Here is a 57,671-nt window from a genome sequence, read left to right as displayed (position 1 = left end):
TCACCCTCGTACAATGTAATGTGCGAGGGTGTTTTTTTCGTAAAAAATTACAATAGTAGAAAAAGAGAGTTTTCAGAATAATTCACAAGAAAATTGTAACCTTTCAAAAAAAGTTGTGCATATAGAAAAGACACCTGTAATTCACGCAGAGAAATATATAATTAAACGATAATAACCAAGAAAATTTCCGAATTATATTTGTGTAAATATTTTAAAGAAATTGTTTATAATTTGTGAATAATTGTTAACAAAAGTATGAAAAAGCTATAAATTTATGAAAATTAAGCAAAAATATTGACTATTATTTGTGATAGTTATATAATTTTATAGCATTAACAATATAAATAAGTTAATGAATACTATATAAAGGAGACATATACTTGGGTAAAAATAATAAACAAAAACCAGTAAAACAATTTCAACGTTATGGGATTCGTAAATTCACGCAAGGTGTAGCGAGTGTCATGATTGCAAGTGGATTGTTCTTCTTAGCAGGTGGAACAGCATCTGCCAATGAAGTAGCAGTTCAAACAGAACCAACAACTTCAAAAGTAGCAGAAGAAACTGCTCCTAAGAAGTCAGAGGAAAAACAAGAACCAAAACAAGAGGTTAAACAAGAGCCAAAACAAGAGGCTAAACAAGAAGAAAAAGCAGCATCATTAAATAAAGCTCAATTAGAGAATTATGTAAATGAAATTACTGCAAATATCGAAGCAGGAAAATATGCTTCAAAAACTGAAGAAAGTGTAGCTGTATTAAAAGCGGAATTAGATGCAGCAAAAGCTACATTATCAAGTGCAACAACACAAGAAGAGTTAACAAAGGCTTATCAAAAATTAGTAATGACAGTTAACTCAAAATTAAAAAACAAACCAGTAGAAAAGAAAGAAGCAACTAAAGCTGAAGATACAACAAATGGAAAACCAACAGTTGGTAAAGCAGCAGAAAATACAGAACCTGCAGCAGCTTCAAATTCAATTGCCAATACTGGTAAAAATGATGAACGTAATGGAAAAGAAATTACAGAACAAGGTTCACAATTACGTTCAGCTAACGAAGGATACACAGCTGCTTCTACAGAACTAAGAAAAGAAAATGGTGAATTCCTTGGATCTACAGGTAAATCTTACAAAGTACTAGATGGTAACGCTAACTATAAAGTTTATGTTCATGGTTATCAATCTGAGAACACTGATGTGCCTGCGGTTAATAATGGACAAGCTGGGGTTAGTGGACGTACAGATATTCCATTATCTAAAACAGAAGCTCAAAAAGTGGGACGTGAAGCAGAACTATGGAATGGAAAAATCCGTGTTACAGGAAAAGTTAACAGAGCTAATAACACATACGGTGCAGGAGGTGCCTATGAGTATCTAGCTACAGAAATCTATGGTTATACTTATGAACAAGGAAACCACTATGTATATCTTACAGATGTAAAAAAACGTTTTAGTTTATCACCAGAGGCAACTGCTGCAGGATATACAATTTCAAAAGTTGAAGCGAGTAACTTACCGCCAGGATTAGGTTATAATGCTGATAAAGATACTGTAGAAGGATATGTAGCATCTACTCTTCAAAACGGTGTATATGACATGCGTTATGTTCTAACTGTAGAAAAAGGCGGAGCTACTCAGCAAGTTACTTTCAGAGACTTAACAGCTGGATGGATAGGATGGCAAGATTCATCTGCACCAGTTATTCAAGGAAAATCAAAATTAGTAACAATAGGCGACCAAGTCAATCATAATATTAAATATGTTGATAACGATGGAATGACTCGTGATGAAAGAGCTGATTATGTATACAGAAGTAATGGAGCAAAGGTTGTTGCCGGTTCAAAAACTGCTCCTGGAACCACGATTGGAGCAACCTTTACTGCAGTTGATGGATCTAAAGTAAATACCGAGAACGGACCACAAACTGTCACAGCTCATACAGCCCTAAATGGTAATTATACGGGAAGTAAAACTTCGATAAATGATGTTGTACCAGGATTAAATTATGATCCAAAAACTGGAGATATCACTGGAACAGCAACAGAAGCTGGAGTTTTCACAGCAGCTGTTTATGCGAAAGACTATAATAATACAACCAATGCAAGAAATATGGATTGGAACATGTATGGTCAAGAAGCTCATGAAAATATTACAATCGCAGTAGCGCCTAAAATTACTGTTAAGAATGTTGAAGCTTATGCAACAAATGTACCTGTGACAATTTCAAAAGGTGCTAACAAAGCTGAAATTACAATGCCAGATGGAACAGTTACAAAACTTGTAGTTAAAGATGGTAACTGGACAGTTGCAGCAGGTACTACAAATACTGCGTTACAAGAAGGTGCAGTGTTGGGGTCAGCTTCAACAACAGGAGATTCGACTGTTAATTTAGCTGTAACTCCAGAATCTACAAAATACGTTGGTGTTGATAGTATTGCGGCTAAAGCAACAACTGATAAGGTAAAAGCAAACATTCAACGTGAATTTGCTATGGTAACTGACGCAACAGGGAATACGTATAAAGCGAAATTTAACCGTGCAACAGGTAAATATTCATTACCAACAGAAAAAGCATATGAATTAAAAGAAAATAATGATGGCACATCAACTCTTATTGAACGTCGTGTTTATACAGATGCTCAAGCAAATGGTGATGTTAAGTTCGTTGTTTATGAGTTTGAACGTACATGGAATACAACATCTTCAGCGTCAACCTTAGTGGACAAGATTGCTGAAATCCGTAAAAATGGTGAGGTAACTGCAGTAGGTAATGTAACACGTACAGAGACTCTAGTTAAAAAAGATAACACCTCTTCAGAACAAGGGATGGTAGTTACAGTAAGTTACGACTCAGTAACAAACCAATGGACATCTTCTGACGGATCAGCAGTAACAGCTAAAGAATCAAATGCTGGTTGGGAAATCGAAACAGCATCAGGATTTAAAGGGTATGTAGCATACCGTGAAGCAAGCTCAACAGACGTAGCATCAATTCAAAATGCTAAACCAGCTGGAACATCAACAAGTTACTCAGAAGCAAAAGATGCATCAGTAGATTTACTAAAATCAGAAAAAGCTAATGTTGATTTCACAGATACTATCGATGATAAATCAGACGCTGCTCAATCAGAAACAATTAAAACAAAATTAACGGTAACAGCTCCAGATGGAAGCCAAAAAGTATTTGATGCGGCGAAAGCTGAAGAAACAGCTTATATTCAAGCACAACGTACAGCGGCAGCTAAAACTCAAGCGGCAGCAACGGCTGTAAAAGAACAACAAGATACACAAAATGAATTAGCACGTCTTCAAGAACTATTAGATCGTTCAACAAGAACGGTAGAAGATGCTCAATCAGCATTAGACAACTTGAAATTACGTACAATTTCTCCAACAGCTCAAGAATTAGCAGAAAGAAAACTTGCGCATGCCAAAGAGTTTAAAGCATCTATTGAAGCGCAACTAGCAACAGCTCAAGCAAATCTTTCAACAAAAAATACTGAAGTAGAAACGGCGCGTACAGCTGCTTTAGAAGCTGAAAAAGCGGTAGAAACAGCTCGTGAAGCATTGAAAACAGCTGCAGCAGCAAACTTAGCAAATCCAGAAATCGCAGCTTACACATTAGGTCAATATGGTAGTTATAAAGTAACGGTTCATTCTGTTGACTCAAACGGTGTTGTAACAACTCCAAAAGTAGGAGGAACAGATTCAGGTGAAGTAACAGATGATGCAGTAGCAGAAACAACTTACTACATCGTAGTACCTAAACCAGAAATTTCTTCAGGAGCACAAGATACTCCACAAAGTGATACTATGGAAAAAGGATTCAAAACTGGTCTTCCTGAAAATTCTACTGTATCTGACTACAAACTAGTAGACCCAACAACAGGAGAGAAAAAACCTTCTGTAACTACAGATGAAGGAACTTACACGGTAGATCCTACAACAGGAAAAGTAACGTTCACACCAGCTCAAGGATATGTAGGAACTGCTAAATCATTAACAGTAGCAGCTAATGTAACTATCCCAGGAGAAGATGGTAACCCTGTAACAGTAGAAGCATCAACTACATACACACCAACAGTTTATGGTGTTAAAGGTAATGTTGATACAACTAAAGATGTACAAGGAGCAGTCCAAACTTCTAAACCAGGAAGTGAAAGATTCTCTAAATTAAATACTCCAGAAAATACTCCTAATGGTACAAATGTTGATTTAACAACATCTAAGTACTCATTAGAAGGTGCTGATAATGAAGGGAAAGTTGTTGTTCCAAACGAAGGAACTTATACAATTGACCCAACAACAGGTGTTGTAACATTTACTCCACTTCCAACATTCACAGGAACAGCTCAAGGTGTAGATGTAAAAGTAACAGCTAACGCAACTGACAAAGAAGGAGCTACTGTAGAAGTAACAGCAACAGGAAAATACACTCCAGTCGTTGAACCAGTAACTCCAACTGCAGAAGCGGCAACATCAACAGATGTACAAGGTGCAACTCAAGAGCAATCTGTAACATTTAACGATTCGAAAACAACAATCGATGGTGTTGAGAAGAAAGTACCAATCGATCCAACAACATACACATTATTAGATGAAAATGGTAACCCTGCTACAGAAGTACCAGCTAAAGACGCTACAGGAAAAGTAGTAGGTACTTACACTGTTAAAAATGTAGATGGAAAAGCAGTTGCAGTATTTACACCAACTGACAAAGCATATGTAGGTAAAGTAGAACCAGTAACAGTTCAAGCGAAAGATAAAAACGGAACACCTGTAACTACAACTTATACACCGAATATCACACCGGTAACACCAACAGGAACTCCTGCAAGTACAGAAGGAATTCAAGGTTCACCTCAAGAAGGAACTCCAACATTTACGCAAGGTAACCCAGTTGCTCCAATTAAAATTGATGCAACTCAACCTGCTAAATTAGTAGATCCAACAACTGGTAAACCAACAGATGAACCAACAATTCCAGCAAAAGACGCAACAGGAAAACAAGTTGGTACGTATACAATTGACCCAACCTCTGGAAAAGTAACATTCACACCAAATAAAGACTTCGTAGGTACTCCAGTACCAGCAACAGTAGAAGTAAAAGATGCGAATGGTACTCCAGCTACAGCGACTTATACACCAACAGTTAAACCAGTAACTCCAATTGGTAAAGTGGCATTCACAGAAGATATTCAAGGTGCAACTCAAAGCGGAAAACCAGCATTTGAAGGTGGTAAAACAACTATTAATGGTAAAGAAGAATCTGTACCAATGGATGATACAGTACCAGCAACATTTGAAGATGGTTCAACTACAAAAGTAGTACCAAACGAAGGTACTTATACAGTAGCTCCAGATGGAACAGTAACATTCGTTCCAGAAAAATTATTCTCAGGTAAAGGTACGACACTAACAGTTATCCGTAGAGATAAAAACGGAACACCAGCTCGTGGAGAATATACAGCAGTTGTTCACCCAGTAACTCCTACAGGATGGGATGTCATCTCTGCAGATATCCAAGGTCAAGAACAACACGGAAAACCTAAGTTCAAAGGTGGAACAGTAGAAATCGGTGGAGAAGAGAAAACAGTAGAAATCGATGAAAATGTTGCTCCAGTAGTACTTGATCCAGCGACAAAACAACCAGTAGCAGTTGGAACTCCAATTACAGTTAAAGGAGAAGGGGTATATACGCTTCAACCAGACGGAACAGTGAAATTTGATCCTGAGAAAACATTCGTTGGTGAAGCTAAAGGGGTAATCGTTCAACGTGTTGATAAACTTGGACAAGCAGCTATCGGTAAATACCGTCCAATCGTTATCGGAGCTAAACCAAAAGCAGAACCAGCTACTTCACAAGATGTTCAAGGTCAAGTTCAAAAACAACCTGTTACATTTATCGATAGTGTAGTAGATACAACGACTGTACCGGATATTGATAATCCAGATGTAAAAGTAGCAACTACGAAAACTGTCCCAATTGATCCAAAATCGTACACATTATTAGATGAAAATGGACAACCAGCTACGAATGTTCCTGCTAAAGATCCAAAAGGAAATGTTATCGGGGAATTCACGCTTGAAGTAGTAGACGGAAAAGCTATCGGGATCTTAACTCCAAATGCAACTTACTACGGTGAAGTACAACCAGTTAAAGTTCGTGCAGCAGACGAAAATGGTATTACAGTAGAAACTACTTACACACCATACATCACACCGGTAACACCAACAGCGACTCCAGCAACTTCAGAAGGAATCCAAGGTAAATCACAAGAAGGTACACCTACATTTACAGAAGGGGATAAGAAAGTACCAATTAACACTGAAAAAGCACCTAAATTAGTAGATCCAACAACAGGTAAACCAACAGAAGAAAAATCTGTAAAAGTACCGAACGAAGGAACTTATGAAATTGATGAGAATGGTAAAGTAACATTTACACCAGAACCAAACTTCACTGGAGAAGCTAAAGGAATTGAAGTTCAACGTGAAGATAAAAACGGTACACCAGTAAATGGTAAATACACTCCATTGGTTAAACCAGTAACACCAAAAGGTGATGAAAAAGAAACACAAGATGTTCAAGGTGCACCACAAAAATCAACTCCAACATTTACAGGTGGTAAAACTACTGTTAACGGTAAAGAAGAAACAGTCGAAATTGATACTACAAAACCAGCTAAATTGGTAGATCCAACAACAGGTAAACCAACAGATGAAACAACTGTAAAAGTACCAAACGAAGGAACATACACAATTGATCCGAATAGTGGGGAAGTAACATTCACACCAGAACCACAATTCAAAGGTAAAACTTCAGGAATTAAAGTTCAACGTGTTGATAAAAATGGAACACCAGCAACAGCGACTTATACACCAACTGTAGTACCAGTAACACCAACAGGTGAAGAAAAAACTACTGTAGGTATCCAAGGAGCAACGCAAAAAGCAACTCCAAACTTCACACCAGGTAAAACAACTGTTAATGGAGTAGAAAAAACTGTAGAAATCGATGAAACTAAACCAGCGAAATTCGTAGATCCAGAAACTGGTCAACCAACAGATAAAACTACTATTAAAGTACCGAACGAAGGAACATACACAATCGATCCGAACTCTGGAGAAGTAACATTCACACCAGAACCAAAATTCACAGGACGCGGAACAGGTGTAACAGTTCAACGTGTGGATAAAAACGGAACACCAGCTGAATCAACATACACACCAACAGTAGTAGGAGTAACACCAAAAGGTAAAGAAGCTAAATCTAAAGACCTACAAGGTGAAACTCAAACAGGAAAACCAACATTCACAGGTGGAAAAACAACTGTAAATGGTAAAGAAGAAACAGTAGAAATCGATAACGATAAACCAGCAACATTCGAAGATGGCTCAACTACAAAAGTAGTACCAAACGAAGGAACTTACACTGTAGCACCAGATGGAACTGTAACATTCGTACCAGAACCTAAATTCACAGGTGTAGCAACAGGAGTAACTGTAAAACGTGTGGACAAAAATGGAACACCAGTAACAGCGAAATACACACCAACTGTAATTCCAGTATCCCCATCTGGAGAAGATGTGACATCAGTTGGACCTAAGAATACACCTCAAGAAGGAACACCAATCTTTAAAGGTGGTTCAGAAACTGTAAATGGTAAAAACAAAACAGTAGAAATCGATAAAGATGTACCAGCAACATTCGAAGACGGTTCAACTACAAAAGTCGTACCAGGAGAAGGAACTTACACAGTAGCACCAGACGGAAAAGTAACATTTACTCCAGAAAAAGACTTCGTAGGTGTAACAAAAGGTGTAACGGTTAAACGTGTTGACAAAAATGGAACACCAGTAACAGTGAAATATACACCAACAGTTTTAGGAGAAACATCAACGAAAGATGTAGAATCTGAAGGACCAAAAGGTAAACCACAATCAAATACTCCAGTATTCGAAGGGGATATCGATAAAGATGTACCACCAACATTCGAAGACGGTTCAACTACAAAAGTCGTACCAGGAGAAGGAACTTACACTATCGATCCAAACGGAAAAGTAACATTCACTCCAGAACCAGAATTCGTAGGTACAGCAAACAGTGTAACAGTTGTTAGAAAAGATAAAAATGGTAAAACAATTTTTGCATCTTACACACCAACTGTTCGCCCAGAAACTATCTTCAGAGATAAAGAAGGAAAAGAAATCCCAGGATATCCAAGTGAAGATGGAACAACTCCTAAGAAAGATATTCCAGGATATAGATTTGTAGAAACTATTACAGATAATGACGGTAATACTAAACATATCTATGAAAAGGTTAAAACAAGTTATGTGGATAGTGATGGAAAAGAAATTCCAGGAAATCCAACGGAAGATGGAGAAAATCCTAAGAAAGATATTCCAGGATATGAATTTGTAGAAACTAAAAAAGATGAAAATGGTAATACAAAACATATTTATAAGAAAATTCCAGCACCAACACCAACTCCATCACCAAGTCCAACACCAGCTCCAACTCCAGAGCAAGGTAAGAAGAATACAACTTATGTGGATTCAAAAGGTAAAACATTGATTCCGCAAAAAGATGGAGAACAACCAAGTGAAAACATTCCAGGTTATGAATTGGAAAGAACGGAAAAAGACGAAAAAGGAAATACTCGTCATATTTACCGCAAAGTAGAAACACCTACTCCAGAACAAAAACCAACACCTGCTCCAACTCCAGCACCAGCGAAAGTGGAAGAAAAAGAAACTCCAGCATCAAAACAACCAGTCGTTCGTCAAGAGTTACCAAATACAGGTACAGGCAATGAAATGGCAATCTTTGGAGCTGCAGCTAGCGCAATTCTTGCAGGTATCGGAATGGTTGGAACACAGAAAACAAAAAAAGAAGATGAAGAAGCGTAATTCTAAAATAGAATCGTTTTGAAATGATTTTTACATCCTCATGCGTCTAACGTATGAGGATGTTTTTTATGGAACACCAGTTACAGCTAAATACACACCAACAGTAACACCTGCAGCAACAACAGGTCTTCAAGGTGTGAAACAAGAGGGAACACCAGAGTTCTAACCAGGAAACCCTAATGTGCCAATCGATGAAACAGTAGCTCCAACATTCGAAGATGGAACAACTGAGAAGAAAGTACCAGGCGAAGGAACATACACAATCGACAAAGACGGTAAAGTAACGTTCATTCCAGAACCACAATTCGTAGGTACAGCTAAAGGTGTAACAGTGAAACGTGTAGATAAGAACGGAACGTCAGTAACAGCAAATTACACACCAACTGTTAAACCTGTTGAACCAACAGGTGAACCTGCGAAAACAATTAACAAAAAAGGTGAAACTCAAACTGGAACAACGAAATTCACACCAGTAGATCCTAATGTACCAATCGACGAAAAAGTTCCAGCAACATTCGAAGATGGTTCAAAAGAAAAAGTAGTACCAGGAGAAGGTAAATACACGGTAGCACCAGACGGAACAGTAACTTTTGTTCCAGAAAAAGACTTCATTGGAGCTGCTTCAGGAGTACTTGTAGTACGTGTAGATACAGAAGGTAACTTAGCTTATGGAGCATATATCCCAACAGTGCTTCCTACACCTTCAGTACCTGAAACACCATATGCACCAGCACCTACAAAACCAGCTACAGATAAAGTTTTAACGACTTATCTAGATGAAAATGGTGAATTAATCATTCCAGATGAAAATGGACAAGTAGTCAACCCTGAAGAACAAGGATCTAATCCAAGTAAAGATTTATCAGGTTATGAACTTGTAAGAACTGAAAAAGATGCAAATGGAAATGTACGCCACGTATATCGTAAAGTAGCAAAACAAACTCCAGCATCTCCTGAAAAAGTAGCTCGTCAAGAATTACCACAAACAGGAACTGGTTCAGAGTTCGCAATCTTTGGAGCGGCTGCAACAGCAATCCTAGCAGGTTTAGGAATGGTAGCTCCAACTAAAAAAGACGAAGAATAATGATTCATAATTGACTTAAGTCAGTCGTCCAGAAACACTCTCGAGAAATCGAGAGTGTTTTTTTGTGGAGAAATCTTTAGAATAGATGGGGAGTTTTAAAAATGAGAAATAAAATTATAAATATATAATGGAATTTTCGGAAAAAATATAAAAAAATATCGTTAAAGATGAAAGAATCTTAAAGAAAAATATTTAGACTGATAGTATTTCGTAAATATTGGGAAAATATATATCGTTAATATATCGTGGTCGATTATTAACAAAAAATTAATATTTTTGTGAAAAATAATACACTAATGTTAAAAATGCCTTAAAATATAAAATTATTAATATTATATATTGATTTTATTTTGTGAACACTATATAATGATGTAGATTTAATTATGGAAAATAATTAAAGAGATGTATGGTTAAAATTAATAAACAGTTCAAAGGAGATGACTTATGGGTAAGAATAATAAACAACAACCTATGAAACGATTCCAACGTTTTGGAATTCGTAAGTTCAATCAAGGCGTAGCCAGCGTTATGATTGCTAGTGGAATGTTCTTTTTAGCAGGTGGTATGGTATCTGCAGATGAAGTAACTCCATCAAAAGCAACAGAAACAACAGCAGTAGCTGAGAAGAAAGAAGAAGTAGTGAGTGCTGAAAAGCCAGAAGCTACGACTGTAAAAAAAGAGGAAGCAGCAATTGTTGAAAAACAAGCAGCAGCTCCTAAAAAAGAAGAAGCTACAAATCGTCAATCGATTGTAGAAAAATCTAAAAAAGAAATTTTAAAAGCAAGTATTCATACATTAGAAGAAAAGTTAAAATCAGCGCAAGATGCAGATTCAACAGCAGTTCAAACTGCACGTGAAGTTTTAGTTTCAGCAAAAGCAGTTTTAGAAAATGATTCAGCTACATTAGAAGAAGTAAATGCACAAACAGAAGCAGTAGTTGCATTAAGTACAGTCATTACTGAAGCAAAAGCTCAAGCTTTTGATAAAAAGTTAGAAGAGAAAAAAGCTGAAGAAACAAAAGCTAAAGAAGAAACTGTAACAACTGAAGAAAAAGAAGTTGAAGCAGTTAAAACTCAATTAACACAAGTAGCTTCAGAAGCAGAAGTAACAAATACTCTAGCAAAAACTGAAGCAATCAAAAAAGATTTGAATGAAGAAGCAAAAGCTGCCATTGAAAAAGCAGTCGTAGCCAATGCAGAAGCATTAAAATTAGCAAAAGAAATTTTAGCAAATAAAAATGCAACTAAAGCACAAATCGATAATAGCTTAGCTCAATTAGACGCATCTATTAAAGCAGTCTATAGCCAATTAGAAAATGCAGGCGCAAAACGTAACGATAAATTCGAAGTGAATTTAGCAGAAGAACAAGCAACAGCATTAAAAGATGCTTCAACAGAAACTGGTAAAAAATGGTTAGAAGATCATGGTTATTCTTCATTATCAGATATCAAAGTTAAAACAAAAGAAGATAACTTAAAAGAAATTAAAGATTTAAATGACCAAATCCAATGGTTAGACTTTGCGGATACAAATGCATGGACTGGATTAACAGAACATAACCATCTACAAATTGGTTCTACTTATAAGAAAGAATTAATTCCTGGTTATATCGTTACGATGAAGGTTAAAGAATTAAAACCATTTGAATCAACTGAAATATTTAAAAACCGTGTAGCAGGAACTGATTTAGCAAGTAGTTATGAACCGGATAAAGAAAATAAATTTAACCCAGAAAATGGTGCAACAGGATTAGGTGCAAATCCTCAAAATGGTTATACACACGTTAATAATGCTGGTTTATCAACAGGTACATCTAAAACAACTATCGCCGGAACAAACCCTGCAGGACAACCTAAAAATGGTCAAGCAGCTGGGGTTAAATTCGATGTAACAGCAACATATAATGGTAAACCTGTAAAACCTGGTATCGTTATGACTTCCGGGGAAGATATCGGACCTCTTGAGTCTGAAATTTATACAACTAATGGTACACCATGGGACCTTGCAGCGATTGTTGGATATAAAACAAATAAAAATGCATATGTTCCACTTGATAAATTTAAAGATATGAATGGTAGTAAAACTGCTATCCTTAAATGGCAAGATGAAAAATTCTATAATGCCTTAAGTGGTGAAAAATTTGCTACACCTGATGCATCTACTGCAGGTTTAGGTTCTCAAGTATTTGGTGGATACCGTAATAATGGTGGAGCAGGTACTCCAGTCTTATCTACTGCCAATGTAACAGAAGTAGGATTATACATTATGTCTTCTGGACAACAATCTTCTATGATTGGGATTAAATTCTCTGACTTTGGGGATCTACCAGAATCATATGGAACGGCTGAGCATTTCTTAAGAACAGAAACAGTCGACTACTTAACAAAACAAAAGAAACAAATCCAACAACCATTCTTAGGTAAAGTTAAAGCGGATATCGACTCTGCACCAGGTACAAGAGTACGTGGAATAGGTTCTGATGATGCAACAGAAACTGGAGATGAAGGTGTAGACCAATTAATCTCAGAAGAACATGTACACACTAACGTAGATACAGGACAACCAGAGGTTAAATTCATCCAAGGACCAGATAATACTTATAAAGTAAAACTTTACGCTTCAGCAAATGGTAATGATAAATACACAGATACAGTTGCTCCTGCATATGTGCGTGGATTTATCGACTTTAACGGAAATGGTAAATTCGATGAAGGTGAACAATCTAACATCGTACAAGTTAATGGAAACAACCAACTTGTTGAATTAACATTCACTAACACTCAAGTAATTGACACTAGTAAAGATGTAGTAAACTTCCGTGTTCGTATCGCAAAAGACGAAGCTCAAGTAGAAAAATCAAATGGAATTGCGTACTCTGGGGAAGTTGAAGATAACCAAATCCAAGTTGCTCATCCACCACGTGGGGATAAAGAAGAAACTACAGGTAAACAAGGGGAAACTCAATCTGTAGGTATCGAATTCAGAACACGTCCGACAGGTGATGATGCATCTGACTTAGGTTCAAACAATGGTAAAACTACATTTAACTCATACGGTAAAATTCACTATACTGAACAAAGTAATGTAATCAGTGCAGAAACTACTAAAAAAGTTCAATCTGAAGGTGTAATGATCGTTAATCCAGATGGAACATTAACAAAAACATACACTAAAGCAGGTCAAGGTACTTATACAGTTACAGATGACAAGGTTACATTTACTCCAGAAGCTAGCTTTATAGGTAAAGCGGATGGTATTGTATTACGTGCTGTAGACTCAAATGGTCAATCAACAGGATGGACTGCATTAACAAATCAAAACCAATTAGAAAATATTAATGATGGAACACACTCAGCAGGAACAACTAAAACGATGGATGCTGTTTATATTCCAACAGTAACTCCAAAAGAAATTACTGCTGACCCTGAAAAATCAACAGATATTCAAGGGAAAGAACAGAAGAAAACACCAACATTTAAAACCGAAGGTGATGCAGCTACAGCTACACCAGTAACACCAAGTGCTACTTACCCAGCTAAATTAGTAGATCCAAAAACTGGCGCTAAAGTGGATTCTGTAATGGTTGATGGAGAAGGAACTTACACAATTAACCCAACAACAGGTGAAGTAACATTCCAACCACTTCCAACATTTAAAGGAACTGCTTCAGGTGTTGATGTAACATTAACAGCACCAGTAGGTCAAGATAAAGATGGTCAACCAGTAACAGCTACAGCTACTACAAAATACACTCCAACAGTAACTGCTGTAACGCCAACAGCTAAGCCATCAGATTCAGCAGGCGTTCAAGGGGAAACTCAAAAAGGAACTCCTACATTTACAGAAGGAAATGCAGAAGTACCAATTAAAGAAAATTCTGTGAAATTATTAAATGCTGATGGAACAGAAGCAAATGGCCCAGTTGATGCTTTAGATGAAAAAGGAAATAAAGTAGGGGAATACACAGTAAACCCAGCAACAGGTGAAGTAACATTCACGCCAACAGATAAAACTTACACTGGAAAAGTTGCACCAGCTAAAGTACAAGCAGAAGATAAAAACGGAACGAAAGTAAATACTACTTATACTCCACATATCGTAGGTGTAATACCAACAGCAACACCAGCAGAATCTTCAGGTATCCAAGGACAACCACAAGACGGAACTGTATCATTTGCACCTGGTGAAACAACAGTAGAAGGTGTTAAAAAATCAGTACCAATTAAAGCTAACTCAGCGGTTCTACTTGATGCTTCAGGTAACCCAGTAGCACCAGGTACTCCAGTAGACGCTTTAGACTCAGAAGGAAACAAAGTAGGGGAATACACAATTGACCCAGCTACTAACAAAGTAACATTTACACCAACAAATAAAGAATACAAAGGTAAAGTACAACCAGCAAACGTTCAAGCAGAAGATGAAAATGGAAGTAAAGTGAAAACAACTTATACTCCAACAATCGTAGGTGTAACACCAAATGCAGAACCAGCTGAAACAACTGATGTACAAGGTGTTGAACAATCGAAAGAAGTAACGTTCAAATCTGGTAAAGCAACAGTTAACGGTGTTGAAAAAGAAGTACCAATCGACACTACTTCATACAAATTATTAGATGAAAATGGACAACCAGCAGAATCAGTACCAGCTAAAAACCCAGCAGGAGATGTTATCGGTACTTACACACTTAAAGTTGTAGACGGTAAAGCAACTGCCGTATTTACACCAACTGATAAAACATATGCAGGAGAAGTTGCTCCAGTTACTATCCAAGCGAAAGATACAAATGGAACACCAGTAACAACAACTTATACTCCAAATATTACTCCAGTTGAACCAACAGGAACTCCAAAATCTACTGAAGGTGCACAAGGACAACCTCAAGAAGGAACTCCAACATTCACTCCAGGTAATGAAAAAGTTCCTATGAAGATCGATGCAACTCAGCCAGCTAAATTAATTGATCCAGCTACTGGACAACCAACTGATGCAACAACAATCCCAGCAAAAGACGCTAACGGAAAAGAAGTTGGTACGTATACAATCGATCCAACAACAGGTAAAGTGACATTTACACCAAATAAAGACTTCGTAGGTACTCCAGTACCAGCAACAGTTCAAGCAAAAGATGCGAATGGAACTCCAACAACAGCTACTTATACACCAACTGTTAAACCAGTGAGTCCAGTAGGTGTGAATACATTTACAGAAGATATTCAAGGTGCTCCTCAAAGTGGTAAACCAGAATTCAAACCTGGTAAAACTACAATCAATGGTGAAGAAGTAGAAGTACCAATGGACGATAAAGTACCAGCAACATTTGAAGATGGAACAACTACTAAGACAATTCCAGGAGAAGGAACTTACACAGTAGATCCAGATGGAACTGTACACTTCACTCCAGATAAACAATTTAAAGGTAAAGGAACAACAATGACAGTTGTTCGTAAAGACCAAAACGGAACACCAGTAACTGCAGAATACACAGCAGTTGTACACCCAGCATCTCCAGAAGGAACAGAAGTTGAGACTGCAGGTGTTCAAGGTAAAGTACAAAGTGGTAAACCAAACTTCATCGGTGGTAAAGCAACAATCGACGGTGTTGAAAAAACTGTTGATATTGATGAAGCTGTACCAGCGAAACTAATTGACCCAACTACAGGTCAAGAAGTAACAAGTGTAACAATTCCAGGAGAAGGAACTTACACAGTTGCAGAAAATGGAACTGTAACATTCACTCCAGATAAAAACTTCAAAGGTAAAGGTACTGAATTAACAGTTAAACGAGTGGATAAAAACGGTACTCCAGCACTTGGTAAATACTCTGCGGTAGTAATCGGTGTTAAACCAACTGCAGAACCATCAGTAACTTCAGACATTCAAGGTCAAACTCAAAGCCAATCAGTTAAATTCAAAGGTGGAGTAGTTGAAGTTGAAAACCCAATGACAAAAGTTAAAACTGAAGAAGTTGTAACAATCGATCCAACAACTTACACATTATTAGATGAAAATGGACAACCAGCTACAGAAGTACCAGCTAAAGATCCAGATGGTAATGTAATTGGTAAATACACTCTTACAACAGAAGATGGTAAAGATCCAGTGGCAGTATTCACTCCAACAGTTAAAACTTACTCAGGAGAAGTTCAACCAGTAACAGTTCAAGCCAAAGATACAAATGGAACAGCTGTAACAACAACTTACACTCCAAATATCACGCCTGTTACACCAACTGCTAAAGAAGCAAGTTCTCAAGGTGCACAAGGTCAAGAACAAAGTGGAACTCCAACATTTACTGAAGGAAATACTAAGACTCCTATCGATTTAACTGTACCAGCGAAATTAATCAATCCAGAAACAGGAGAACCAACTGATGAAACTTCAGTAGAAGTACCAGGAGAAGGAACTTACACAATCAACCCAGAAACGGGTGAAGTAACATTCAAACCAGAACCAAAATTCACAGGTAAGGCACAAGGAGTTGAAGTTCAACGTAAAGATAAAAACGGAACTCCAGCTACAGCAAAATACACACCAACTGTTAAAGCAGTTACTCCAACATCAGATGACGTAGTTTCTGAAGATGTACAAGGCGCTAAACAAACTGGAACTCCAGTATTTACAGCTGGTAAAACAACAGTTAATGGTCAAGAAGTAACTGTAGAAATCGATGAAACTGTTAAACCAACATTTGATGATGGAACAACAGAAAAGAAAGTGCCGGGAGAAGGGACTTACACTATCGATGAAAATGGTGTAGTAACATTCACTCCAGAACCACAATTCACAGGTAAAGCTAGTGGTGTAACTGTTAAACGTGTGGATAAAAATGGTACAGAAGTAACAGCAAAATACACACCAACTGTTAAGCCAGTAACTCCAACTTCAGATGATGAAGTAACTACTGATGTACAAGGTGCAACTCAAAAAGGTAAACCAGCCTTTGAAGCAGGTAAAACAACAGTGAACGGTGTAGAAAAAACTGTAGAACTTGATGATACTAAACCAGCTACATTTGAAGATGGTTCAACTGAAAAAGTAGTACCAGGAGAAGGAACTTACACAGTAGCCCCAGACGGAACTGTAACATTTACTCCTGAAAAATCCTTCACTGGAAAAGCTAACGGAGTAACCGTGAAACGTGTGGACAAAAACGGAACACCAGTAACAGCTAAATATACTCCAGTAGTATTACCAGTAACTCCAAGTTCTAAAGATGTAACATCAATCGGTGAAAAAGGACAACCTCAATCAGAAACACCAGTATTTACAGCAGGAATTACTAAAGTAAATGGTAAAACTGTAACAGTAGAGATTGATGACAAAGTAGCGCCAACATTTGAAGATGGAACAACTGAGAAGAAAGTACCAGGAGAAGGAACTTACACAATCGATGCAAACGGTAAAGTAACATTCACTCCAGAACCAGACTTCGTAGGAAAAGCTAAAGGTGTAACTGTGAAACGTGTAGATAAAAATGGAACACCAGTAACAGCTACTTACACTCCAACAGTATTAGGTAAAACAACTACTGAAAACGTAGTATCAGAAGGTGCTAAAGGACAACCTCAATCGAATACTCCAGTATTCAAAGGTGATGTGGACACTACAGTAGCGCCAACATTTGAAGATGGAACAACTACTAAGACAATTCCAGGAGAAGGAACTTATACAATCGATGCGAACGGTAAAGTAACGTTCACTCCAGAACCAAACTTCGTAGGAAAAGCTACTCCAGTAAAAGTTGTACGTAAAGATAAAAACGGTAAGACAATCAAAGCTTCTTACACACCAACAGTACGTCCTGACACTAAATTTGTAGTCGTAGGAAAAGATGGTAAAGAAACTGAAATTATCCCATCTAAAGATGGTAAAAAACCATCAGAAAAAATCTCAGGATACAAACTTGTTAAGACTGAAACGGATGAAAAAGGTAACACTAAACACATCTACGAACCAGTAACAACTAAACACGTAGATAGAAATGGAAACCCAATTCCAGGAACAGAAACAGAAGAAGGAACAAAAGATCCTAAGAATATTCCAGGATATAACGTAGTAGAAACTAAGAAACTTCCAAATGGAGATACAGAGTATGTTTACGAAAAAGTAACGACAAGATACGTAGATCAAGCTGGTCACCCAATTCCAGGGACTGAAATTGAAGAAGGAACAAAAGAACCTAAGAACATTCCAGGTTACAAACTAGTAAGTACAACAACTAGTGGAAAAGGAGATACAGTTCACACTTACGCACCAGTTCAAACATTCTTCAAAGATAAAGAAGGAAATGTTATTCCAGGATATCCAGTAGAAGAAGGAACAACAGATAAGAAAGATATTCCAGGATACAGATTCGTAGAAACTAAGACTCTTCGAAATGGGGATATCGAACACGTATACGAAAAAGTAACAACTCCAACACCAACTCCATCAGTTGAAAAACCAAAAGGAATTATCCGAGATACAGAAGGAAACGTAATCCCAGGATTTGAATATGATATGTTATCTCCTGTATTAGATATTCCTGAATATGAATATGTTGAAACTGTAACTGACCCAGATGGAACAGTAAGACATATTTATAGAAAAGTTGGTAAAACAACTTCAACACCAACTACAGAAAAAGTATTAACAACTTATGTAGACGAAAATGGAGAGTTAATCATTCCAAATGAAAATGGATCACATCCAGGTAAAGAATTAAAAGGTTACGAAATCGTTCGTACTGAAAAAGATACGAATGGTAATGTTCGTAATGTTTACCGTAAAGTGACTCCAGAAGCAAAAGTGATGACTACATTTGTGGATGAAAATGGAAACGTGATTATTCCTAACGAAAACGGTGAAGTTCCTGCTAAAGATATCGTAGAATATGAATTAGTAAGAACTGAAAAAGATGCTAACGGAAACGTTCGTCACATCTACCGTAAAGTTGTAGCTCCAGCACCAAAAGCAGTTGAAACAACACCAGCTAAACAAGAAAAAGTAACTCGTCAAGAATTACCAAATACAGGAACTGGTCAAGAATCAGCATTCTTAGGTGCAGCAGCAAGTGCAATCCTTGCAGGATTAGGACTAGTAGCTCCAAAAAGAAACAAAAAAGATGAAAAATAAGATTGAACGTAATCAGGTTACCTCATGATGAATGACAGTTGCCCTAAGAGTAAGGTTCAATAGTATGAGACGTCTAACGACATCCTCGAGAAATCGGGGGTGTTTTTTGTGTTGGTGAATTGTAGGGGAAATTGAACGTTTTGAATTAGAAAGGGATACGAATCATGCGTTGAGACATTGTGTTAGAGATTTTGGGAAATGAGATTATTAAAAATTTTTTCTGTAAAAAATATTCTTCTTGATTTATTTCGTATATATAAGTGAAGAGAAAAATAAAGGAGGAATCAATATGAAAATAAAACCTACAAATGACTTACTCTTCAAAAAAATGATGACAACAGCAGGAAAGGAATATATTCTGGAAGACTTCATTGAAGCAGTTACGGGAATGAAGTTAAAAAATGTTAGACCAGCAAATCCATATCAGATTGAAACTTATCAGAAAACGATAGAAAATCTGAATCCAGTAATGTATAGCACGATTGTTGATGTAGCAGCTACTACAGAAGATGGTATGGAAATTATGATAGAAATGCAACTCTATCAGCACAAAGATTTCTTTGAACGTATCTTTAACTATATGGCAACGGCATATACACAAAACTATAAAGCAGAAACTGCAAAACCGATTATTTCTATTGTTGTTACCAATTTCACAGTGTTCCCAGAATTTCAAGAAGCTAGAATAGAAATTGGATTAACCAATTTTGCTTATTATCAAGAAATAAGAAATCGAAAACAACAACCCTATTGGCGAATTTATTTAGTAAATTTGACAGATAAAGCTATTGTTAATGGAGAAAGTAGAGATTTTTCAGAGTGGCGAGACTTTCTAAAAAATGGTACAATTAAGCCGAAATCAAGCAGAGGATTAAAAGAAGCACAAAAAATCGTAAACTTCTCAAATCTAGCAGGTGAAGAACGGAGGCTTGCAGAATTAATGGAAAAATATGAAGATGTATACTATCAAGTAATGAAACACCAACTTGAAGAAGGGCTTGAACAGGGGATTGAAATCGGACGTCAACAAGGCGTAGCTCTTGGGGAAAAACGAGGAATGGAGAAAGGCGTAGCGCTTGGGGAACGAAAAGGGCAAGTCATGATCTGCTTCAAAATGAACTTACCAATCGAAGAAATCCAAAAACATACAGGATTGTCGATTGAAGAAATCGAAGCATTTAGAAAAGAAATGGAATAGTAGTGAAAAGAAGGACAGCTCGTTATAGGACTGTTCTTTTTTGATGCTATAAATTTTAAGATTCAGATTTTTGAGGTACTAAAAAATGAAAAAATTCTATACTAAAAATCTTTTTTTTCTATTCATTTCGTATATATAGGTGTATAAAAATAAAAGAGGAATCGATATCAAAATCAAATCAACAAATGACTTACTCCTCAAAAAATGATGACAACAACACGAAAGGAATATATTTTAGAAGACTTTATTGAGGCAGTTACGGGAATGAATCTAACGAATGTTAGATCAGCATATCTGTGAAAAAAAGAACTTATAAAAAGGATAGAAAGTCTAAATAAAATTACAGAATAGTTTTTTCATGGAATAAGTAATCCCTATAATCAGATTAATCTTAAAAAATCTGTTCTTTTAAATCTTTGTACAAAAGGTTTTAAGAGAGACTTAGTTGTTTTAAAAATTGTTTAAATAATTACTAAAATCATCTATTCTTTGAAATCGGAATAAAATGAATCATGAAATTGATAATAAAATACGTGTTAAGAAAACGCTAGATTATTACCTTTAATATAAGGAAGAAAAAGGAATCGTTAATGAAGATTATTAAAAAAATAAAAGTACATATATTAAAGAGAGTATTATAATATAAAATAAAAGTAAAATTCACTAGGATAAAAATGAAACAATGTAACAAGTAGTTGTAACAATCGAACAAAGCAATTGTAAAATAACCGTAATATTATAATACTTGCGGAAGTTGTGGATAAGTGGTATTATATCTTTGTTTGAAAGAACAATATTATAAATATTGTGAAAACACAGGTTGACATGACAAGTTATGAACTTATTACCATCATAACCATAACCTAAAAAGTGAAAAACTCAACTTTTTTCGTAAAATAGCTTGACAATGAACAATCAGTGAGGTAGCATTATCTTATAATATAAAAACCAAAAAAATAAAGAGAGGTATAATATTATGAAGAAAAAATTATTATTAACAAGTGTAGCAGCTTTATCATTATTCGCTGCTTACAACACAGCTAATGCTGATACTAACAATGGTGCTTCAGTAACTGGTCGTGTAAACCCAGAAACTGGTAAATTAGAAACAACAACTTATTCAGCAAATAAAGTTGTTTCAGAACATACTGGAGTTGTTCCAGAAGCTGAACAATACAAACCAGCTACTCCAGCTTACAACCCTTATCACGGTAAACCACAAGCATTTGACAAAGATACTTTTGTTCGTTTTGCTGTTAAAGACCGTGTAGGAAACCCAATTCCAGGTGTTGAAGTTGAAGTATTAAAATTCAAAGATTTAGATGCTTTTGGTCTTTATGTACACACAACTGCTGAAGAGTTTGCAGCTAAAAAAAGAGATGATTTAGTAACAAAATATGCTAAAGCTACTTCAAATGAAGGCGGAGACGTTGAAATTGCAGTTAAAAAAGGTGAAGTAGTTGTATATCGTGTTGTAAATGCACCAAAAGGTTACTTTGTACCTGCTGACTTACAAGTTGGAAGTATTGTTTCTTCTCCATCAGTAGTTTCAGATGGTTCATTCTATACAAACGCTGAAGTAGATTTAGTATTAGAAAAAACTGATTCATACAACGTTGTTAAAGACCAATGGGTTCAAGAAGAAGCTGGTTGGAAATACTATGCTAACAACAAAGCTGTAACTGGCTGGAAACAAATCGAAGGAAAATGGTTCTTCTTTAACGCTGAAGGCGTATCACAAAAATGGTGGGTACAAGATAACGGAACTTGGTACTACTTAAACGGTTCAGGCGAAATGCAAACTGGATGGTTACAAGATAACGGAACTTGGTACTACTTAGAAGGATCAGGCGCTATGAAAGCTAGCCAATGGTTCGAAGTTGATGGAAAATGGTACTATGTAGATGCTACAGGTGCTTTAGCTGTTAACACAACTGTTGACGGATACACTGTTAACGCTAACGGTGAATGGGTATAATACCTATTAAATTAGAAAAACATGAGAGAAAACGAAAGTTTTCTCTCTTTTTTTTTAACTTTTTCGAAAATTTCTTACTATTCTAGAAAAAGTTGTAGTATAATATATTTGTAAGATTGTAATCAATCTTATAAATGATACAAAATGGAGAGATGTGTGATGAAAAAGAAAAACGTATTAATCGCTTTATCAAGTTTAACAATGGCAAGTGCTGTAACATTAACAGCGTATACAGTTGCTACTGCACCTGTACATGCTGAAGAAAGCGTTCGTAAAACAGAATGGGTAACTATTTCAAATGATAGAAGTAGAACTCGTACAACTGTTTATTTTGAAGCAGGCGATCAAAAGATTGATAAGCACTCTTCTATTGATAAATTTGAATACCAAAATACTTATGTTGAAGCAGGAGTTAGATACTATGTATTCGTTGAAAAAGGTACAAAATTAGATGAATTAACAAATGATCCTAATGCTTCAAGTGAAGAACTAAATACACAAGGATATAAATCAACTGATAAAGATAACCAATGGCGTGAATCAGGTGGTAACCGTTATTTCTATTCAAAAGGTAATCCAGTTAAAGGATGGACAATGATTGATGGGAAAATGTATTACTTCAATAGTGAAGGAGTAATGGCAAAAGGTTTAATTGCTAACAATTCTGAACGTTATTATCTTGGAGATAATGGAGTAAAACAAACAGGTATAGTTAAAGTTGGAACAACAACTTATTACTTTGATAGTGCTGGTTCTCGTAAAACTGATATCATCCAAATTGATGATAAAAAATATTACGCAAAAGATGGAATCATTCAAGAAGGTGTATTTAAAGTAGGAACAGCTTGGTACTACTTCACATTAGATGGAAAAACAAAATCTGGATTAGTAAAAAATACAGATGGAAAATGGTACTATGTAACAGCTACAGGTGAACGTAAAGTTGGTTTAATTGAAGCCGGTGGTGGAAGATACTACTACGTTACAGAAGAAGGTGAACGTAAACACGGTGAAGTTACTGTAAATGGTAAGAAGTATACATTAACAGAAGATGATCAAGTAGAAAAAGCTGAATGGAAACAGATTGATGGAAAATGGTACTACGTAACTGAAAGCGGTGAAAAACAAAAAGGTTGGGTAAAAGACAGTGGTACTTGGTACTATCTAGGAACTGACGGAGTAATGCAAAAATGGTGGGTTTTTGATGGCGGCAAATGGTACTATCTAAATGGTTCAGGTGAAATGCAAACTGGATGGTTACAAGATGGAACTAACTGGTACTATTTAAATGGTTCAGGTGCTATGGAAACTAACTGGGTTGAAGTAGATGGAGTATGGTACTACATGAATAATTCAGGTTCAATGGTAACTGGATGGCAAAAAATTGGTTCTTCATGGTACTACTTCCAAACTTCAGGAGCATTATTAACAAATGGTACTACACCAGATGGTTATAAAGTAAATGCTAATGGTGAATGGGTATAGTATTAAAGTAATAAATATTGAACAAGGGAGAGACAAAAAATGAATAAAAAGAAAGTTATGGCAACAAGTTTAACTGCACTTACCTTATTAAGTACAGGAGCTATTACAACTTACGTAGCGAATAATGTTATTGTTGAAGCTGAAAGTAATACAAACACAAAAGTTCAAAAAACAATTTGGCTTTTAGATAATGGGTTAGTAAAAGAATTAAGTGGAGATCATAAAGCAGAAGAGATTGACTTAACAGGAAAAAATGCTAAATTAGATAGAACAGAAATTCAAGGTAGTATCAGACTGCATCACTTTGTTACAAAAACAACTACTAATACAACTAATCCAGTGACTCCACCAGTTTCAAATTCTTCAACTGCAACTACAGTGAAGTATACTAGTTGGGTTCTGAAAAATGAGAAAGGAATAACATTGGACAGTTTAGCAGAAACTAAGTCTGGGGATTTAGACTCTAAAAAAGAGTTAGAAGCTAAATATGAATATGTTGGTGTTGAAAAACAAGGAGAGTACAAAGTTCACGTTTATAGAATGAAAACTTCTACAACGTCTTCTGATAGTACAACTACAACATCAACTACAACCTCAGCAACTAAGAAATATGAATGGACTACAAAAGATGGTAGAAAATACTTGAAAGTTGACGGTAAAGCAGCTTCTGGGTGGACAACCGTTGACGGTAAGAAATACTTCTTCTTAGCTGATGGTTCTGCAAAAGTTGGAATATTAGATGAAGGTGGCAAACGTTTCTACTTTGATGCTGAAGGTGTTCAAAAATTAAACTGGCAAAAAGTTGGAGACAAATACTACTATTTCAAAGAAGACGGAACTATTTTAAAAGGCATTTTTACTGTTGGCGATAAGAAATATTACTTAGAAGACGGTGTTCAAGTAGTAGGTTTGAAGAAAGTTGAAAATAAATGGTATTTCTTCACAGAAGATGGCGTTAATAAAACTGGTTTAATCAAAGATGGAGAGAAATACTACTATGTAACTCCTGAAGGTGAACGTAAAACTGGTTTAATTGAAGACGGTAAAAAAGTTTATTACATTAACGAAGACGGTACTCGTAAAACAGGTAGTGTTGTTGTGAATGGTAAAACGTATCAATTATCAGAAGATAATGTTGAAGCAGGTTGGAATAAGATTGACGGTAAATGGTACTATTACAATGCTGCTGGCGTAATGCAAAAAGGCTGGGTATTAGACGGTTCTTGGTATTATTTTGACAATGACGGTGTAATGCAAACTTTCTGGCAATTCGTTGGAGGTAAATGGTATTACCTAAACGGATCAGGCGCAATGCAAAAAGGTTGGTTATTAGATGGTAGAAACTGGTACTTCCTAAATGAATCAGGTGCTATGGAAACTGGCTGGGTTCAAGTAGGTGGCACTTGGTACTTTATGAACAACTCAGGTGCAATGCAAACTGGATGGCAACAAATTGGAGGTAAATGGTATTACTTCAATACTTCAGGAGCATTACTAACAAATACAACAACACCAGATGGTTACACTGTTAATGCTGATGGTGAATGGGTATAATAAGAATACTGATAAAGAAGAGAGCGAAAGCTCTCTTTTTTTGGCTCTTTGTCAAATAGGGTTGATGAAACAATTTTGGTAAAGGAATTCATCAGCTTCAGTTTGCTTAATTCCTTTTTTGTATGGATTATTCAAGAAAATGGATTTATTAATGGGATCAATTGATAACTTAGGAATAATCTCAGTTATAATGAAGTTGAGGCGAGTGACGCCAATCAGAGTTTTAATAAGGATAAGACAACCGATGTGACGGATCATTTCTATAATGAAGAATTTTTGATATTGAATGATTGAACGTTAGTTAATTCACAATTTTAAAACGCTTACTTTTTCCTTGTGATATAGAATACTTTCCGTTAGAATATAGATAAGTTATGAGAGATTATTGTTTAAAATAGTAAAAAGATTTTCTAACTATTTTAAAAGTTAGAATAAGAAAATTAGATATAAGGAGAAAATATGTAAAAAATTTCTTTGTAAAAAAAACCAATGAAGTATAATTTTATAGTAACAATAGCTTTAAAAATCTTATCACTAATAATCCTATATTATCAATTTAAGATTTACAATGAAAAAATAATTATGCTATTTATCATGTGTACATTTTATATTCTAGTTGCTTTTTGTTTTTTTAATATTGATGATTTGAAGTCAGAGTTAGGTGACTCAGGAAAATAGGTTCAAAAGATATTAAATAATGAAAAAACTAAGTTGAATTTGAATTTTTTTGTTTATCCATTTGTATATGTTGGCTTATATATTTTTTATCAACCTATTATAAATAACATTGAAAATGAGTTGTTAAAAAATTCCATTGATAAAGTTTTACTATATGTAACATTGTGGTTGTTTTTTCTCGTGTATTGTATAGTCTATTTAAAATAGCAGCATTTTTAATTTATGTTTCTTCTTTCATTATTTTTTTATTACTTTCTGGGATTGGAATTGAATCATCATTCTTAAATTGGTCTTTCCTATCATTACTTCTTGTAACCGCGCTTCCACAATTAATAAATGAAAATTTAATTTTAATACTTCCACAGAAAATACAAAAGAAAATACCTAAAAATAAAATAAAAGTAAATTTAATGAAGATAAGATTAAATTTATTTATATTTCTAGTATTTTTCTATTTTTGCTTAAATTTATCGGAAAAAATATCAAAAAGTAATGAATTTGCTTATTTGATTAATAAATATCATTATAGTCACTACTCGCCTTTGGAATTTGATTTTTTTCTGCATTCACATTTTTCCGTTTTATTTTAAATGTAATTTTTCTAACAATAACTATTATTTTGTTTGTATCTTTTAAAGATTTTATCATTTATAAAGCTTTCACATATTTATTTAAAATTGATGAGAATAAAATATTAAATCATAAATTAAATTTAAAGGTGCCAATAAAACCTTTAATAATACCGATATTCTGCTTTGTAGTATATATATGTTCAAACTATGGAATAAAAAACTTAATGCAAAATGATTATAGAGGGGTATATTATAAAGTAGACTCCAATAATTGTATTAATTATGAGAACCAATTAATTTTTGATAAGGATAAAATTATTTTTGAAAACGAAGAATATATCTACGATAATGCTAGTCTTACTTTTAAGAAATTTAACAATATTACAGTAGGTGAAATTAATACAAATAATAACACTATTGTTTTAAATACTAATCTAACTAATCAGTATATTTTTTTAAAATTACATTGGTCTAGAAATGATAAAGGAGAATGGATATATTTTTAAAAAAGAGAGCGCAAGCTCTCTTTTTTGTATGATTGTTCGATAGTTACTGATTGAAAAATGAATTTAATTTTCTTGCGAATTATTGATATCTCAGAAAAGAGACCGTTTATAAAGAAGTTGAGTCGATCTATGCTAAGATGAGTTACTAAAGGATAAGATAACTACTGTAGTTGATTATTTTTATCCTGGGGAATTTTTGATAGCGTATTATTAAAACGCTTACTTTTCGGTTGTTATCTAGAATTTTTTTCGTTAAAATATAGTTGAGTAATATATTGTGGATGAGAGTTTAGCGTTAAATGAAAGAGAACTCATATTGGTTAGTTAGACTAAAATAATTGAGGGAAAGAAGAATTATGTATAAGGAAATAGAAATATCTTGCTGCATTTAAATTAATTAAGAGTATGGAGGAGAAAATGTATGTATTCAAGATTTAAATTATGGTCAGTTGGACAAGGATTATTTTACACAGGAACGATCAATAATGAATTTAATTTTGTATATGATTGTGGTGGGAAAAAAACTTATATCAAAGAGTCTATTGATAAATATTTAAATGAGTATGGTATTGAAGAGTTAGACATGTTAATTATTTCTCATTTTGATGAGGATCATATTAATGGATTACCTATACTTTTATCAAAAATAGAGAAAATATCACAAATTTATATTCCGTATTATGGAGGAATTAGTACTTATCTTTTGTTAGTTATTTATCTATATATTTATGATTTTGATTTATTAAAAATGGAAAGTGAAATAATATTTGTAGATTCGAATTTAGAAGTTAGAGATGATTTTAGTGAAGAGAATAGAGAAAACTATAACCTTGATGAAAAATTAAAAATAGGTGGAATTAAACTAACTAAAATGAGAATGCCGATTGTAAAATATAAAAACATATGGAAGTTTAAATTTTACAATACTTATTTAAAAAATGAAAAAGTATTAGATAGTATTGAAAAAGAAATAGAAGATATAATAGCTAAACATAGTTGTCGTGGTTTAAGTGATTTATTAAGTCAAATTAACAATTCTGATATTAAAAATGAGTTGAGGGCTGTATATAATAAGTTCTGCATGAGTAGCGATACTTCGAAACAAAATCAATCAAGTTTATGTGTTTTTCATTCACATATAAGTCATACGTTTTTATCTCAAGATGTTGTAATTTGTTATGATAGTGATAAATATTGCAAATATTGCAAATATTGTATATATGAGAATAATTATCATCTTAATTATATAAGTGGAAGTATGCTTGTCGGTGATATTTCATTAAATGAAAGTTCTAGGTTTACCCACTTTTTAAAATATTATAGAAATGAAATGAAAAATATAAAATTCTTTTTAACACCACATCATGGTGCAATGAATAATTGGAATAGTAATATTTTAAATAACTGCCCAAATGCTAAATTTTTTTTTAATTCAGCTGGTTTAAATAATCCATATGGTCATCCAAATTCTGAAGTTATTTCAGATATTATAAAGGATAATAGAATTTTATGTTGTTCAAACGAAGAACAATTTGTAGAGTATTTATTTTTTTAATGGATGCTAGCGTACTATGTATTTGTGATAAAAAAGAGAACCAATGTTATACTGAATTTGCTCAAAAATCAGGAAAGAGGTTCTCTTATGAAATTTATTATAACAGTAGAAATCAAATTAAGACAGCGTGCAGTAGAATATGCAATAAAACATGATAATAACGCTAAAGCAGCAAGGAAATACCATACAATTAGACAACAAATTGCTCGATGGAGAAGTCAATATGATGGCACTGCACAATCATTGCTCCCAAAAAGTCGAAGACCGTTACATCATCCTAAAGAACATAAAACCCACGAATTAGAACTTATACATAAAATATACAAACGTTATAGCAGAGACGGATTAGCAGAGATTTATGTCCAATGTCAAAGAAGAGGGTATAAACGTTCATACGGTGCTATGAAAAAAATGATTAAAAAACTTCAATTAACTGAGAAGAAAGAAAAAAGAATGATCCTAAGAGTAAATGAACACCAATACCAACTACTTATCCAGGAGAAAAAGTACAAATCGACATTAAATATGTTCCGCAGTACTGTATAGGATGGGATAGTAAGGGTGTTAAATATTATCAAATAACAGCGATAGATGAATTTAGTAGAAAACGAGTATGTAAAATTGTAGATGAGAAAAGCGTTACACATACAGCGGCATTTTTAGATCATTTAGAAGAGCATTTTGGATTTAGCATTAAAACTGTTCAAACAGATAATGGACGTGAATTTACAAATGATCCAGAAGTGACAACTAAAAAAATGATTTTCGAACAAAAATTATAAGAAAAAGGCATTAAACATATAAAAACTAGATCCTACTCTCCATGGCAAAATGGGAAAGTAGAACGTAGTCATAGAGAAGATGGAAGAAGATTGTATAATCGAGTATTTAAGAGTTTAGATAGTTTAGTTAAAGCTCATATAAGATATATTAGTAGAGGGAATAATGTAGCTAGATGTGTATTAAAATTTAAATCTCCAAATGAAATAGTACAGCAACATTTGTTACAATCAGCTTAATGTATTATAGTTCAACTCCTTCTTCCTTTGTAAAGGGACGCTTCGCTCTAAAGCCCTTGACAAATCCAGACGTTAAAATATTTTGTGTACAAGCCAATTGTCCCACAAGTTGTATTGACACTGGTTTGTGTCACAAATGTTTGTGTTTCTTAGATATATGAGTTCGATTAAAGAGAATATATTTATGAAAAAAGTATATTTTGCGATATAATATGCTAAGTATAGTTTTCTTAAACAGAGGATAAAAACGAGGGCTTTTAGTTATAAAAGATTATTCAAAAAACTCATTGATTTAGATATGACAAATAACGAATTGATGGAAAAGGCAAAAGTGGGTAAAAGTACATTTTACAAAATGAAGAGGGGAAAAATGTAACTACGGATGTTTTGCTTAGAATTTGCAATGCTTTGAATTGCAATATTGAGGAAATTGTGGAGTGTGTAGAAGAAGATTAGATTGTAATTTTGAGGGAAATAATTAGAGATTATCAAGGATCCGTTATGTAGATGGTGTAGATATGATAACTAAGAAGGAGAGGTATATTATATGGGATATTCGGACTATTATATGAATTTGCCATTAGACTTAGCAGGTAGCAGAACTAAGAATAGATTTAGAGTTGAATTATTGTGGGGTATTAGCAAATTAATTGATGCATATAAGCAGTACGATGACTATACTGTCGTGTTTGATTTCAAATGTGACATCGAGTTACATTATGAAAATGGTCTAGATTTTTATCAGGTAAAAACAAAAAATAGTGGGAATCACAGCTTTAAAACACTGACTAATCGAAAAGAAAATAGTAAATCTATTTTGGGAACATTATATGCCCTATACAATCCTAATCAAAACGTTAAGTTGGCTGTAGTTTGTAATAAATATTTGAAGATTGCTAGGAATGAAGAACTAAGAAAAGAGATATGTTTAGGGGAGTTGGATAAAACAGTAATAGATTTTATTCAAGATAAATTGAAAGAAGAACTGAATTTGTCAGATGTTGTTCTTGACAATGTTTTTTATATTTGTGAAGGTATAGATTTAATAAATCCTCACTACGCTTTGATTGGAAAGTTAATTGAATCTTTTCAAGAAATTAAAAATGAAGAACCTAATAATCCGAACGCTTTATATAGATTAGTATCTGAGACAGCCCAGAAAAAAGCTTCTTATGAGATGGCAATAACTAATTATAATGATGTTCTAGAGTTGAAGGGGATTTCTAAAGATGAGTTTAATAAAATGCTTGAATCTCATAGGAAAAAATCTATAACCGGTATTGAGCAAGCTAAAAATTATATTAAAACTTTATATCCAGCCGAAAGAAGAATGTATAATCAAGCTTTAACTAATTTGATAGAAATTGATCATAGTTATGATTTGAATGTATTAAAGGCATCAGTTTTTAAATATATTGAAGGAAATATAGATAAGATTAAAAATGAAGATGAACTTTTTTGTGTTTTAAGCCCAATATTTGATGGAGAATTTCAGATGGAATATACACAAATTATGAAGAATGTATTTTACTTATTAGTCTTTTATATATACATAGAGGGAGGTGAAATTTAATGAATGTAATTTTTAAAAAAATATATATTTTTGATATTTTAACTAAAAAAGCTTTTGTTACAAGCTTTGAAAAAGGAGTAAATATTGTTACTTCTAGCAGTATTGATGGAACAGATAGAGGAAAATCGGTATTGTTGCGTAGTTTATATCATGTTATGGGAGCTGATGCCCACTTCGATAAAAAATGGAAAAATGAAGACAAAGTATATCTTTTAGAGTTTTTTGTTGATAATAAAAAATATTTTATATATAGACATAGAAAGTTATTTAAGGTATTTAATGATCTTATTCAGATATTATTTCAAACATCATCTAGGACAGAATTATCAGAGTTTTTAGGTGAAATTTGGTCTTTTGAAATATTTTTGCCTAATAGAAATACTGAGAAGTTAGAGATTGCCCCACCAGCGTATACATATGTGATGAATTTTCTTGATCAAGACTATTATGATGGAACCAATTTCAATTCTTTTAAAAGTTTAGGACAATATCGAAATTTCAAACCAGATGTGATCTACTCCCAACTTGGAATATATGATAAGAGCTATTTTGAGCGTGTTAAAATTAAACAAAATTTATTTGAACGCATTAATGACTCTAAAGAATCATATAAAAAATCGGATGAAATGAAGGGAAAAGTATCTAATTTATTAGAGAATGTAGTTGTTCCTGAAAATTTAGAAGAGCTCGAAAGAGAACTTTCTATTAGATCAAAGGAATATAATGATATATTGCATTCTATGAATGAGTTTAGATATAAACTTACTAATTTAAGAAATGAGAAATATGAGCTAGAGATTGCATTGAACCAAATTGAGAGATTTAAAAATAGTAAAGAAAAAGAAGTAAAGTTTATTTTAGAGACGGATATCTGTCCTCAATGTCATTCATTTTTGAATGATACCACTGATCTAAGGAGCAAAAGATATAATTCAATAGAGACTTCAATATATATAAGTGACAGCATCTACGAAGATATAGAACAGATTTCAAAAGTGATTTCGAAAATTGAGAGTAGTTATAGAGAGTTTTCAAATAGATTGGAATCATATAAGAAAAATATTGATTCTGCTCAGGAAGAAATCAAAAATTATACCAGTTATATTGGATTAAATGAGCTTTATAATAGCTTGAATCTGGAATTGTTTAGTGAATTGCAATTACAAGAAGAACTTAAAGATAGAATAGAAAATATCGAAGAAGAACTAAAAAAAGTATCTGAAATAAAAGCTGATATTAATAACAAGTATTATGAGATGGTAGATAGCCAAGTGTTGAGATTCGGATTGAATGAATTGGAGGAGTCACAATATAAAGCGATTAATCGTGTGTTTTGTGCTAGTGGAAGTAATAAACCTATTTCAACGGTTATATGGTATTTCATTCTTAATAATCTTAAAGTATGTTTCAATAAAAAATCTTTGAAGTTACCAATGGTATTGGACAGTCCTAAGAATGCAGAGATGGATTATTATAAAGAACAAGCTTTAATTGAATATATATTGGAGAATTCATCCAAATATACGCAACTCATTTTTTCATCAATTGGATTTGAAAGAACGAAGTTTATATTTGAAGGGGAAATAAAAATTATTGAGCTAAAAAATGATAAATATCAGTTGCTTAATTCTGAAACTTTCAAAGAATATGAAGATATTTTAGAAAATGTTTTAAGTGCTCAATTGATGTAAATAGAGATGAAGCTTTATTTCTTCATATCCTTACCCATATAAATTCCGTAGTTCTTTCGTAGTTGATAAAGATTGTCCATAGTAGGTTTGGTAGAAGAATACTCTTGTATTAGGGTATTCTTTTTTCTTGCAATTTATCTAAAATATCATTTGAATTTGGCAGCTTTTGAAGTGACCCCCAAAAGTTAGATTTTCATGTCTAACTTTTGGGGTACAGTACATTTTGAATAGGATTTTTTTAGTTTTACAAGAGTCGTTTCGTAGCGTGTGATTTCATCCTTATGTTCTCCCACAAAAAGGCCTTGTCCGATGAATCTGCCTTATTTTCCTTGTAATAAGCTTGATACTTTTTCATGGTATGAACTTGCTCCATAATTGTAGAAATCTCGTATAAACGTCAATCTAAAAATGTACAAAAGTGGGAATTTAAAAATGTATATTTATATATTAGCATTTATATTGAACAAGCGAAATAACAAAGAGACCATTAAGATCTCTTTTTTGGAAGAGTATGCAGGATTCGAAGCTGCTGGGCGCTACCCGATGAGATGATATTCAAAAGCTGTTATTATCGTATCAATACTGGACACTCTGTAGACGGCATTTACCAATTCCTCATTAAATACTGTCATAGAATCCTCCTTGAATGATATGCATAATTGTAACACTGCAACAAATAGAGAGATAATCCAAAGATAATAACATTGGTCCTATAAGAAAAATCATTATCACCAATAGAAAAAAATTTATAATATTTTCTCCTATTGATAATGATATAAATATAATACTAAAATTTAATGTAAGAGGCTATCAAATTTTATGGATTATATTCTCCGTAAATTGCAACATTAAGTGATATATGTTATTTATATTAAAATGGTAATCTTTTTAAAAACGCTTACTTTTTTACTTGTTGTATACAATTTTTTTCATTAGAATATAGATAAGTTGATTTATTGAGGTTGAGAGGTTGTTATTAAAAAATGAAAAGTTTTTTAGATATTTCTTTTGATTTAGAATAAGAATTTAAAAAATAATAGATTTTTTAAACTATAAAAGGAAGGTATAATGTTTTTCTATTCTTAAATGCTAGATCTGAATATAGCGTTAATAAAGAATATATATTAAAAACGGTGGAAAAATTAACTATCTAGTAATTACAGATGATATTGCTAAAAACTTAATAATCTACCCAAAATGAAAGGTAAAAAAGATTATATTTCATTTTGCAATCAATTTTTTTACTGCTATACAAATATATTTAGGTAGGTGTGTGTTAATGAGCGAATTGGAGAATATGTATAATGAATTATTTACTCCAGAATATTTAATAAAATATGGTTATTTTTCATATAGAAAAAATAAAGATACTAACAGTAACAATGATGAATACTTTAATACAGAAACATTTTATAAAATGTTTAATTTAGATGTTTTTTCTATACATTCAATAGAAATTTTAGAACAGATTATGGCTACAAAATCGCAAGGAACATTTGATTTTATGGACAAAACCTGGACAGAACCTATATACTTTAATATTCCAAAGAAAGGTTTGATACGTAGGCAGTATAAACTACCAAACTTATATAGTTATACTGTTTTAGTAAAATTCATGTGTGATAATAAGGATAAGTTTGTTAATGAATTTTTCGATAATAAATTATCTATTTCAAAGTACTTTGATTCTCCAAAGTATAAATATGAAACTATTGAAAGAATAAAGTCAAGATTATTACAGTCGGGCAATAAACAACTTCATTTAGACTTAGCAAATTTTTATCATACGCTATATACTCATAGTATACCCTGGATGATTATGGGAAAAGAAAATGCAAAGTCGAATAGAGGTAAAGGATTCGCAAATAATTTAGATTCTCTAATTCAGGCATGTCAATATGGAGAAACCCACGGAATTCCGACAGGAAATGTGCCTTCAAGGATTATAGCTGAATTGTTTATGTGTTATTTTGATAAAGCTTTAGAAAGTAAAGGATTTAAATATGCTCGATATGTAGATGATTTTACTTTTGTATATTCATTGGAAAATGAAAAAGAAGAATTTATGGAACAAGTAAATCTATTGTGTAGAGAATACAATCTTTATTTAAACACCGAAAAAACAGAAATCGAAGATTTTCCACAAAATAATCAACGAAGTAAATCTGTAATATTCAATTTTTTTGATAGTCATAATTTTACTAATATAGATTTAAAAAAACAACGTAACCTGATTTATGATTATATTGATTTGTGTATAACTGAGGAAAGTATAGGGAATAAAGGTGCTTTAAAAATTATTTTTTCAGGTTTATTAAGAAATATTATTTACAAAGGAAATTTTACCGAAAAAGAGATAGATGATTTGTTTTTGTTTGAAGAACCTAGAACTCTGTACTCATTGCTAGAAAAAATATTAGATGTCTCGATAAAAAGTCCTGGACTAACTAATAAGTTTATGGATTTATTTGAAAATTTATTTACAAACAGTAAGTTAAGAACTAAAGCAAAAAAAGTAGTACAAAAGTATTTTAAAGAAAATCAAGAAAGTTTAAAGAAAAAAATACTTTACTCAAAAAAGAATAATTTCAGTCAAGAATTTTATCAGATTTTGTTATATATAACTCAATTCGACATAAATACAAGTAGTGTTTTTAGAAAAAAAGATATTTTAAGTTTGATTGATAATAGAGTAGATGATTTCTCACTTTGTTTATTAGTAGTTATTTATATTAAACGGAAATTAAGTTTAAAAGATTTATTGCATAAAATTAATGAATTACTAGCAGAATCAAATAGACTTTTTAAAAATAGGTCTAGATTTTCTGGAAAGTTTTGGTTCTTCAGATATTTTATTTATTATTTAATTCAAAATGATATCATTAAGCACTCTGAAGTTAGAAAATTTCATAAAAATAATAACTTTCCAATAAGTAAAAAACGTGGCTATAAATCAGAATTGAATTCAAAATATATATTTAGACAAGGGAATCAACAGAACATAAATAAGTTTTATGAGGAGTTACTTTCACGAAATATTTCTCTGGTTGATTGCGGAGAAAAACAAAATTTTAAATATTTTTAATACTAGTAAGGTAGAAAAACGTTGATTTGGCCATATATTGGTTCTTTGTCAAATAGGGTTGATAAAACAATTTTAATGAAGGGATTAAGTAGCGTCAGTTTGCTTAATTCCTTTTTTAGTTGGACTCATTGAGTGAATCAAATGAATCACTGACAGAATTTTTTTATGCTAAAAAATTTCATTGAGGGTAATAGCGTATTGTTTTATACTATAAAAGGAATAAGGGAGGTAATTATTCAATGAAAAAGTGGAAAATAGGGATGATGTTATCAACAATTGGATTTCTTAGTTTTATGAATCCAGTTCAAGCACAAGAAGGAAATGGAAACAAGATTCACTTTATAAATGTTTCCCCAACGAATCTTGGGAGTGATGCTATTTTACTGGAAAGTAATGGGCATTATGCCATGATTGATACGGGGGAAGATTATGATTTTCCAGATGGAAGTGATGAACGTTATCCATATCGTGAGGGTGATAATACCGATTATCGTAATGTCATGACAGAACGTGTCATCCGTCATTTGAAAAATGTGGGTGTAGAAACATTAGATTTTATTTTAATTACTCATGCTCATTCAGATCATATTGGGAATGCGGATGAGTTGATGGAGAATTTTAATGTCAATAAAGTGTATATGAAGCGTTATAGTGATAGTCGAATCACGGATAAGGAGAGACTGTGGGATAGTCAGTATAATTATGACAAGGTATTAGAAGTTGCGGGTCAAAAGGGAATCCCAGTCATCCAAGATATTTCAAAAGAACAAGCTCATTTTTCTTTAGGAGATATGGACATTCAACTCTATAATTATGAAAATAAATATACAAATGGTCAATTAACACCAGTAGTAGATGATAATTCTAATTCAATCATTAGTGTGATTACTGTCAATGGGAAGAGAATTTTTACGGCAGGTGATTTGAACAATTTAGATTATCGTAATGAAGATAATTATGGTCCAATCATTGGAAAAGTCGATATGATGAAGTTTAATCATCATTTTGATGCGGAATTTTCGAATACACCTAATTTACTGCAAAATTTACAACCTTCGATTGTGGTACAAACTTCAAGTAGTAATCCTTCGAAGAATAATCAACTGGCAACAGATGTTATCAATCAAATGAAATCGTATGGTGCTGAATTGATTAAGGCAAGTAGCGCAGTATATGATGCGACCGTTTTTGATATTCGTACGGATGGATTTAAGAATATTTCAACACAGTATCCTCGAATTCCAAGTTTTACTGCGAAGTGGTATGTGGAAGATGATGTTTGGAAGTATCAATATGCAACTGGGGAACATGCGATTGGTTGGAGTGAGATTGCAGGTCGTTATTATTTCTTCAAAGGAAATGGAGCAATGTTAGAAAGCAAATGGAAAAAATGGCGTAGTCGTTGGTTTTATTTACAAGATTCTGGAGAAATGGCAATAAAATGGAAGTTCATTAATGATTCATGGTATTTTTTCAACAGCTATGGTCAGATGGAAACAGGTTGGGCTAGTTCGAATGGTCAATGGTATTATTTATCCAAAGATGGCGATATGCAAAAAGGTTGGAAATGGATAGACAAAGCTTGGTATTATTTTACCGAATCAGGAGAGATGAAAACAGGTTGGGTCAAAGATCTAGATAACTGGTATTATCTTGACGGTGATGGCAAGATGAAAACTGGAGAATTACATCTAGATAAACAAGAGTACGTACTAGCTAATGATGGGCATATGCTAACAAGATGGTATAAAAACTACTATTACAGAACTTCAGGTGAGCGAGCAAAAGAAGTATGGACTGAAATTGATGGTAAGTGGTATTACTTCAAAGCAAATGGGGAATTATTGAAGAGTGGAAAAACACCTGATGGATACACAGTAGATGATAAAGGTGTATGGCTAAAAGATATTCCTCAAGAAGTGAAGAAAGTTAAAAAAGAGACAGAAAAAGCAAGAACAACAGTTGAAAGCTCTCAAAGATATCATTACACAGAAAGTGATAATCGTAGAGAAACTGTAACTCACGAGTTGAATACGTCATCCGTTTTAGAAAAACAATCGAATGAAGAAAATCATTCAACAAGTAATCCGAAACATTCAGTAGAGGAAGTGACTCCTACGACTTCTGGAACTCCAGAAACAGCTGTAGGTAGTTCAATTGTGGAAAAAGAAGTAAGTTCAAATACGGATTTAACTACAAATCTAAATCCAACTACAACGAATGGTGGAGCGAGATAGACAAATCATGAGCTTTCCTAACAGGGGAAAAAATATTTGTTAGGAATTCTATTAAATAAATTTTTTGAAGGAATTAAGTGACTGATAGTTACTTAATTCCTTTTTTAATATTTTATCTTTGATTTGTAGCGTATAGTAGTCATAAGGTTTCATCTCCTCTTAAATAGTTTGAACACTTTTAATATAAGGGATGAGGCCCTTTTTGTATACACTATAAATGATAGAAGCAAAACGCTTCTTTATCAAATCAGTTGACAAAATATTTTTGTCAATCTCTCCCGTAAGACTTATAATAAGGATAGATATTACGATTAACAGTCATTTTGGAAGTTTAAGGAGGATAATAGCTATGATGTTTTCTGATGATAGAAAATATACCCTCAGTGGTTGGTTTCAAGTACATGAAAGAAAGTTATACAATAGACCCTATAAATTACAAATTTTTTTGATATTATATGAATTTTTCTCTGAAATAGAAAATGACGAATCAGATTTAAATTTTCTAATTGGAATAAAAAAAGGACCAGTTTTTGGGGCTGTTTGGACGGACTATGGAAAAATTTGTGATAGATTTCATATAAACTCTAAATCTATCTATGAAGATAAAATCATTAAAGTAAATGAAGATAGAGCAAAGAGATGTGCGTTTATCGTTCAAACACTGACAGAAGAAGAATGGTCTAGTTTTATGAAGAAACTAAATATTTGGAAGGCAAAAGAAAGTGAAATTTTGAATCATAAATATAACATAGCGGAGTTGGACTTGGCTGATTTGAATGATGAGGATATCAATCTGATAACGATGCTGTATAATCGATATTCTAGTGAACTGGTTGAAAATAGTGAGATTATTTCTGTAAAAGAGAAAAAATTCGTAGTTTCAAAAATAGATCACGATAAGATTATTCAAAATTATATGGAGAGATTAGAGAAATTAGCGAAAAAACCTAAGTTATATAATCCCGTGTTTGTTAAACTAGATGATGAAGGTGAGCTTGTGGTGGAGTAGAACATAATAAGTTTGGGGGCATATTGTATTCAGAGATAGTTTGAGTTTTTTGCTTTGAAAAAATAAGTAAATAGAATTGACACACGTATTAAATATACGTATAATATTGAGTGTAAGGGGGAAAACTATGTCAAAAGTAAAACCTTACAAACATGTTAGAAGTATATTACTTAAAGCCGGATGGATATTAGATCATACGACAGGATCTCACGAAATCTATACAAAAGATGGAATCAGTTGTCCTGTTAAGTGTACTAAAAAAGATATTCCGGCAGGTACAGTTTCTAACATAGAACGAATTACAGGGCTAAAGTTTTAGCCCTGTATATATAAAGTGAGGAGATTTAGATATGTTATTTTTTCCATGCGTTTTAACTCAAGAAGATCATATATATTATGCTAATTTTCCAGGATTAGATAATGTCTTTACAGATGGAGAAACTTTAGAAGAAGTGGTAGACAATGCCAAGGATGTTTTAAAAGGAATGCTTTTTTCAATGTATAAAAACAATATCGAAATTCCTAAACCACTGTCTTATAAAGCAAAAGATGATGAAATGGTAATTTATATTGAAATTTGGGAAGAACCAATCAAGGATAAAGCTAATCAACAATCGATTAAGAAAACATTAACAATTCCAAAGTGGTTAAATGATTTATCAGAAGAAAAGTCTATTAATTTTTCTAGTGTTTTGCAGTTTGCATTAAAAAAAGAACTAGGCTTATAAGCTTTTTAACGCAAATATTTTATTATCTGTTTAATAAAATCATTTTTAGGAGAATGTAATTTAAACCACATTCTCCTTTTTGTTCTTTACTTTAAACAGAAACAAATTTTTATCTATTCACACCACAAAAATAGTCCATCCATCAAAAGTATGCTATAATGCTAAGTAACTATGGATGAATGTGTACGGACAGATTTAGGCATAGAGGATAAGATAGAATATAAAATACAATGACTAGAATAAGAAAGGGAGACCTATGGCAAGAGATATTGGAATTGATTTAGGGACTGCGAATATTTTAATTTATTTAAAAGACCGTGGAATCATCTTAAATGAACCATCACTAGTTGCTGTTGATGATAAAACAAATACAGTAATTGCAGTGGGTGAGAAAGCCTACCGTATGTTAGGTAGAACGCCAAGAGATATTTCCATTGTTCATCCACTAAAGGGTGGGGTTATTGCAGATATTGCCGTAACGGAACAATTATTAGAGATGTTTATTCATAAATTACATTTGAATACATTTTTCCAAAAACCGGATATTTTAATTTGTACGCCAACAAATGTTACAACTGTAGAACAAAAGGCAATTATTCAAGCTGCAATTAAGTGTGGAGGACATTCAATTTATTTAGAAGAAGAACCTAAAGTGGCTGCTGTAGGTGTTGGCTTAGATATCTTCTCACCTTCTGGCAATATGATTGTCGATATTGGTGGTGGAACTAGTGATATTGCAGTGCTTTCTATGGGAGCAACTGTATCTAGCCGTTCGATTAAGTTAGCTGGGGATGATATGGATCATCAAATTATGGATTATATTAAAGAAAAATATCAACTAATTATTGGAGAGAGAACAGCAGAAGCAATTAAGATGGATTTAGGTTCAGCTATCGAAGTAGAAACTCAGTCGGATATGATTGTAAAAGGTCGTGATATGACGACTGGCCTTCCGAAGACGGTAACCATTTATACAAATGAAATTTATCATTGCTTAAAAGAAATTTTAGATACAATTTGCGAAGAAACTCGTCTTGTATTAGAAGATACTCCGCCAGAACTAGCGGGTGATATTATTGAGCGAGGCATTGTGGTAACCGGTGGTGGAGCTTTAATTCATGGTATTGATCGTATGTTATCAGAACGATTACAAGTTCCAGTGTTTTTAGCAGATAATCCATTAGAAAGTGTAGCCATTGGTACAGGTATTTTACTAGACCGTATTAAGAGAGAACGTGGTTTGTTTGATGGATTTAAACGATTATTCTCTTCAAAACGAGTAGTCATGAATCCTACTGCGAATGTATTTGATGATGATGTACTTCATTATTAATCAGAGGTGAGAACATGTTTGAGAGATTAGAACATTTTTATAATAGTAAGCCTTTTGTCATGATTGTTCTCATTCGTATCGCTCTATTTTTAGGATTAGCTTTTTTGCTATTTATAGTAGGGCTTATGATTGGTTACAGTGTTCTTGGTGGCGGTGGAAATCCGTTCTCAGTATTTTCTTGGGATATTTGGCAAAAGATTATTGATTTTATTCATTAAGCATAATCTTTGACCTTTATTGACAAAAACGTTACACTAATAGAGAAAATTGAAATATAAAAGAGAGATGGAGGATTCAACATGAATTTAATTCCTACAGTTATTGAACAATCATCACGTGGTGAACGTGCATATGATATTTATTCAAGATTATTAAAAGATCGTATTATTATGGTAAGTGGACCAATCCACGATGATATGGCAAATGCGATTATTGCACAATTATTATTCTTAGATGCGCAAGATCCTGAGAAAGATATTTATATGTATATTAACTCTCCAGGGGGAAGTGTTACTGCTGGTTTAGCAATCTATGACACAATGAATTTTATTAAAGCTGATGTGCAAACTATTGCGATGGGATTAGCAGCTTCGATGGGTTCGTTCTTATTAACAGCTGGTACAAAAGGCAAACGTTACGCGTTACCAAATGCTGAAATTTTAATTCACCAACCATTAGGTGGAGCTCAAGGTCAAGCAACAGAAATCGAAATTGCTGCTCGTCAAATTTTAAAAACACGTGAACGTTTAAATGCGATTTTAGCAAAACAAACAGGTCAAAAATTAAAAACAATTGAGAAAGACACAGATCGTGATAACTATATGACTGCTCAAGAAGCGTTAGAATATGGATTAATTGATGCGATTATGACAAACTCAAAAGATTTACAATAGTAGATAGGATGGAGTCGCCGATTTCTTAGGAATGAGGCGACTATTTTTGTGTGATGAGGTGGAGAAGTTAGTCGCAGGTGGCTCCAATAGGATAGAATAACTTGGATTTGACAAAATTTGCAATCCGTTTTGTTTTTGGTATAATAAAGATACAAAAAGAGCCGAGCGCCAACTCGACTCTAATGTAGACCGTTGAAAAGACGGTGGCTAATGAGAATGTAATAACACCACTCAATCAGTCAAAGTTATGAGCGGTGTTATTTTTTTGTTATCATTTCTACTAGTTTGACAATGAGCGATACTAATGCAACTAATAAAGTCGCGAAAGAACACACCAATGTCAAAGCTTCATAGACTGACAAAGTGCAACCTCCTTTCGATAGATTTTGAATAGATGCTCATAAGCATCACCTACCTTTATAGAGATTGCCACCGCTTTAAAACTTTCTACGGCAAGAGTGTACCATAAACGAAATGGAAATAATAGCGAACAGCGAAAAATTTCACATTATTTGACATTTTAGTAAATTTTTTGTATGATAATCGCATAACATCGCTAACTATCCAAAGTTAGAACTGTGTTATTTTTTTGTCTTGATTTCTATTAGTTTGATCATGAGTGCCATTAATGTAACTATTAAAGTCGCAAAAGAGCACACCAATGTCAAAGCTTCATAGAGAAAATACCGTTTTCCAATTATCATGTTGGGAGGCGGTATTTTTTATGTGTAAATTGCCATTCAACCGATTTTACACCCAAATCCAATCCAGTTAACAAAATCATCCCAAAGTTGTATGGACAGTTTTATAAGATAAACCTATAATGAAGACAATAAAAGGAGGAATACAAATGAAAGATGTAACCAATAGTGCCAATCGAAGTGCAAGAAATCAACAAGGAAAGAGTTTTCGATTAAATTTTTCAAAATCAATTTTATATGTTATTGCAATAATGATTATTGCACTTTACTATTATAAAAACTTACCACCAATACATTATGCTTCACCTGCTTTCTGGGTGTTTTTAGCCTTGATTTTAGTATTAGTTGGAGCAATTGAATGGGTGACAGGAGCTAGTATTGCTTTTAAAACTAGCACTAGTAAGTTTTCTTGGGAGCAAGTGAATCAATCTAAAAGTCATATAGTTTCTAAAATTGTATTATCAATAGTTGGAGTTTTAATCGTTATTGCTGCGGCAAGTTATTTTATCTTGTCTCCATTATTTTTTGCTGAATCTTATTCTAAAATGATTCAAGTTCAAAATGCAGACTTTGCGACAGATTTTCCTAAGACAGATGTGACACAAATTCCATTAATTGATCGTGACACAGCTTCAAGATTAGGTAATCGTAGAATTGGGGCTTTGACAGACCTAGTTTCTCAATTCGAAGTGGCAGAAGATTATACGCAAATTAATATTCAAAATCATCCGTATCGTGTATCGCCATTAAAATATGCAGGATTTTGGAAATGGTTCTCTAATCATCAAGATGGAATTCCAAATTATATGCAAGTAGATATGGTTAATGGGGATGTAGAAGTGAAGAAACCGGATCAACCAATTCGTTATAGTGAAGCAGAGTATTTCAACCGTAATATTCATCGTCACTTACGTTTCCACCATCCATTTACTTTATTTGGTAGTCCAAGTTTTGAAGTCGATGATGAAGGGACACCGTATTATATTGCTTCAACGTATAGTCGTAACTTTTTCTTAAGAGAACCTGAAGTGAATGGTTTAATTACGGTGAACGCTTTAACAGGTGAAAGTAAACATTATAATTTACAAGAAATTCCTCATTGGGTAGACCGTGTGTATAGTGCGGAATTAATTTTACATCAGTTAGAAATGAATGGAAAATATAAGTTAGGATTCTGGAATACAATTTTCTCTAAAAAAGGAGTGACAGTTCCTACAAAAGGATATAATTACTTACCGATGAATGACGATATTTACTTATATACAGGAATTACTTCAGTAGCTTCAGATAATTCAAATATTGGATTCGTGTTAGTTAATACACGTACAAAAGAAGCAAAAATGTATCCAGTATCAGCAGCAGAAGAATTCTCAGCAATGAGTTCAGCAGAAGGTAGTGTACAAGAAACGGGTTATAAAGCAACCTTCCCACTACTGATTAGTTTAAATGGCAAACCGATGTATATCTTATCCTTAAAAGATAGCTCAGGACTGATTAAAAAATATGCGTTAATAGATGTAGAAAATTATCAAAACGTCTACGTAGAAACAAGTGTTAGTCGTTTAATTCAAAAATATGAACAATCTGCACCAACGGAAGAAGTTGGAACAGATAGTGATGATCATTTAACAAGTGTGACAGGTAAAGTTCAAGATATTCAAGGTGTTGTTATCAATGGAAATACGATTTACTACCTATTGGTAGATGATAAAGTCTATCGTGCTCCAGCTACAATTCAAAATCGTTTACCATTTGTACAAAAAGAACAACAAGTAGAAATGCAAGTAACTGCACGTGGAGAAGTTAGAAGTATATCTATTAAATAGAAAAAAAGTGTATTGGATTCGTCTGATACACTTCTTTTTAGTTCTATCAAAGAAAAGTTTTTCAATGATTTTAATTTTTACGGAATGTATAGTCTTTTATGCTAAACCATAGTAAAATAAAGATAATTAAGGAATGTGGAGTGAGGAAGGATGGAAGAGATTTATAATGGCTTATATCAAGTCCAAGAAGCATTAGTAGACATAGACAATGAATTAATGACTGCAGCAGTCTGTAATCAGTCGGGGAAGGTCCAATTTATTGTACAATTAATGCATAATAAGGAAGGGCAGTTTGCTGCATTTTTCCATAAAGATATTCGTGAATATCAACAAAGAATAAAAGCAGAAGAATATATTTTAGAAATGGCTGAAACAGAAGAAGATATGGATGAAATTGAAGCGTTACGTCAAGGGATTCAAATCATCTTCGTTCCTTTACAATTCATTCCTGAAAGTCAAAAAACTAAATTAAGAGAGCTTGGGATTACTCGTAAAAAAAAGAAACTGTATCCATTAATTTTGAGTTTAAATGATTCAAAACTTTTAACAAGAAATATTAAAGGTACGGAAGTAACTTTATGTCAAAAAGTGGTGAATTGGTTAACTCAAGAAGGAAACCTTGCTTTATTAGCCTCTATCTCAAAAACAATTGAAAAAAATACTTTACCTAAGATTTGTTATAATCAAAAGACAAAGAAAAGTATTTGTGAAAATGGAGATATGATTCAGGTTAAAGATGAAATCTCTTATGAAGAGTTTATCGGATATAAAGGAGAAAAGCCCAAACTATATATTCCAGAATTCTCCGTTTTTCGATTGAAAAAAAATATTCAATTAACAGTTCCTGTAACATTTGAAATTCGTTTAATGTTTTCTCCGACTCATTTTTATGGAAAAGAAGAGAAAAAAGGTCCTCAATATATTTTAGTGGTTGCGTCTGATGAAGAAGTGATTATGATAGAGCCACTGGATGAGTTGGATCCTCGTCATATTCAACATATACTGATGGAATTATATATGGAATTACAATTTATTCCAGTTCGATGGGTTACAAGAGGGATTTTCGCACCATTTTTGAAAGATAGTTTAGATCCGTTAATGAGTATTTTTAAACTTGAATTCCATATCGGTACAGAAGAATCTATTATTGATACATATTCATTTGAGCATTTATATCATTTGATGACATCTGATTCCCCTTTTCTAGATTTTGAGGAGTTTGATGAATTTGATGAACTTGATGAATATGATGAATTTGACGATTACAATCTATCGAATGATATTCAAGGATTTTTAAAAGTATCTACAGACGATAGGAAAGATGAGATTGTTGATGTTGAACTAGAAGCATTTCAACGAGCTGTGCCATTTGCGATAGAATTTATGGAAAAGAATCCTCATTCTTCTTTGAAAGATTTAGAAAAGTATCTAATAAAAAAACAAGTGAATCCTAAAATGATTCTCTCTATTATTCGTGCTTTAAGTGAAGGAGATTATCCTTTTTAGAGTTTTAGTAAAAAACATATTTAATCGTAATAGTTTGGCAAATCCTGTTGGTGAGAAATTACTGGCAGGATTTTTTTGAAATAAATTTAACAAATTCTTTGTTTCTCCAGAGCTTTTTATTGGCAAAGAGAAATTTATTTTGTATAATTAAAGTCAAAGAAAGTCAAAAGGGAGGAGAGTCCATATGCAACCGTCAAATATGTCGGATATTATTGAAGAATATTTAAAAAATGTTTTAGTAGCAAAAGAGAAAGTTGAGATTCGTCGTAGTGAAATTGCGGATCGTTTCAATTGTGTTCCATCGCAAATTAATTATGTTATAAATACTCGTTTTACGGTTCAACAAGGATATGTCGTTGAAAGTAAACGTGGTGGTGGTGGTTATATCCGTATTATGAAAGTGAATTTAGTAGATGATATGGATATTATTGATGCTTTATTGGAAGTTGTTCCAGAAGAATTATCCATCAAACAAGCTAATCATATTTTACAAAATCTTTTTGATAATGAGCTCCTCTCAAAAAGAGAAGCACAATTGTTAAATATTGCGATGTCAAAAGAATCGTTAACAGAAGCAGAGCAATGTAGTGATCAACTTCGTAGTAATATGATGAAAAATATATTAACCAGTTTAAAGTATAAGTAGGGGTGACGTGAATGAGTGAAATGTTTACAGATAAAGCACGTAGTGCAATGGTATTAGCTGCTAGAGAAGCAATTTCTTTTAGACATCAAGCAGTTGGTACAGAACACTTGTTATTAGGTCTAGTTATTGAACAAGAAGGAATTGCTGGAATCTTATTAAGAGAAAGAGGATTAACGGCAGAGATTGTTCGCCAAGAAATTGAAGCATTAACAGGATATGGAAGCAATCGTAAAGAAATCGATCCATATTTAATGCCTTATTCACCTAGAGCTAAACAAGTAGTTGTTGCAGCAACTGAAGAAGCCAAACGTTTAAAAATTCCTCAAGTGGGAACAGAACATCTATTATTAGGCTTACTTCAAGAAGAAGTATTAGCGACAAAAATTATGCGTGACAATCATATTTCATTAGAAGAATTAATGAAGACGATTTATGAAAAAATTGGAATTCAACCTTCAAAAGCTCGTTCAACAAAAGGGCAAGTTTCAGGTAACAGTGCAAAAGACAAAACACCAACATTAGATAGCTTATCAAGAGATTTAACAGCCTTAGCTCGACAAGGGAAGTTAGATCCAGTAATCGGAAGAAATGAAGAAGTTCGTCGTATGATTCAAGTCATTAGCCGTCGTACGAAAAATAATCCAGTCTTAGTGGGTGAACCTGGTGTTGGTAAAACTGCTATTGTAGAAGGATTAGCACAACGTATGATAAACGGTGAAGTTCCTGAAGAAATTGCTAGCAAACGTTTAATGATGTTAGATATGGGTGCATTAGTAGCAGGAACAAAATATCGTGGTGAATTTGAAGAACGAATGAAAAAAATCATCGAAGAAATTTATACGCAACAAGATGTGATTTTATTCATCGATGAATTACACACTTTAATTGGTGCAGGTGGAGCAGAAGGAGCGATTGATGCTTCGAATATTTTAAAACCAGCTTTAGCTCGTGGTGAATTACAAGTGATTGGTGCAACAACTTTAGATGAGTATCAAAAATACATTGAAAAAGATGCTGCTTTAGAACGCCGTTTTGCATCTATTCATGTAGAAGAACCAACAGCTGAAGATAGTATTCAAATTTTAAAAGGGTTGAGAAAACATTATGAAGCGCATCATCATGTAGAAATCACAGATGAAGCAATTCAAGCAGCCGTACAATTATCAGTCCGTTACATTACTTCAAGACGTCTTCCAGATAAAGCGATTGATTTAATGGATGAAACAGCTGCAAAAGCTCGCTTAGATGTTACAACAAAAGTTTCTCCAATCGTCTTATTAGAAGAAGAAATTTTACAGTTTGAACAATTGAAAAACCAAGCGATTCAACACCAAAACTTTGATGAAGCGGCTAAATTCCGTAAAAAAGAATTAGCGAAGCGAGCTAAATTAGAAAAATTAGTCGAAAAATTAGAATCTTCACCACAAACAGATTATATTGCTTCGATTGGAGAAGGGGATATTGCAGAAGTTGTTTCTCAATGGACAGGAATTCCTCTTCAACAAATGGAGAAAAAAGAAAGCGAACGTTTAATCAACTTAGAATCTGTGCTACACAAACGTGTGATTGGACAATCTGAAGCTGTAAGTGCTGTAGCTCGTTCGATTCGTCGTGCAAGAAGTGGATTAAAAGATCCACGTCGTCCAATTGGTTCATTCTTATTCTTAGGCCCAACAGGTGTTGGTAAAACAGAATTAGCGAAAACTTTAGCAGAAGCGATGTTTGGGGAACAAGACGCGCTAGTCAGAATCGATATGTCTGAATATATGGAAAAACATTCCGTTAGCCGCTTAGTTGGTTCACCTCCAGGATATGTTGGTTTTGATGAAGGTGGTCAATTAACTGAAAAAATTCGTCAACGTCCGTATGCCGTAATTTTACTAGATGAAATTGAAAAAGCTCATCCAGATGTGTTTAATATTTTATTACAAGTATTAGATGATGGACATTTAACTGATTCAAAAGGAAGAAAAGTGGACTTCAGAAATACCGTTATTATTATGACGTCAAACCTTGGTGCTGTGGCTCTTCGTGAAGAAAAATCTGTAGGATTTGGTGCAAAAACGGTTCAACAAAACCATGATGCGATGGAAAAACGAATTCGTGAAGAATTGAAAAATTCATTTAGACCAGAATTATTAAACCGTATTGATGAAACGATTGTCTTCCATAAACTTCAAAAAGAAGAATTAAGACAAATTGTTGGCATTATGGCAAAAGAAATTACTTCAAGATTACAAGAATTGAATATTACAGTGAAAATTACTTCAGCAGTATTAGATGTACTAGCAGAAGAAGGATTTGATCCAGAATACGGTGCAAGACCAATTCGCCGTGCTATTCAAAAGAAAATTGAAGATCCATTAAGTGAAGCATTGTTAAGTGGAGAAATTCGTTTCGGACAACAAGTCACTATTGGTGCCACAAAAGGGAAAATTACCATTAAAGGGAAAGAGAAAAAAGAAAAAGCTGTAAAAACTCCTGCTCTTGTGTAATTGATAAAGTTTAAAATTAGAAAATCCATTTCTTATGTAGTAAGTCTTTTTTAGACAAGCTACTGAGAAGTGGATTTTTTATTGATTTGTAGAACGGGTATTGTTTGACTTTCACAATGAGGTAGTGGTACAGTTAGCATGCATCATAATGCAAATTGTAGCAATTATAAAGGGGAATTTTTTTATGAAAAAACATCAATTAATGTTAGCAAGTTTAGCAGTTTTAGGTACTAGCTTTTTAGCAACAAGTTCAAATGTGCAAGCTGCAGAACAAAGTAACACTGGATTTATCCGTGAAAATGGAAAAGTATATTATGTTGAAAATGGACAAAAAGGAAAAGGTTGGAAATCAATTAATGATTCTGAAGAGAAAAAAGAAGGAGTAGACAAAACTTGGGTTTATTTAAGTCAAACAGGTGAAGTTCAAACTGGTTGGGTTCAAGACAATGGTACTTGGTACTACTTAAATGAATTAACAGGTGAGCATAAAGGAATTGGTATTATGAAAAAAGGATTCTTTGAAGTAAATAAAACTTGGTATTACTTTGATGAATCAGGTGCGATGAAAGAGAATCAATGGTTCCAACAAAAAGAAGGTTGGTATTACGCTGATAAATCAGGAGCATTAAAAGTTTATGAATGGTTCCAAGTAGCTGGTAAATGGTATTTTGCAACTGAAAAAGGAACAATTGTTACAAATGCATGGATTAAATCAAATGATGAAGTTTATCATTTCAATGAATCAGGTGTAATGGCTGAAAACGAATGGTTTGAAGCAAATGGCGGTTGGTTCTACGCAAGCAAATCAGGTGCAATTTTAAGAAACACAAAAACTCCTGATGGTTACTACGTAAACGAAAACGGTCAATGGATTTAATTGTTATTGAACGATAATAAGAAGACGACTCCGGTCGTCTTTTTTTTGTGGAAAAATCCTTACCATTTCTTGATAGTGAAATCAATAAGACACCAACAATGACTGCTTGCAACCTCATTACGTACGTTTCCCCCTCAATAAAAACGTCAGATACAAAAAGAAAACGTCAAAAAATAAAATGAAATCCCTATTTCTTAGTAGTGCAAGTAATAATACCCAGAGTTGGGTATTATTACAAAGGAAAATTCGAGACCAAGGCTCGAATTTTAGCCATGAGACTGCAGGTCTGCTGGCGTCCTCACTACAGAAGAAATAGGGATTTCATTTTATTGTATTGTTAGTATTCCTGTTGCATCAAAAGGAAATGACAGAGAGTCAGATCGTCCATATTCTTCAACGCCAATCCTGTCAACTGTCCAAACCGATCAATTCGATATTGCAACGTATTACGATGAATAAACAAACGAGTTGCCGCCTTCGTTAAAGTCCCACGCTCTTGCCACAACGCCTCAATCAAATCAGGAAATTCATCTTGAACCATCTGCTGATACAAAGTCTCAGGAATCGGTGAAAAATCTAACTTTTTCTGCGCAAATCCCCATAAAACCATCGGTGCAAAAGCCAAACAAGTCTGCTTATTCGACTCATGCAAATACGTTACAAATAAAGCTTTCTCAGCTTGATAAATTCCCGAAATATCTTCTGACATTTTCCAAATATTTCCAATAAAAATCTTCATTGAAATTGCAAAATCTTCTTCGACTGTTGCATGAATTGCTTGCAAATCTTGGGTTGTAATGGTCTCAACATCCGCTTTTCGAACAATTGTATAATGTTTTGGAAAACAAGAAAAACTCGTTAACACATCTCCGAAAATCTCTTGCATCATCTCTAGCCATTCTTGTTCATTAAAATCATCATTTTTTTGAATCAAACAAACATGAATGAATTGAATATTTTCCAACTGAACAGGGCATTTTCCTCCTTGTTCTAAATATTGTTGCCAAGGTGAAAGTTGAGTTGTAACTTTTGTAGGTGTTTTTTTAAAAGTTTCTAATAAAGCTAGTTCACGATTCGATAATTGTTCATATGGAATTTGTAAATAAGTATTTTCTTCTAAAGGGATAATAGAGTCCTCTGTATCTTCTGGAATATGATGTATTATTTTAGAATTTGGAAATAATTGTAACCATTCTTCGTATTTCATAACTGTCTCCTTTTCTTCTTCTATTGTAGTATACACTAAAACTTCTGGGAAATAAAAAGAAGAAAAAGGAATTATAGTTTTGACTAGGATTTTTTTTGAAAATTCGATACAATAGAAGCAACTTTATAAAAGGAGTGAGAATATGAAAGCAGTCGTAACAGTTGTCGGCAAAGATCGTGTCGGTATTGTTTATGAAGTATCAAAATTATTAGCAGAACAAAATATTAATATTGTAAATATCTCTCAAGAAATTATGGAAGAATATTTTACAATGTTAATTTTAGTAGATGTATCTACAAGTAAAATGCCATTTGTAGAATTGGCTCCTTATATTAACGAACAAGGAAAAACTTTAGCATTAGATATTCGTATTCAAAATCATGAAATTTTTGAAGCGATGCATCGGATTGGTTAGGTGAAGGAATGGTTCAACATAGTGAAATTTTAGAAACAATTTCGATGGTAAAAGAACAAAATTTTGATGTTCGTACCATTACAATTGGAATTGATTTACATGATTGTATTCATCCAGATATTGATGTATTAAATCAAAATATTTATAGCAAAATTACACGTATTGGAAAAGATTTAGTGAAAACTGCGCACGAATTATCACTACAATATGGTGTGCCGATTGTTAACCAACGAATTTCTGTAACTCCGATTGCTCAAATTGCAGCAGCTACAAAAGCAGATAGCTATGTTTCTATTGCTCAAACATTGGATCGAGCAGCCAAAGCCATTGGCGTATCTTTTATTGGTGGATTTTCTGCCTTAGTTCAAAAAGGGATGAGTCCTTCAGATGAAGTGTTAATTCGTTCAATTCCAGAAGCAATGAAGGTTACCGACATTGTCTGTAGCTCTGTGAATATTGGTTCTACAAAAGCTGGAATTAATATGGATGCTGTAAAATTAGTTGGAGAAATCATTAAAGAAACAGCTGAAATTACTCCAGAAGGATTTGGCTGTGCTAAAGTCGTGATTTTCTGTAATGCAGTAGAAGATAATCCGTTTATGGCGGGAGCTTTCCATGGAAGTGGAGAAGCAGATGCGGTCATTAATGTTGGAGTTTCTGGACCTGGTGTTGTAAAAGCTGCTCTTGAAAATCATGAAGCGGAAACATTAACAGAAATTGCAGAAATTGTTAAGAAAACTGCGTTTAAAATTACTCGTGTTGGGGAACTAATTGGTCAAAAAGCTAGTCAAATGTTAGGTATTCCATTTGGAATTTTAGACTTATCTCTTGCACCAACTCCTGCAGTAGGGGATTCAGTTGCTCGTATTTTAGAAGAAATGGGCTTGTCGGTGACAGGAACTCATGGTACAACAGCTGCCTTAGCATTATTAAACGATGCTGTGAAAAAAGGCGGTATGATGGCTAGTTCTGCAGTTGGTGGATTAAGTGGAGCATTTATTCCAGTTTCAGAAGATGAAGGAATGATTGAAGCAGCTACAAATGGCGTTTTAACATTAGATAAATTAGAAGCAATGACGGCGGTATGTTCCGTTGGATTAGATATGATTGCTGTTCCGGGAGACACTTCTGCTACTACCATTTCAGGAATTATAGCGGATGAAGCTGCTATTGGAATGATTAATACAAAAACAACTGCTGTACGTATTATCCCTGTTCCTGGTGGAAAAGTAGGAGATTCTGTAGAATTTGGTGGATTGTTAGGATATGCTCCAATTATGCCTGTTAAAGAGGGCAATTGTGATTTGTTTGTTAACCGTGGTGGAAGAATTCCAGCACCTGTACAATCATTGAAAAATTAATCCTATCATGGAAAAAGTGTACTAAATACAGTATAATAAAAGATACGGAAAAAAGAGGAGGAATGAAAGATGTATGAATGGACATTAGAAGATTTATACCCATCATTTGAAAGTCAAGAATTTAAACAAGATGTAGAATCTTATAAAGCGTTAAAAGGAAAATTTGAAAGTTTAACATTAGAAGATTCGATTGAAGGAATTACACAAGTTGTAAAATTATTAGAAGAATCAACAGTTTTAACAGGTCGTTTATATAATTATATTCATTTAACATTAGCGACAGATACAACGCATGAAACAGCGACACAAGTAGAAGTACAATTAGCAGGAGTTTCAGCTGATTTACAAGCTACTTATGCAAAAGTTTCAAAATTTTTAGGAACTATTCAAACAGATATTACAACAGATCCTTTCTTAGCAGAATATCGTTATTATTTTGAAGAAGCTAAAAAAGAAGCAGCTCACTTATTAAGTGATGAGTTAGAAGAAGTTTTAGCAAAAATGTCTATTAGTGGAGGAAAAGCTTGGTCTCAATTATTCGACTTCATGTGGTCAAGTGCTCAAGGCGAATATAAAGGCGAAGTAGTTACTTTAAGTGAAATTCGTGGTAAAGCATATGATAGCGATGCAGAAGTACGTAAGTCAGCGTATGAAGCAGAGTTAAAAATGTATGATGCGATTAAAGAACCAATTGCTTTCTCATTAAACCATATTAAAAAAGAAGTATTAACAACTTCACAATTACGTGGATTTGAATCTCCATTAGCACATACTTTAGAAGCTTCTCGTATGAGTCATGAAACTTTAGATGCACTATTAGAAGCAATCCGTGAATATTTACCAAACTTTAGAAAATATTTACGCCATAAAGCAGCTTTATTAGGTCATGAAAATGGATTACCATTCTATGATTTATTTGCACCTGTTGGAAACAGTAGTCGTACATTTACAGTGGAAGAATCAAAAGATTACTTAATTGAAAACTTCAAAACATTCTCAGCTGATTTAGCAGAAATGACAGAAGAATTCTTTGATAAACACTATATTGATTTCTACCCTCGTAAAGGAAAAGTTGGGGGAGCATTTTGTGCAAACTTACCAATGATTAAACAATCACGTGTGTTAACGAACTTTACTGGATCATTAAGTGACGTTGTAACATTAGCGCACGAATTAGGGCATGCTTATCATGGTTTACACATTGAAAACCATCGTCCATTAAACCAAGATTATTCAATGCCAGTTGCAGAAACAGCTTCAACATTTAATGAAAATATCATTATGAATACAGCAATTAAAGAAGCAAGTGATGAAGAAAAAATCGCATTAATTGAATCTCAATTACAAGATACTACTCAAATTATTGTCGATATTTATTCTCGTTATTTATTCGAAACAGCTGTTTTTGAAAATCGTAAACAATCATTTATGTTCTCTAAAGATTTAGAAGAAATGATGTTATCTGCACAAAAAGAAGCGTATGGTGACGGTCTAGATCAATCTTACTTACATCCATATATGTGGGCATGTAAACCTCACTATTATAGTACTGGATTAAGTTTCTATAACTTCCCATATGCATTTGGTGGATTATTCTCTAAAGGATTATATGCCATTTATCAAGAACAACCAGAAGGCTTTGTTGAAAAATATCAAGAATTACTTCGTGCAACAACTGTATCAAGTGTAGAAGATACTGCTAAAGTTTTAGGAGTAGATGTAAGTACTCCAGAATTCTGGAAGAAAGCATTAGCAGAAGTAGCAGAGTCTATTGAAGCATTTATAGCTTTAACTCCATTAAATAAATAAGAAATGTATCAGAAGAGACGAGTTCAATCGTCTCTTTTTTATGTCTAAACATAGATGTGATAAAGAATAAATAACAGATGATAAAATTTCTAAAAAAAAATGAAAAAAATTAATAAAAAATGATTGCTTTTTTGTTAAGAAACTGTTAAAGTATAGGAAGTTAATTTAATTGTCAGACAATTCTGATATAGGTCTGACAGTCAGGAGGAAATATGAAGAAAAAAGGACTATTATTTTTCTCAACTGCAGCTGTAGCTTTAACATTAGCAGCATGTGGTGGAAAAGGACAATCTAGCAACTCAATTACAACAGGTGGAACTCCACAACCAAAAACTAAATATGCATCTGAAGTAACGCACGAAGGTACACCAATTAAAGGTGGAACATTAAAATATGCATTAGTTTCAGCATCTCCATTTAAAGGATTATTCATGGATGAATTAGCATCAGATTCATCAGATTCATCAATTACATCTCAAATTGATACTACATTGTTTGAATATGATGAAAACCGTAAATTAACAAATACTGGTATGGGTGCTATTGAATTTGACGTAGAAGGTAAAACTGCTACAGTTAAATTAAACTCTAAAGACTATAAATGGTCAGATGGACAACCTTTAACAATCGATGACTATATCTTCGCAATTGAAGCTATCGGAAATAAAGATTATACAGGTGTTCGTTATAACTCTAACTACCAAAACATCGAAGGTATGGATAAATTCCATAGTGGTGAAGCTAGCTCAATTTCTGGGGTAGAAAAATTAGATGACTACTCAGTGAAAATTCATTTCAAACAAATGCGTCCATCAATGCAATTAGCAGGTGGAGCTTTACCTTACTATGTAATGCCAAAACACATTTTCTCAACAATTCCAGTAGCTGAATGGGAAAAGAGTGACTATGTACGTGGAAATAAAGGTGTAGGCCTTGGACCATTCAAGATTGAATCAATCACTCCTGGTGAGTCTGTAACATTAGTACCAAATGAACATTACTACAAAGGTCGTGCTAAATTAGATAAAGTTGTAATGGAAGTAGTTTCTCCAGATACAATCGTTTCTCAAATGAAAGCTGGTAACTATGATGTTGCTTCAATGCCAAGTGCTCAATATGAAGCATACAAAGATTTAACAAATGTTTCATTCATTAGTTCATTTGCTTCTCAATATGAATATGTTGCATTCCACTTAGGTAAATACGATAAAGAACAAGGCAAAAACGTAATGGATCCAAATGCTAAAATGAAAGATCCAGTTTTACGTCAAGCATTGGCTTATGCTTTAGATATCAATGCAGCTGGTGAAAGCATGTATCATGGTTTACAACGTGGAACAAACTCAATTATCATCCCATTCTTCAAAGATATTTACAATCCAAACCAAGAAGGATTTGATTATAACCCAGAAAAAGCTAAACAATTATTAGATGAAGCTGGTTATAAAGATACTGATGGCGATGGATTACGTGAAAACAAAGATGGTTCTAAATTATCAATTAACTTTGCAGCTCGTACTCGTGATGATGCAAACGAATCATTAATCCAACAATATCTATTATGGTGGAAAGAAATTGGTTTAGATGTAAAACTTTACACTGGCCGTACTCTTGAATCAAATGTATTCTATGAAAAAGTTCAAGCAGATGATCCTGAAATCGATATGTTCGCTGGTGGATGGGGAACTGGTTATGATCCAAACCCTGCTGGTTTATTCGGAGAAACAGCTAAGTTCAACTTTGCTCGTTTTGTAAGTGCTGAAGCTAATGATTTAATCGCTAAAATCAGTTCAACAGAAGCATTTGATGAAGCTAAGAATGTAGAATTCTACAAAGAATGGCAAAAATATGTTCACGATCAAGCGTTCATCTTCCCAACTTTAATTGGTGATTCTGTAACTGCCGTGAACAAACGTGTGAAATTCATGAACTCTGAAATTGGTAATAAAGATTCTAAATCTGCTTTATACCAACTTGAAGTTGTTTCAGAAACAGCTACTAAATAATTAAAAAATTAGTATATTTTTATATGACTTCCCTGTAAGTAGTAAGGGACGCCAGCAGCTTCGCGAATGCGAATCTCATGGCTAAAAATCGAGCCTTGATCTCGATTTTTATTTGAAACAAAGTACGAAAAAAAGACAAAAAGATACTACCTATGCTATAATATAAGTGGAAATTTTTTTAAATTGTCAAAGATAAAGCGTTAGTCTGTTGTCGCAGACCTAACGCTTTTTGACTATTATAAGGTTGGTGCGATTGAAGTATTTTATAGATAATTCTAAGCATTTTATGACCACAAGCGATAATAGCTTTCATTTTACTTCCTCTGCTGGAAATTCGCTGATAGAAAAGTGAAAAGGTTTCTTCTTTAGCACGTTGAACACTTAACACCGACATTACTAAGGCTTGTTTAAGATATTTATTGCCTTGCGTCGTGTGTGAAGATTTTTTTACACCGGCACTTTCGTTAGAACCTGGGCACATCCCAGCCCATGAAGCTAATTTCTTATCAGTTTTAAAATCATCAACATTTGGACCAATTTCAGCTAATATAGTGGCACAACAATTATCACTAATACCAGGAATTGTTAGAAGAAGTTGATATTCTTCAGGGAAAT

At 33.4% G+C, this 57,671-nt stretch carries 31 protein-coding genes and 4 pseudogenes; 30 read left to right on the top strand and 5 right to left on the bottom strand.

Annotation, left to right across the window (positions count from 1 at the left end; genetic code table 11):
- The first annotated feature begins 380 nt into the window (after nt 1-380).
- From HMPREF0446_RS07630 to HMPREF0446_RS07570, 13 genes and pseudogenes are all read left to right on the top strand, one after another.
- Complete coding sequence (locus HMPREF0446_RS07630) at nt 381-8,915, top strand: YSIRK-type signal peptide-containing protein (RefSeq protein ID WP_006703850.1); 8,535 nt, start codon at nt 381-383, stop codon at nt 8,913-8,915.
- A gap of 70 nt (nt 8,916-8,985) precedes the next feature.
- Nucleotides 8,986-9,609 (top strand): annotated as a pseudogene (locus tag HMPREF0446_RS08945) (CshA/CshB family fibrillar adhesin-related protein); the annotation flags it as partial.
- Nucleotides 9,604-9,999: an LPXTG cell wall anchor domain-containing protein gene (locus HMPREF0446_RS08940; protein ID WP_322785825.1), complete on the top strand. Its 396-nt coding sequence runs from the start codon at nt 9,604-9,606 to the stop codon at nt 9,997-9,999. The pseudogene HMPREF0446_RS08945 and the gene HMPREF0446_RS08940, both read left to right, overlap by 6 nt.
- A gap of 444 nt (nt 10,000-10,443) precedes the next feature.
- Nucleotides 10,444-19,113: a GEVED domain-containing protein gene (locus HMPREF0446_RS07620; protein WP_006703848.1), complete on the top strand. Its 8,670-nt coding sequence runs from the start codon at nt 10,444-10,446 to the stop codon at nt 19,111-19,113.
- Between the two features lie 289 nt (nt 19,114-19,402).
- A complete protein-coding gene (locus HMPREF0446_RS07615) occupies nt 19,403-20,311 on the top strand; it encodes an Rpn family recombination-promoting nuclease/putative transposase (RefSeq protein ID WP_006703847.1) in 909 nt (302 codons plus the stop codon).
- A 976-nt stretch (nt 20,312-21,287) separates the two neighbouring features.
- Complete coding sequence (locus HMPREF0446_RS08900) at nt 21,288-22,289, top strand: N-acetylmuramoyl-L-alanine amidase family protein (protein ID WP_006703846.1); 1,002 nt, start codon at nt 21,288-21,290, stop codon at nt 22,287-22,289.
- Between the two features lie 159 nt (nt 22,290-22,448).
- On the top strand, nt 22,449-23,774 hold the full coding sequence (locus HMPREF0446_RS07605) for a hypothetical protein (RefSeq protein WP_020991441.1): 1,326 nt from the start codon (nt 22,449-22,451) through the stop codon (nt 23,772-23,774).
- 39 nt (nt 23,775-23,813) lie between these two features.
- Complete coding sequence (locus HMPREF0446_RS08195; RefSeq protein WP_006703844.1) at nt 23,814-25,328, top strand: N-acetylmuramoyl-L-alanine amidase family protein; 1,515 nt, start codon at nt 23,814-23,816, stop codon at nt 25,326-25,328.
- A gap of 2,177 nt (nt 25,329-27,505) precedes the next feature.
- Nucleotides 27,506-28,639, top strand: a complete 1,134-nt coding sequence (locus HMPREF0446_RS07585; protein WP_006703842.1) for an MBL fold metallo-hydrolase — start codon at nt 27,506-27,508, stop codon at nt 28,637-28,639.
- 87 nt (nt 28,640-28,726) lie between these two features.
- Nucleotides 28,727-29,658 (top strand): annotated as a pseudogene (locus tag HMPREF0446_RS08935) (DDE-type integrase/transposase/recombinase).
- Between the two features lie 298 nt (nt 29,659-29,956).
- Nucleotides 29,957-30,114: pseudogene (locus HMPREF0446_RS08405) on the top strand (helix-turn-helix domain-containing protein).
- Nucleotides 30,115-30,205: 91 nt separating this feature from the next.
- Nucleotides 30,206-31,231: a DUF4297 domain-containing protein gene (locus HMPREF0446_RS07575; protein WP_006703840.1), complete on the top strand. Its 1,026-nt coding sequence runs from the start codon at nt 30,206-30,208 to the stop codon at nt 31,229-31,231.
- Entirely contained in the window at nt 31,231-32,922 is a 1,692-nt protein-coding gene (locus tag HMPREF0446_RS07570; RefSeq protein WP_006703839.1) for a hypothetical protein, read from the top strand. The genes HMPREF0446_RS07575 and HMPREF0446_RS07570 overlap by 1 nt, the downstream gene beginning before the upstream one ends.
- Nucleotides 32,923-32,936: 14 nt before the next feature.
- Here the strand turns inward: HMPREF0446_RS07570 and HMPREF0446_RS08895 are convergent.
- Nucleotides 32,937-33,316 (bottom strand): annotated as a pseudogene (locus HMPREF0446_RS08895) (hypothetical protein); the annotation flags it as partial.
- 885 nt (nt 33,317-34,201) lie between these two features.
- On the opposite strand from HMPREF0446_RS08895, the gene HMPREF0446_RS07565 reads away from it, so the two are divergent.
- The 8 genes from HMPREF0446_RS07565 (at nt 34,202) to clpP (ending at nt 42,207) form a co-directional block, all read left to right on the top strand.
- Nucleotides 34,202-36,007, top strand: coding sequence for an RNA-directed DNA polymerase (locus HMPREF0446_RS07565; protein WP_020991440.1), 1,806 nt, complete (start codon nt 34,202-34,204; stop codon nt 36,005-36,007).
- 239 nt (nt 36,008-36,246) lie between these two features.
- A complete protein-coding gene (locus HMPREF0446_RS07560; RefSeq protein ID WP_020991439.1) occupies nt 36,247-38,244 on the top strand; it encodes an MBL fold metallo-hydrolase in 1,998 nt (665 codons plus the stop codon).
- Between the two features lie 349 nt (nt 38,245-38,593).
- Nucleotides 38,594-39,253, top strand: coding sequence for a hypothetical protein (locus HMPREF0446_RS07555; protein ID WP_006703836.1), 660 nt, complete (start codon nt 38,594-38,596; stop codon nt 39,251-39,253).
- Between the two features lie 127 nt (nt 39,254-39,380).
- Nucleotides 39,381-39,572, top strand: a complete 192-nt coding sequence (locus HMPREF0446_RS07550) for a type II toxin-antitoxin system HicA family toxin (protein ID WP_006703835.1) — start codon at nt 39,381-39,383, stop codon at nt 39,570-39,572.
- 31 nt (nt 39,573-39,603) lie between these two features.
- Nucleotides 39,604-39,981 carry a type II toxin-antitoxin system HicB family antitoxin gene (locus tag HMPREF0446_RS07545; protein ID WP_006703834.1) on the top strand — a complete coding sequence of 126 codons (378 nt, stop codon included), beginning with the start codon at nt 39,604-39,606 and terminating at the stop codon, nt 39,979-39,981.
- 256 nt (nt 39,982-40,237) lie between these two features.
- Nucleotides 40,238-41,314, top strand: coding sequence for a rod shape-determining protein (gene mreB, locus HMPREF0446_RS07540; protein ID WP_006703833.1), 1,077 nt, complete (start codon nt 40,238-40,240; stop codon nt 41,312-41,314).
- Nucleotides 41,315-41,328: 14 nt separating this feature from the next.
- On the top strand, nt 41,329-41,532 hold the full coding sequence (locus HMPREF0446_RS07535; protein WP_006703832.1) for a DNA-directed RNA polymerase subunit beta: 204 nt from the start codon (nt 41,329-41,331) through the stop codon (nt 41,530-41,532).
- Between the two features lie 81 nt (nt 41,533-41,613).
- The gene (gene clpP, locus HMPREF0446_RS07530) at nt 41,614-42,207 is read left to right on the top strand and encodes an ATP-dependent Clp endopeptidase proteolytic subunit ClpP (protein ID WP_006703831.1); all 594 of its coding nucleotides are present in this window, start codon (nt 41,614-41,616) and stop codon (nt 42,205-42,207) included.
- Between the two features lie 257 nt (nt 42,208-42,464).
- Here the strand turns inward: clpP and HMPREF0446_RS08890 are convergent, their stop codons facing one another.
- Complete coding sequence (locus HMPREF0446_RS08890; protein ID WP_211228169.1) at nt 42,465-42,569, bottom strand: putative holin-like toxin; 105 nt, start codon at nt 42,567-42,569, stop codon at nt 42,465-42,467.
- Nucleotides 42,570-42,788: 219 nt separating this feature from the next.
- On the bottom strand, nt 42,789-42,911 hold the full coding sequence (locus HMPREF0446_RS08885) for a putative holin-like toxin (RefSeq protein WP_390890843.1): 123 nt from the start codon (nt 42,909-42,911) through the stop codon (nt 42,789-42,791).
- Nucleotides 42,912-43,057: 146 nt separating this feature from the next.
- Here HMPREF0446_RS08885 and HMPREF0446_RS07525 point away from each other — a divergent pair, with 146 nt between their 5' ends.
- The 5 genes from HMPREF0446_RS07525 to HMPREF0446_RS07505 all read left to right on the top strand — a co-directional run bounded on the left by HMPREF0446_RS07525 (nt 43,058) and on the right by HMPREF0446_RS07505 (nt 50,258).
- The gene (locus HMPREF0446_RS07525) at nt 43,058-44,734 is read left to right on the top strand and encodes a hypothetical protein (protein WP_006703830.1); all 1,677 of its coding nucleotides are present in this window, start codon (nt 43,058-43,060) and stop codon (nt 44,732-44,734) included.
- Nucleotides 44,735-44,884: 150 nt separating this feature from the next.
- Complete coding sequence (locus HMPREF0446_RS07520; protein ID WP_006703829.1) at nt 44,885-46,240, top strand: hypothetical protein; 1,356 nt, start codon at nt 44,885-44,887, stop codon at nt 46,238-46,240.
- Nucleotides 46,241-46,424: 184 nt separating this feature from the next.
- Nucleotides 46,425-46,886 (top strand): CtsR family transcriptional regulator, encoded by a 462-nt coding sequence (locus tag HMPREF0446_RS07515; protein WP_006703828.1) that lies wholly within the window; start codon nt 46,425-46,427, stop codon nt 46,884-46,886.
- 11 nt (nt 46,887-46,897) lie between these two features.
- A complete protein-coding gene (locus HMPREF0446_RS07510) occupies nt 46,898-49,381 on the top strand; it encodes an ATP-dependent Clp protease ATP-binding subunit (protein WP_006703827.1) in 2,484 nt (827 codons plus the stop codon).
- A gap of 184 nt (nt 49,382-49,565) precedes the next feature.
- A complete protein-coding gene (locus HMPREF0446_RS07505; RefSeq protein ID WP_020991438.1) occupies nt 49,566-50,258 on the top strand; it encodes an N-acetylmuramoyl-L-alanine amidase family protein in 693 nt (230 codons plus the stop codon).
- 337 nt (nt 50,259-50,595) lie between these two features.
- On the opposite strand, the gene HMPREF0446_RS08790 is transcribed toward HMPREF0446_RS07505, so the two are convergent.
- Nucleotides 50,596-51,465, bottom strand: a complete 870-nt coding sequence (locus HMPREF0446_RS08790) for a helix-turn-helix domain-containing protein (protein ID WP_006703825.1) — start codon at nt 51,463-51,465, stop codon at nt 50,596-50,598.
- A gap of 142 nt (nt 51,466-51,607) precedes the next feature.
- Between HMPREF0446_RS08790 and HMPREF0446_RS07495 the strand changes: the two genes are divergently transcribed.
- From HMPREF0446_RS07495 to HMPREF0446_RS07480, 4 genes are all read left to right on the top strand, one after another.
- Nucleotides 51,608-51,880, top strand: coding sequence for an ACT domain-containing protein (locus HMPREF0446_RS07495; RefSeq protein WP_006703824.1), 273 nt, complete (start codon nt 51,608-51,610; stop codon nt 51,878-51,880).
- Between the two features lie 8 nt (nt 51,881-51,888).
- Complete coding sequence (locus tag HMPREF0446_RS07490) at nt 51,889-53,241, top strand: PFL family protein (protein ID WP_006703823.1); 1,353 nt, start codon at nt 51,889-51,891, stop codon at nt 53,239-53,241.
- Between the two features lie 69 nt (nt 53,242-53,310).
- Entirely contained in the window at nt 53,311-55,050 is a 1,740-nt protein-coding gene (locus HMPREF0446_RS07485; RefSeq protein WP_006703822.1) for a M3 family oligoendopeptidase, read from the top strand.
- A 212-nt stretch (nt 55,051-55,262) separates the two neighbouring features.
- Nucleotides 55,263-57,056, top strand: coding sequence for an oligopeptide ABC transporter substrate-binding protein (locus tag HMPREF0446_RS07480; protein ID WP_006703821.1), 1,794 nt, complete (start codon nt 55,263-55,265; stop codon nt 57,054-57,056).
- A gap of 178 nt (nt 57,057-57,234) precedes the next feature.
- Here the strand turns inward: HMPREF0446_RS07480 and HMPREF0446_RS07475 are convergent.
- Nucleotides 57,235-57,671: IS110 family transposase (locus HMPREF0446_RS07475; protein WP_020991437.1), on the bottom strand; the 437-nt coding region annotated here is incomplete at its 5' end.

Source organism: Granulicatella elegans ATCC 700633 (genome assembly GCF_000162475.2).
GTDB lineage: Bacteria > Bacillota > Bacilli > Lactobacillales > Aerococcaceae > Granulicatella > Granulicatella elegans.
This window is presented reverse-complemented; position numbering and strand designations above follow the sequence as displayed.

Excerpts from the sequence above, each read along its gene's own strand:
- HMPREF0446_RS07565 (WP_020991440.1), top strand. The coding sequence starts at position 34,202 with ATGAGCGAATTGGAGAATATGTATAATGAATTATTTACTCCAGAATAT.
- HMPREF0446_RS07480 (WP_006703821.1), top strand. The coding sequence starts at position 55,263 with ATGAAGAAAAAAGGACTATTATTTTTCTCAACTGCAGCTGTAGCTTTA.
- HMPREF0446_RS08195 (WP_006703844.1), top strand. The coding sequence starts at position 23,814 with ATGAATAAAAAGAAAGTTATGGCAACAAGTTTAACTGCACTTACCTTA.
- HMPREF0446_RS08900 (WP_006703846.1), top strand. The coding sequence starts at position 21,288 with ATGAAGAAAAAATTATTATTAACAAGTGTAGCAGCTTTATCATTATTC.
- HMPREF0446_RS07505 (WP_020991438.1), top strand. The coding sequence starts at position 49,566 with ATGAAAAAACATCAATTAATGTTAGCAAGTTTAGCAGTTTTAGGTACT.
- HMPREF0446_RS08885 (WP_390890843.1), bottom strand. The coding sequence starts at position 42,911 with ATGATAATTGGAAAACGGTATTTTCTCTATGAAGCTTTGACATTGGTG.
- HMPREF0446_RS07545 (WP_006703834.1), top strand. The coding sequence starts at position 39,604 with ATGTTATTTTTTCCATGCGTTTTAACTCAAGAAGATCATATATATTAT.
- HMPREF0446_RS07605 (WP_020991441.1), top strand. The coding sequence starts at position 22,449 with ATGAAAAAGAAAAACGTATTAATCGCTTTATCAAGTTTAACAATGGCA.
- HMPREF0446_RS08790 (WP_006703825.1), bottom strand. The coding sequence starts at position 51,465 with ATGAAATACGAAGAATGGTTACAATTATTTCCAAATTCTAAAATAATA.
- HMPREF0446_RS07560 (WP_020991439.1), top strand. The coding sequence starts at position 36,247 with ATGAAAAAGTGGAAAATAGGGATGATGTTATCAACAATTGGATTTCTT.
- HMPREF0446_RS07490 (WP_006703823.1), top strand. The coding sequence starts at position 51,889 with ATGGTTCAACATAGTGAAATTTTAGAAACAATTTCGATGGTAAAAGAA.
- HMPREF0446_RS07510 (WP_006703827.1), top strand. The coding sequence starts at position 46,898 with ATGAGTGAAATGTTTACAGATAAAGCACGTAGTGCAATGGTATTAGCT.
- HMPREF0446_RS07485 (WP_006703822.1), top strand. The coding sequence starts at position 53,311 with ATGTATGAATGGACATTAGAAGATTTATACCCATCATTTGAAAGTCAA.
- HMPREF0446_RS07525 (WP_006703830.1), top strand. The coding sequence starts at position 43,058 with ATGAAAGATGTAACCAATAGTGCCAATCGAAGTGCAAGAAATCAACAA.
- HMPREF0446_RS07620 (WP_006703848.1), top strand. The coding sequence starts at position 10,444 with ATGGGTAAGAATAATAAACAACAACCTATGAAACGATTCCAACGTTTT.
- HMPREF0446_RS07515 (WP_006703828.1), top strand. The coding sequence starts at position 46,425 with ATGCAACCGTCAAATATGTCGGATATTATTGAAGAATATTTAAAAAAT.
- clpP (WP_006703831.1), top strand. The coding sequence starts at position 41,614 with ATGAATTTAATTCCTACAGTTATTGAACAATCATCACGTGGTGAACGT.
- mreB (WP_006703833.1), top strand. The coding sequence starts at position 40,238 with ATGGCAAGAGATATTGGAATTGATTTAGGGACTGCGAATATTTTAATT.
- HMPREF0446_RS07615 (WP_006703847.1), top strand. The coding sequence starts at position 19,403 with ATGAAAATAAAACCTACAAATGACTTACTCTTCAAAAAAATGATGACA.
- HMPREF0446_RS07570 (WP_006703839.1), top strand. The coding sequence starts at position 31,231 with ATGAATGTAATTTTTAAAAAAATATATATTTTTGATATTTTAACTAAA.
- HMPREF0446_RS07575 (WP_006703840.1), top strand. The coding sequence starts at position 30,206 with ATGGGATATTCGGACTATTATATGAATTTGCCATTAGACTTAGCAGGT.
- HMPREF0446_RS07495 (WP_006703824.1), top strand. The coding sequence starts at position 51,608 with ATGAAAGCAGTCGTAACAGTTGTCGGCAAAGATCGTGTCGGTATTGTT.
- HMPREF0446_RS07520 (WP_006703829.1), top strand. The coding sequence starts at position 44,885 with ATGGAAGAGATTTATAATGGCTTATATCAAGTCCAAGAAGCATTAGTA.
- HMPREF0446_RS07550 (WP_006703835.1), top strand. The coding sequence starts at position 39,381 with ATGTCAAAAGTAAAACCTTACAAACATGTTAGAAGTATATTACTTAAA.
- HMPREF0446_RS07585 (WP_006703842.1), top strand. The coding sequence starts at position 27,506 with ATGTATTCAAGATTTAAATTATGGTCAGTTGGACAAGGATTATTTTAC.
- HMPREF0446_RS07535 (WP_006703832.1), top strand. The coding sequence starts at position 41,329 with ATGTTTGAGAGATTAGAACATTTTTATAATAGTAAGCCTTTTGTCATG.
- HMPREF0446_RS07555 (WP_006703836.1), top strand. The coding sequence starts at position 38,594 with ATGATGTTTTCTGATGATAGAAAATATACCCTCAGTGGTTGGTTTCAA.